Source organism: Kitasatospora sp. NPDC088351, assembly GCF_040685575.1.
In the GTDB taxonomy this organism is placed as follows: domain Bacteria; phylum Actinomycetota; class Actinomycetes; order Streptomycetales; family Streptomycetaceae; genus Kitasatospora.
Genome location: NZ_JBFBIL010000016.1, coordinates 57,672 through 115,342, shown reverse-complemented (window position 1 = coordinate 115,342; position 57,671 = coordinate 57,672). Strand labels below are relative to the sequence as shown.

The following is a 57,671-nucleotide window of genomic DNA, read 5'->3' as shown; positions in this document are numbered from 1 at the left end:
CGTCCCGTCCTGGTGGCGGCCTCGCGCAAGCGCTTCCTCGGGACGCTGCTCGCCGACCCGTCGACCGGCGAGCCCCGGCCCGCCCGGGAGCGCGACGCCGCTACGGCAGCCGTCTCGGCCCTCGCCGCCGCGAAGGGTGCCTGGGCGGTTCGGGTCCATGACGTGTCGGCGAGTGCGGACGCGGTCCGCGTCGAGGCGGCGTTGCGCCGGGCGCTCGCCGGCATGCCCGTCCGGGCCGGTGCGCCGACCCGGTGACGAGCCGCCCGGGCCCGGTGCACGCGGGCCCGGCGCCGCCGCGCACCCGGGCGGTCGGTACTCTTGTCGCCCGGTTTCCGGTCGGCCGGACGGCTCGCGCTGCCCGCCCGCGTGACGCCGCCGGCGGCTCCGGCCCAGCCAGGCCCGGCTCACTCTCACCCGAACTCACCCGAAGGCGGCCCGTTCCATGGCGTTCCCGCAGCAGAAGGCGGCCTTCACCGAACCGGTCGGCCGGACCGGCGGGGCGGTGGAGGTCGAGCGGTCCTGCCGGTTCGAGGACGGTGAGTGCCGGCACCTTCTGCTGTGGCGGGCCGGTCCAGGCTGGCGGATGCTCAGCAGCGCGGTGCTCGGGGGCGGCCTCGGCGAGCGGGAGTGGGTGGTCAACGCACAGGTCAGGCCCGGGTGCGGCCGGATGGACCCGGACCGCCACCTCGCCGGGCTGGCCACCGGGCTGGGGCTGAGCGGCCCCGGCGCCGGGCTGATGACCGCCGCGCGGGTGGACGACTTCACCTGGGCCTGCGACGGCGGGGTCACCGCGGTGGTGACGACGGGGATCGGGGTGCCGGCCTGGGCGGCCGCCCCCGACCCGGCCGCGGAGGCCGGGGCCGGATTCCCGGGCACGATCAACATCCTGGTGGTGGTGCCCGCCGCGGTGTCGGACGCCGGTCTGGTCAACCTGCTGGCGACGGCGACCGAGGCGAAGGTCCAGGCGCTGGTGGAGGCCGGGTACGACTGTTCCGGGACGCCGTCGGACGCGGTGTGCGTGGCGGTCCGCCGAGCCGGTCCGGGCCAGGTGCCCGAGCCGTTCGGCGGCCCGCGCTCCCGGTGGGGCGCCCGGGCCGCCCGCGCCGTCCACGAGGCCGTCACGCTGGGCGCCGAGCGGGACCGCACAGGCCGGGCACGGGGGGCCGTGCCCGGCCATGCGCGGTCGACTCCGGAGTGCGCCAGGACCTTTGTGCTGTCCGGCGCGCGGTGATCAGCTGCCGAAGCGCAGCGAGACGGTGTCGCCGACGCTGATCACGGTGCTGCGGGCGGCGCCGGTGGCGGCGGCGCCGTCGATGCTCACCTTCCAGCTGGAAGTCCCGCTGTTGGCGGTGCCGTTGACGGCGGTGACGGTGCCGCTGCCGGAGGACGGCGTGACGGCGGTGACGCAGCCGCTCGGGGTCGCCGCCCCGGCGGCGTCGAGGACGGCGCCGAGCGTCGTGGTGGTGCCGGTCGGGGTGACGGTGACCGCGCAGACCCTGGGCGAGCCGGTGCCGTCGTCGACGACCAGGGCGAGCCGGGCGGCGGTGCCGGCGGTGAAGGAACCGGTGGTGGCCCAGGTCGGCTCCCCGGCGGTGGTCGGGGTGGGCGGGGTGGCGGTGAAGCCCGCCCCGGCGACCGCACGCAGCCCGTCGACGGAGGCGTAGGGGGAGGGGGCGGTGTCGGTGGGCAGGTACTTGAAGCCGCCACCGGGCTTGAACTGCTGGGAGATCAGGAAGTCGACCGGGGTCTTGCCGGTGCCGCTGGTGAAGTCGGCGCCCTGGGGGTTGATGCCGCAGGCGTTGAGACCGGAGACGGCCCAGCCGTTGGAGTCGGTGTTGGCGCCGAACATCGAGTTGAAGGCGCCGGAGGCGACGAGCTTGCCCTTGAGGAAGTTCTTGGCGGCGACGATCGCGGGGTCGGTGCCGGGCACGCCGCTGCTGCACAGCGAGGCCATGGCGGCGCCGGTCATGTCGATGTCACCGGCCTGGGCGAGTGCGGCCGGATCGCCGGCGGCCTTGCCGAAGTTCCAGCCCCCGTCGTTGTGCTGGTTGGCGCGGACCGCCGTGACCGAGGCGTCGAGCAGGGCCTGCGGCACCCGCTGGGCGCCGCTCTGCGTCCTGGCGCCGCCGAGGGCGAGCAGGCCGAACACGGTGCCGTTGAAGTTGGCGGACGGGCCGTAGTAACCGGGCTCGGCGGTCTGCCAGTAGGCGGCGACGTCCGCGATGAGGTTGCGGCCGGGGCCGACGCGCGCGGGGTCGATCCCGGCGGCGTAGGCGTTGAGGACGCCCCGCTCGTAGTCGGTGACGACGGGCGCGGCGCTCGGCCAGGTGGTGGCGGCGAGCTGGTTGCGGTACACCAGGCGGGCGTTCCTGGTGGCGTCGCCGCCCGGGGCCACGTCCGCCGCGGCGGTGCCGGCGGCCGCCAGCGCGCTGAACGCCCACTCGTCGGAGAGGCCCCCGCCGGTGACGTAGCTGCCGTCGGCGGCCTGGAGGGACTTCAGATAGGTGACGCCGGTGCTCTTCGAGGTGGCTGTCTGGGCCGGGGTGGCGGTCGCGTGGGCGGGGACGGCGGAGAGCAGCAGGGCGCCGGCCGTTATCGGGACGGCCACCGCGGAGGAGACGCGCGAGGAGGAGAGGAGGGACGACACGGGGCGGGCTCCTTGGAGTGACGGGCGCCGACCCGGCTCCGGGCCCCGGGGCTCCCTCGGGAGTTCGGCGGCCGGAGCGGCCGCCGCCCGGATCGCGTGGGCAGGCTTTCGCCGGTGGTACGTGGCCGGGCGGGCATTCGGGCTCGGGACGGCGGAACCGCCCCATACCGTTGCGCGTCAGCCCTGGAATCGCACCAGGTTCCCCCGCTCGGCCACCGGGGACGCTACCGCACGGTGCTGCCACCGGCGAGGTGTCCAAGACGACATGACGACTCATTGACGGCCGACGCGGGAGCGTGGTCTGATGAACCGTTTTTCATCCTCGGCAGTAGGGGAAGCCGGTCCAACTCCGGCGCTGACCCGCAACCGTAGATCCGCCCCTCCGGGCGGATGAGCCGGACTGCCTGCGCCGAGGGCCTGTTCAGAAGCACTTGCGTCGTCGAGGACTACGACGCGGTCGGGACGGTCCCCATGCCGGGGAGCCGTCGGCTGCGCCGTGACACCCCGTCGACCGATCAGGGAGTCGCCGGTGAGGGTCAACAGCACGCGCACACGTCACAGAGCCCGGGGTCTGACGTCCCTGCTGGCCACCGGCGCCGTCGCTGCCGCCGCGGGCGGTACGGTCCTGCTCGGCCACCCCGGTACCGCGGCCGCCGACCCGATCGAGGAGTGCACCGCCACCACCGGCGCGATCGTCGCCGTCGACTTCGGCCACTGGGGCGGCGGGGTCGTCCGCGGCTGCGACGCCCACCCCACCACCGGGATGAACCTGCTGCACAACGCCGGCTTCACCACCACCGGCACCGAGCACGACGGCCCGGCGTTCATCTGCCGGCTCGGCAACGGCACCTTCAACAGCGGCACCCAGTACCCGACAGCCGCCGAGGAGCTCTGCGTCAACACCCCGCAGGCTACCGCGTACTGGTCGTACTGGATCGCCGAACCCGGTCGGCAGACCTGGTCCTACAGCCAGTTCGGCGCCGCCACCCAGAAGCCGAAGCCCGGCGAGGTCGAGGCCTGGGTGTACGGCGGCACCGACATCGGCGGCACCAGCGGGGCACCCTCCTTCACCCCGGACTCCGTCCGCGCCGAGAACGGCGCCGGTCCGTCCCCCTCGGCCTCCGCCTCCCCCTCGGCGTCCATCTCCCCCTCGGCGTCCATCTCCCCCTCGACGTCCCCGAGCCCGACCGGCCCGTCGTCCGCCGCGGGCGACCCCGTCGCGGCGGCCGCCTGGCTGGCCGGCCGGCTCGTCGACGGCGACCACATGGAGAACTGGGCCTTCGAGGGCCCCGACCTCCCCCGGACGTCCCTCACCGCGATCGCCCTGGCCGCCGCCGGGACGGAGGACCCGGTCCTGCGCAAGGTCCTCGCCTACCTCGCCGCCCACACCGACGCGTTCCTCCTCCCGGACGGGCCGTCCGCCGAGCCCGACGCCAGGGCCGCCGCGCTGCTGGCCCTGGTCGCCGAGAGCACCGGCGGCAACCCCCGTGCCTTCGGCGGCCGCGACCTGATCGCCGCGCTCACCGACCACGTCTGTGCCTCGGCCGGCGAGAACGGCAAGTGCACCGCCGCCGGGGACTTCCACGGTGCGGCCTCGCCCTGGGTCCAGGCCCTGGGCGTCATCGCCCTGCAGCGGGCCGAGGTCGCTCCGCCCGCCTCGGCGCTCACCCGGTTCACGGCGCTCCAGTGCGCCGACGGCGGCATCGCCGGAGCGATGATCGTGGCGGGCGACTACTGCGAGTCCGATCCGTCCGGCACCGCTCTCGCCGTTCTCGCCCTGCGCAAGGCCGGCGGCTTCGAGCAGACGGCGAAGAAGGCCGCCGACCAACTGGCCGCGAGCCAGCAGGCCGACGGCTCCTACCTCCCCTACACCGGCGCCGCGGGCGGCGACACCGGCAGCACCGCCCGCGTGGCCCAGGCTCTCAAGGCCACCGGCCGGAGCGCCGGACAGACCGCCGCCAGGACCTGGCTCGCCGCCCGGCAGGGCCAGGACGGCGGCTTCGGCACCGACGAGTCGACCACCGAGTCCGACCCGGACGCCACCGAACAGGCCATCCTCGCCCTGACCGGCACCGACCCGACCGGCGTCCGGCACGACCCGAACGCGGCCACGACCGCGCCGCCCGGCCCGCACCCCGGGAAGACCCCCGATCTCGGCAAGGGCAGCGCCTACCTGACCGACCCGGCACGCCTGATCGACGGTCACTACTACGAGGCCTTCCCGGCCTTCGCCGACTTCGGCCTCACCATCGACGGCGCCTACGCCCTCGCCGCCACCGGCGCGGACGACGCGGCCCTGCGCAGGATCGTCGACTTCCTGGACCAGCAGGGCAAGGACGCCGGCGACCGAACCGTCAACGACTGGACGGGCATCGGCACCGAGTACGCCGGCGGCGGCTCGATCGGCAAGGAGGCGCTGCTCGCCGAGATCACCGGCCGCGACCCGCGCGCCTTCGGCGGCCACGACCTGATCGCCGCCCTCGCCACGGCGGTCTGCGCCCAGACGAACCCGGACACCGGCTGCGCGGCGCCCGGCAACTACACCTACGCCACCTCGGTCTTCTCCCAGGCGCTCGGCATCATGGCCCAGCTGCGCGCCGGGGAGACCGGGCCGGCCGCCGCGCCGGTCGCCTACCTGAAGAGCCTCCAGCACGCCGACGGCTCCTGGCCGAGCCTGATCCCCGCCACCGGGGACTCCGACGTGGACAGCACCGCCATGGCGGCCATGGCCCTCGCCCTCGCTCCCGGGGACGACGGCGCCCAGGCCGTGGACAAGGCCCTCGGCTGGCTGGCCGGCAAGCAGGAGGCCGACGGCGGCTTCCCCGGCGCGGCCGGTGACTCCACCAACTCGGCCGCCCTCGCGATCCAGGGGATGACGCTGCGTCAGAGCGCCTACGCCGGCCCGATCGCCAAGGCGCTGGACTTCCTCGCCGGCCAGCAGAACAGCGACGGCGGCTTCAACGTCGCCACGAGCGGACAGCGCGGCTCGGACGTCCGGGCCTCCACCCAGGCGGTGGGCGGCGCCACCGGAATCTCCTTCGGCACCCTCCGGCGGGACCTCGGCAGCACGCCCACTCCGACCGGTTCGCCGACGGCGACGCCGAGTCCGACGCCGAGTTCGACGCCGACGGGCTCCCCGACGGAGACCGGATCCCCGGCCCCGACCGGCTCACCCACGACCGCCCCGACCGCCCCGGCCACCGCGGACACCGGGACGCCCGGTGTGTCCGGCGGGCCCGTCCCGGGCGACCCCGGATACCCGGCCCAGCCCGGCGTACCCGGAAACCGCGTGCCCGGCACGGCCGACGGCGGCAGCCTCGCCCGCACCGGGACGGACACACCGGCCCTGATGGCAGCCGCCGGGCTGCTGGTCGGCGCCGGAGCCGCAGCCGTCCTCGCCGCCCGCCGCCGCGCGGCCTCCGCACCCGGGCGCCACCGGTGATCCGGCGGACCGGCCGGCTGCTCGGGGCCGTTGCCACGACGCTCGCCCTCGCCTTCGGCGGGCTCGGGGTGGCGGCTGCCCCGGCGGTGGCGGCCCCGCTGCCGATCGAACAGTGCACCACCACCTCCGGCGTGGTGCTCGCCGTCGACTTCGGCAAGTGGGGCGGCCCGCTGCTGCGCTCCTGCGGCACCACCCCCACCACCGGCTACACCCTGCTCAACCAGGGGGGCTGGAAGACCACCGGGACGGGGCACGACGGCCCGGCGTTCATCTGCCGGATCGGTTACAGCGGCTACCAGGGCGGCAAGCAGTTCCCCACCCCGGATCAGGAGAAGTGCGTCCTCACACCGCCCGCCACGGCCTACTGGTCGTACTGGCACGCGGACCCGGGTGAGAACACCTGGTCGTACAGCCAGCTCGGCGCGATGAGCTATCGGCCGAAGCCCGGCAGCGTCGACCTGTGGATCTTCGGCGGGACCAACATCGAGGGCACCGAAGGACGTCCCGCCTTCTCGCCCGACACCGTCCGCGCGCACAACACCGCACCGGACGGCGGAGCGGCCGCCACCCCGGAGCCGCCCAGGCCGCCGGCCGGTGCCGGTTCGGCCGGCGGCAGTGGCTCCGGTAGTGGCGGCACCGCCGGCGGTGGCGGCACCGGCGGCGGCACCGGGGGGACGTCCGGCGGTTCGGTCACCGGCGGCACCGGAGGCACCGGTGGCGGCGGCACGAAACGTCCGCCCGCCGCCGGGACCCCGGGAGGCACGGGCCGTACCGAACCGGCGATCCCGCCGGCCGGGCTGCCCGAGCAGACCACCCCCGCACCCGATCCGGCCGCGTCCGTGCCCGCGCCCGACGAGACCCCTGCCCAGGTTCCGTCCGACACCCCGTCGGCCACCGACACCGCACCACCGCCGTCCACGGACCCGGCGACCCCGGCCCCGTCCGCCGACGCCGGCGGTCCGGCCGTGGTGAACGCCGCCCCGGTCGCCGACGCCCCGCACGACGCGGGCCCGATCGCGCCCGTGGTCGCCGGAGTCGTGCTCGTGGCCGCCCTCGGCACCGCCACCGTCATCGCCGCGCGCCGCCGCCGACGGGCCGAGTGATTCCGTGACCGTGCTCGACCGACCCGGCACCGGGTCCCCGCAGTCCGCCCCCGGGCGGGCCGCGGGGGCCGGGCGACTCCCGCGCAACCTGCACCCGCTGGCCTGGTGGGCCTGGGCCCTGGCCCTGGCCACCGCGGCCAGCCGCACCACCAATCCGCTGCTCCTGTTCCTGGTGCTCGCCGTCCTCGGCTACGTGGTCACCGCCCGCCGTACCGAGGCCCCGTGGGCCCGCGGCTTCAAGTACTACCTGTGGCTCGCCCTGACCGTGGTGGCGATCCGGGTGGTCTTCCGGTGCGTCTTCGCCACCGGCATCACCCCCCACGACCACCTGCTCTTCTCGCTCCCGCACATCCCCACCCCCGACTGGTACGCGGGCATCCGGATCGGCGGCCCGGTCTCCCTGGAGGCCACCCTCTCGGCCGCCACCGACGGCCTGCGGCTCGCCTGCCTGCTCTGCTGCATCGGCGCGGCGAACACCCTGGCCAATCCCAAACGGGCCCTGCGCGTGCTCCCCGGCGCCCTCTACGAGCTGGGCGTGGCCGTGACGGTCTCGATCAGCGTCGCCCCGCAGCTGGTGCAGAGCGTCCAACGGGTGGTTCGCGCGAGGCGGTTGCGCGCCGGGCGGAGCAAGGGCATCCGGGCTCTGCGCAGCATCGTCGTCCCGGTGCTGGAGGACGCGCTGGAACGCTCGCTGCACCTGGCCGCAGCGATGGACTCCCGGGGCTACGGCCGCTCCGGCACCGCCACCCGCGCGTCCCGCCGGGCCACCGGCGCGCTGATGCTGCTCGGCATGATCGGTCTCTGCGCGGGCGTGTACGGGCTGCTGGACGGAACCGCCCCCGCCGCGCTGGGGCTGCCGGCCCTGCTCGCGGGCTCGCTGCTGTGCGCGGCCGGCCTGGCGCTCGGCGGCCGACGGGTATGCCGCACCACCTACCGGCCGGACCCGTGGCGGTCCGCCGAGTGGGGCGTCGCCGGCTGCGGAGTGGCGGCCGCGACCCTGCTGTTCGTCACCGTGGGGTACGACGCCACCGACCTCAACCCGTCGCTCTACCCGCTGAGCTGGCCGAGCCTGCCGGTCGTCCCCGTGCTGGCCCTGCTGCTGGCCGGTGCCGCCGGGGTCATCGCCCCGCCCCCGGGCCGCACACCCGAACCCCCGGCCGTGCCCCGGCAGCGGGCCGCCGACCGTACCACCGGGGACCGCCGTACCGGCGGCCGCACGCACACCGAGGTGACCAAGTGATCCGTTTCGACCAGGTCGGCGTGGTGTACGAGGGCGCGGCCGCACCGACACTGCGCGACGTCGACCTGCACATCCCGGAGGGCGAACTCTGCCTGGTGGTCGGGCGCACCGGCGCCGGCAAGTCCACCCTGCTCGGCGCGGTCAACGGCCTCGTCCCGCACTTCACCGGCGGCACCCTGTCGGGCCGGGTCACCGTCGACGGCCGGGACACCGCCCACCACCCGCCGCGCGAACTCGCCGACGTGGTCGGCGTGGTCGGACAGGACCCGCTGGCCGGCTTCGTCACCGACACCGTCGAGGAGGAACTCGCCTACGCCATGGAGCAGTTGGCGATCCCCCCGGAGACGATGCGCAAACGCGTCGAGGAGACCCTCGACCTGCTCGGCCTCGCCGACCTGCGGTACCGCGCGCTGCACGAGCTCTCCGGCGGACAGCAGCAGCGCGTCGCCATCGGTTCCGTGCTCACCGCCCACCCCCGGGTCCTGGTCCTGGACGAGCCCACCTCCGCACTCGACCCGACCGCAGCCGAAGAGGTCCTGGCGGCCGTCACCCGGCTGGTGCACGACCTCGGCGTCACCGTCCTGCTCGCCGAACACCGCCTGGAACGGGTCGTCCAGTACGCCGACCGCGTCGCCTACCTCCCCGGTGACGGCACCGTCGCCCACGGACCGCCCGCCGAGATCTTCACCGGCACGGCGATCGCGCCACCGGTCGTCGACCTCGGCCGGCTGGCCGGCTGGCACCCGCTGCCGCTGTCCGTCCGCGACGCCCGCCGGGCCGCCGCACCGCTCAGGGAACGCCTCTCCGGCCACCCCGCCCCGCCGCCGCGCCGCGAACCCGCCGGAGGACGGACGGTGCTGACCGCCGAGCGGATCGTCGTGCGCTACGGCCAGGTGGCCGCCGTCCGGGAGGTGGACCTGGAGCTGCGGGCCGGCCAGGTCACCGCGCTGATGGGCCGCAACGGCTCCGGCAAGTCCTCCCTGCTCTGGGCCCTGCAGGGCTCCGGCCCGCGGCAGGGCGGCACCGTCAAGGTCGCCCGGGCCGAAGGCGGACCGGCCAGGGACCCGAAACGGCTCCCGGCCGTCGAGGCCCGCCAACTCGTCGGGCTGGTCCCGCAGACCCCGACGGACCTGCTCTACCTGGAGTCGGTGGCCCAGGAACTGGCCCAGGCGGACCAGGACGCCGCGGGCCGGCCGGCGCCGGCCGGCCGGCGGATCCTGGACCGGCTGGCCCCCGGCATCCCCGACGGCACCCACCCCCGCGACCTCTCCGAGGGGCAGAAGCTGGCCCTGGTCCTGGCGGTCCAGCTGGCCGCCGCGCCGGAGGTGGTCCTGCTGGACGAACCCACCCGAGGACTGGACTACCACGCGAAGGAGGCGCTGATCGGCATCGTCGACGGGATCGCCGCCGACGGGCACACCGTCGTCGTCTCCACCCACGACGTCGAGTTCGTCGCCGCGGCCGCGGACCGGGTGGTGGTGATGGCCGAGGGCGAGACCGTCGCCGACGGCCCGACCGCCGAAGTGATCGTCGCCTCACCCACCTTCGCCCCCCAGACCGCCAAGATCCTCGCCCCGCTGCCCTATCTGACCAGCCGTCAGGTCGCCCGGGCCCTGGGCGGGCTGGAGGCCGGCCGGTGACCGCCCCCACCCGGGCGGCCGTCCGGATCCCCGGCCGGGCCCGCATCGTCGTGGCCCTCGCCGCGTTCATCGGCCTGACCGCCTTCACCTGGCCGTTCGTCGTCGCCCCGGGAACGTTCGGCTCCTCCTACGCGCCGCCGCTCATCTTCGGCGCCCTGCTGATCCTGGTCCTCGCCGTCGTCATCGCCGAGATCTCCGCCGGCGGCATCGACGCCAAGGCGCTCGCCATGCTCGGCGTCCTGTCCGCCGTCAACGCGGGCCTGCGGCCGCTAGGCGCGGGCACGGCGGGAGTCGAGACGGTCTTCTTCATCCTCGTCCTCGCCGGCCGCGTCTTCGGCCCCGGCTTCGGCTTCACCCTCGGCTGCACCTCGCTCTTCGCCTCCGCCCTCATCACCGGCGGAGTCGGCCCCTGGATGCCCTACCAGATGTTCGGCTGCGCCTTCGTCGGCATGCTCGCCGGGCTGCTGCCGAAGCTCCGGCGGAGGTGGGAGGTGCTGATGCTGGCCGGCTACGGCGCCGTCTCCGGTTATCTCTTCGGCTTTCTGCTCAACCTCTCCTTCTGGCCGTTCTCCACCGACCCGAACAGCTCGATCGCCTACCTGCCCGGGCTTCCCTTCACCGAACAGTGGCACCGCTACCTGCTCTTCGACCTCGCCACCTCGCTCGGCTGGGACACCGGCCGCGCCGTCACCACCGGCCTGTGCGTCCTCATCGTCGGCCCGGCCGTCCTCACCGTCTTCCGCCGCGCGGCCCGTCGCGCCAACTTCGAGCCGACCGTGCGCTTCGCGGGCCTGCCCGACTCCCGCGACCGACCCGGACCCACCGGTACTCCGGCCGGTGTCTGACCTTCTTGTGCCCGGGCCGTCCGCAGGGTGCGCGGAGGGCCTTGAGGCGGAGCCCGAGCGGAGGGCGAGCAGCAGGTTGCGGGGGCGGGCGAGGGTGGCTGGGCCGGTGAGCATGTTGGCGACCCTGATGTAGTCGGTGTACATCGCGGGGTGGTCGGGGATGAGGTCCTGCCAGGCGCGAAGGTAGCGTTGCGCGGCGCGGGCCGCCAGTGGCGTGTGCTGGTCGGGTTGCCAGGCGCGGTCGCTGAGGGTGGCCATGGCCCAGGGCCAGCGGGTGGTGCGGTTGAGGTGCCGTTGGAAGTGGCGGGCGAAGTCGTGTGGTCCGCCGGGCGGCTGGTTGGCCAGCAGGTGTCGTAGAAGGTGGGCTTCGAGGGCGGCGACGGTCATGCCCTGGGCGTAGAGGGGGTTGAAGACGCAGGCGGCGTCTCCCAGCGCGATGAGTCCGTCGGGCCATGGGCGCAGGCGGTGGTAGTGCATGCGCCGGTTGGCGGTGTGGCGGTAGCGTGCGATTCCCGAGGTGGGTTCCATGCTGTTCAGGGCGTCGTCGAGGCCGCAGTTGAGCGATGCCGCGAAGGCTTCGAACCCGGCTGTGTCGTTTGGCGGGTGGTGTCCGGAGGCCCCTTGGAGGGTGATCAGGTATCGGTCGTGCTCGATATGCAGGGCGAAGCAGCCGCGGGGTGTGTCGGGGGCACGCAGCGGCACGAGGAGGGCCTGCCACGGCGGGTGCGAGCCCGGGGGCGCCCGAAAGAGGCGGCTGGCGTAGCCGATACCGGGATCGATCACCGTCTGCGAGGGGCGCGGCCGGAGGCCGTCGGCGGTGAGCCAGTCGGGCAGACGCGAGGTACGGCCGGAGGCGTCGACGACCAGGTCCGCATCCAGGAGCCGGGTGGCAGTTCCGGGCGGCTGCCGTGGTCGGAGGAGGACGCCGTTCACCCGGAGCGGTCTGTCGAAGTGCAGTCCGGTGATGGTGTGGCGGTCCAGAATCCGCAGGCCGGGCAGGGCGGCGGCGCGGGAGCGGATGGTGGTTTCGAGCAGGGGCCGGCTGACGGGCTGGACGAGGATGCCGGAGGTGACCGGCTCGGGTCGCCCGGCGGGGAGGTGGAGCCGGGCCTGCCGGCAGAAGTCGAAGACGGGGGCGCCCTCGGCGGTGAGTTCGTCGCGGATGCCGGGGAACAGCTCCTCGATGGCCTGGGCGCCGCGGGTGGTCAGCGCGTGGGCGTGTCTGCCCTGGGGAACCCCGGGCCGGGGGGTGGGCGCGTCGGTGAGCCGGTCCCGTTCGACAACGGTGACGTGTTCGAACGTCTCGGCCAGGACGCGGGCCGCGAGCAGCCCGGCGATGCCCGCCCCGATCACGACGGCGTGCCCGCGGCGTCGGGCGCGGCCTACGGCCGGGGAAGGTCGAACCATGAGGGAAGCACGATCGGGTGGCTGACCAAGGAGGCCAGGAGCATGACGAGCTGGAGCGCGAGCATGCAGACGGTGGCGAAGCCGACGCCGGCGAGCAGCCGGATCCACGGCTGGGCGCGTGGCGGGAGGGACAGGGAGCCTTCCAGCAGCCAGGCTTCCCGGCCGGGTCCCGCGTACAAGGTCATCAGCAGCACCGGCAGTGCGGCGAGGAGGACCAGGCACAGTGGTGAGGTGAGGGGGAGCTGGTACCAGTGGCCTTCGAAGAGCGTGAGATACGGCAGTGCGCGGGGGTAGCCGTAGCCACCGAAGCGCATGTAGGCGTGCTCCATGGGGATGTCGCAGATCAGGCTGATCACGACGGTCGCCGCTGCGGTGCGGGCCCGTGACCAGCGGGGCCTGTACCGACGCAGGAGCGCGGCGATGCCCAGGGCCATGAAGATCCAGAAAACGACCCAGGGGTAGGCGCCGTTTTCCAGGAAGGTCTCGGTCTGCGGGGTCGGGCCGTGCCATCCGGGCAGGTAGGGGCCCCAGGAGACGAGGTTGACGTCGTACCGGTTCGCGCTGACCGTGTGGTGGAAGCTGCCGGAATAGGGGTCGGTCCACCAGACCAGGAAGTAGCCCGTGACGAGTGCGGCGGACAGCGTGATGTGTCCGGCCTTGCGGGACTGCCGCCAGGCCACCACGATCAGCAGGACAGAGCCCGCCAGGGCCACGGCGTCCTCGATCCGGGTGGCGAGCTTCATCCCCGCCGACATCGTGTAGCCGCCTGAGGAACAGGCGTGCAGGTTGCCGTCGGCTGCCCAGCGGGCGAGCACCCAGATCTGGAAGAGAACGCACAGGAGGCCGAACGCTGCCCAGCACACGGGCGGGCGGCGCCAACGGCTGTGCCGTCCCCCGGCGGGGGCGGCAGGCTCTTTGGCCCGACGGGCCGGGAAGGTGCTCTCGTACGGCATGTGCTGTCACCCCTGTGTGAGGTGGTGAGGCGGCTCAGGACCGGGGGCGGTCGCGGATCGCTCTTCCGCGTCGCTGTCAGGCCCGCCGGTGCCGAGGCCCAGGTGTCCCATGAGCCAGTGAGCGAGGCCCGCGGGGGTGGGGTTGACCCAGATCACCCCGGGTTTGACGGTGATGCTGAGGGCTCGCTGGATGCGCTGTTGCAGCTGGACGGCGCCGAGGGAGTCCATACCGAGGACGACCATGCTGGTGTGGGGGCCGATGTGATGGGTGGTGCCGCCGAGGAGCTCGCGTACGCAGTCGATGATGAAGGACTCCAGCAGCTCCCGGCGCGCTCCTTCGCCCTCGGCGGTCAGGAGTTCCTCGCGCACCGGCGCCTGCCCGCCGTCGTCCTGGCCGGAGGTCAGGAGTGGGGTGAGCAGGGTGGAGTGGCGCAGGGCAGGGTAGGGGGCGGTCCACTGGTCGAGGTCGAGCGGGGAGTAGGCGATCTGCCGGAATCCTGCGGTCAGGATGCGTTCGAGGGCGTCGATGCCGTCGACGGGGGTGATGGTGATCAGTCCCCGGTCGGCGAGGTGTTGTCCGCGTCCGACTTCGCTCCAGGCACCCCAGTGGATGCCGGTGGCGGGCAGGTCCCGGGCGCGGCGCCAGGCCGTCAGCTGGTCGAGGAAGGCGTTGGCGGCCGCGTAGGCGCCCTGCCCGGGTGAGCCGATCAGCGAGGCGACCGACGAGTAGAGAACGAAGAAGTCCAGCTCGATGTCGGCGGTGGCCCGGTGCAGGGCCCAGGCTCCTTCGGCTTTGCCGCGCCATACCCGCTGAAGCAGGTCGGGACGGAGGTTGCCGAGGGCGGCGTCCTCGACGACGCCGGCGGCGTGCAGGACGCCGCGCAGCGTCATCCGGCCCTGGGTGGCGGCGACGACGCACCGCTCGGCCGTGCGGGGGTCGGCGATGTCACCGCGCACGACGCGGATGTCGGTGCCACCGGTACGCAGGGCGGCGAGGGCGGCCCGTGCCCGGGTGCCGGGGGCGGAGCGGCCGCTGATCACCACGCGGCCGGCGCCACGCCGGGCGAGCCAGGTGACGGTCAGCAGGCCGAGGCCGCCCAGGCCGCCGGTGACCAGGTAGGCGGCACCGGGGCGTACCGGGCCGGCGGGCGGGTCGGCCGGGAGCGTGGGGGTGTCGGCGCCCGCGTGGAGGCGGGCGACGTGTCGCCGGCCGCCGTGGTAAGCGAGTTCGGTGACCGGCTGGGCGGAGTCGAGCAGTTCGTCGATGAGCCGGTCCCAAGGGGTGCCGGTGTCGAAGGTGATACTGCTGGGGGCGAGTTCGGGGTGTTCGTAGGCGGCCGTGCGCAGCAGTCCGGGTAGCCCGGCCCCGGTCAGCGATGTCCGGTCCGGTGCCTGTGGGCCGGTGAGGATCCACAGCCGTGGCGGGTGGTCCAGGGCGGTGAGTTGCTGGATCACCGTGATGGCGCGGGCGACCTGCTCACGGGCCGCACCGGCTGGATCGGCTGTCGTGGCTCCGGTGCCGACGGCGAGGACGACGCCGGTGCACGGCGAGGGAAGCGCTGCCGCCAGCGGACCGGTGTCGTGGGGCAGCAGGCGGCACGCGATACCCCGTCGCGTCATCGCCCGGGCGAGTTCGGCGGGCCGGCCTTCCCCGTCGGCCGCGAGCACGGCCCAGCCCGCCTGGCCCGTCTGCCCCAGCGGGGTGGCCGACGGGACGGCGGGTTCGGGCTGCCAGGTCAGATGGGCCAGGCGGGTGGCGAAGCGTTCGGCTGAGGGTGTGATGTTGGACAGGCGCAGGCCGCGGACTTCGGCGACCACGGTGCCGTCGGCGGTGGCCAGTTTTCCGGAGGAGGTGCAGGTCAGATCGTCGGCGTGGTGCAGTTCGACCAGGGCGGTCCGGACGTGGGCGGTGGGCCCGTAGACGCGGACCTCGTCGAAGCCGGCGACGACGACGGGGCCGGGGCTGGTGGCCCGGTGGGCCAGCCACAGCGATACCACCGTCTGGACGAGTTCGTCGTGCAGGGCCGGGTGCAGGGACATCATCCAGGCCGAGACACGGGCACTGGCGTGGGTGCGCAGTGAGGAGGTGGCCCGGTCTTCGGTGGGGTGGATCCTGATGTGTTCGATGGCGGTGAAGGCCGGGCCGTGGTGGACGTTGTGGCGCTCGCGGAAAACGCGGTACAGGTCGGCCGGATCGCTGTCCTGCCACCCCTGCACGGCCGGACCGAGGGTGATGGGCGGCGGGGCGCCTTCGGCGCCGTCGAGAGGACGCACGGTGCCATGGGCGTGGACCACCGTGGCCCCGTCCTCGGTCCGGGAGAGGATTTCGACGTGCGCGCTGTCGCCGTCGTGGACCAGACGGGTGGTGACCAGGGGTTCGGGGTCCAGGATCAGCGGGCTTTTTATGGTCACGTCGTGGACGCTGACGCGGTCGGTGGCGAAGACGCGGGCTGCGGCGGCGAGCATCATCTCCACCATGCCGGTACCGGGCAGCACCGGTACGTCCGCGACCTTGTGGTCGTCCAGCCAGGGCAGCCGGGCCGGGCCGAGGGGGGTCTGCCACAGGAACCGTTCCGGGTGGTCGGGGTCGTGGACGGAGCCGCCGAGCAACGGGTGCTGTGCTGCGCCGACCAGGTACGGGGCGACGAGCCGGTAGGGGGTGGTGTCACCGCCGCGGCGGGTGCGGTGCCAGGCCGTGCCGGGCACCTCGGCGAGTTGGCCGTGGCCGTAGTGGGAGGAGAAGTCGATGCCGTCGTAGCCGGCCGCGTGCAGCCGGCCGAGGTGGGTGAGGAAGGCGTCCTGGTCGTCGCTGCCCTGACGCAGGCTTCCCAGGGCGACGGCATCGTGGATGCCGTGGTGGCGGGCGGTGTCCAGGATGGGCCGGACCGCCAGGGGATGGGCCGTGCACTCGATGAACAGCCGGTGGCCATCGGCCAGAGCGGCTGAGACGGCGGCGTGGAAGCGTACCGTTTCGCGCTGGTTGCGCACCCAGTACTCCCCTCCCAGCTCCCCGGGCACCCGTGGATCGTCAGTGACGGTGGAGTAGAAGGTGGCCGCGGGCCGTGCCTGCGGGAGATCGGCCAGGGCGGTGCGCAGCCGGTCCAGGATGGGGTCGACCTCGGGCGAGTGGGACGCCACGTCCACGTCGATCGGCTTCACCACGACGTCGGCGGCCTCCCACCGTGCGGCCAGGGCGGCGATCTGGGCGGCATCGCCGGAGACGACCGTGCTGTCCGGGGAGGTGAGCACCCCCAACGTGACCCCGTCGGCGCCGGCGTCGTCGATGGCGGCCTGCACCTCCGGTGCGCCGAGCATCACCGAGGCCATCGCCCCGCCGGAGATGGTGGCCAGCAGTGCGGAGCGCCGGCAGATGATTTCCACCCCCTCGGCCAGGCCCAGCCCGCCCGCCACCACCATCGCCGCGACCTCGCCGAGCGACTGCCCGATCACCGCGACCGGTTCGACTCCCCAGGACCGCCACAGCCCGGCGAGGGCGACCTGGACGGCGAAGAGGGTGGGCTGGATACGCGCCAGACCCACCAACTCCTCAGGGCGGGTGAGCACTTCACACAGGGAGAATCCTGCTTCCCGGGTGACCAGCGGTTCCATCTCCTCGATCGCGGCCCGGAACACCGGCTCACCGCGCAGCAGGCCCTGGCACATCCCGGCCCGCTGCGAACCCTGCCCGGTGAACACGAACACCGGCCCCGGATGCGAAGGCGGCAGCACCGGCACACCCGAGACCACCCCCTCGGCCTCCCGGCCTGAGGCGAAGGCGCGGGCCCGCACCGCCAGTTCACGGTGGTCGCGGGCGACGATGCCCAGGCGGTGGTCCGCCGGCGAACGGCGCAACGCCAGGGTGTGTGCGACGTCGAGCAGGCCGGTGCCGGCACCCTCGCCCTCCGCCCAGTCGGCCAGCCGGGCCGCCGCCAGCGCAAGGGACTGTGGTGAACCGCCCGACACCGCCAGCAAGAAGGACTCTTCAGCGCTCTGCGGCGACGCCGGGCGCGGGCGACGGGGCCGCAGGCGTGCGGGGGCGGCCTCCAACACCAGGTGCGCGTTGGTACCGGTCACCCCGTAGGAGCACACGGCGGCCAGCCGTGTGCGCGTGTCGACCGGCCACGGTGTCAGGGCGGTCGGCACGAACAGCCGGGATTCCCGGTCGCGCGGGATCGAGGGGTTCCACTGGTCGAAGTTGAGGTTGGGCGGGATCACGCCACGCCGCAGACACTCGACCGCCTTGATGGTTCCGGCGATCCCGGAGACCGGCTCCGAGTGCCCGATGTTGGTCTTCACCGAACCCAGCGCGCACCGGCCCTTTCCCCGGCCGTAGACGGCGTCGATCGAGCTGTACTCGATCGGGTCGCCGACCGCGGTCCCCGGGCCGTGCGCCTCCACCAGCCCCACCTCACCAGGATCGACCGCGGCCTTGCCGACGGCGTCTCTGAAGAGCTGCTGTTGCATCAGCGTGGACGGCGCGGTCAGCCGGCTGGACTGCCCGTCGTTGTTGACCGCGCTGCCGCGGATCACCGCCAGCACCCGGTCCCCCTCCCGCCGCGCGTCCACCAGCCGCTTGAGGAGCAGCACTCCCGCCCCCTCACCGCGCACGTATCCGTCGGCCCGCGCGTCGAAGGCATGGCAGGCACCGCGCCGCGACAGCAGCAGCGGGGCCTCGTAGTACTGCGTCTCCGGCGAGATCATCAGCAGCACCGCACCCGCGAGCGCCGTATCGCACTCGCCCAGCGTCAGTGCCCCGCACGCCGTATCCACCGCCACCAGCCCGGACGAACAGTGCGTGCTGACCACCATGACCGGGCCGCGCAGGTCCATCGCGAACGCCACCCGCCCGGCGGCCCCTGCTGTGAAATTGCCGAACAAGTACGGGCTGTTCGGGGCGTCCTCGACCGGCCGCGCCTCACGGAACAGATTGTCCGGCGCATAGGTGCCCACATACACGCCTGTTCGCGACCCCCGCAACCGTGCAAGCGGAATTCCGGCGTGCTCCACCGCCTCCCAGGCCACCTCCGCCAGCAGCCGGAACTGCGGATCCACCCAGTCCTGCTCCGCCGGCGCCACCGACAGCGCCACCGGATCCCACGCCCAGACATCCCCCTCCACAAAGCAGCCCAGCCCGGCCCGCACCGCGTCATCCGGATCGTGGACAGCCGCCAGCCGCGCGGCGTCCCAGCGGTCGACAGGTACCGGGCCCACCGTCCGCCGTCCGGCGGCCGCGAGCCTCCACAGGCCGGCAGCTGACTCCACACCGCCCGGGAACCGGCACCCGATACCCACGATGGCAATCGGTTCAGCATTCGATGCCGACATGGCCGTACCTCCGCCTGAAACCACCGCTCCGGCTCAAGGCCCGGGCCTGAGATATGACCGGAAGGCGATGCTCAGTACTCAGTGAGCGCCCGACCAACAGATTCGGCAAGGGCGAAGGAGGGGGCGCTCGGTGCATACGGCGCACATGTATCGGCTGCTCACGCCCCGGCTTGTACGCCGGATCGGGTTCCGGTCTGTGATGCAAGGCCCCAGGCTTCTTGACAGTGGCGGAAAGTCAGGAAACCCACTAACTGACGGTAATGCGTTGCGCCTTGCAGGAGAACGAACATGACGTCGCGCCGGACACCCGGGCCGCGCCGCCGAACCGGGCTCGCCGCCTCGGCCGTTCTGGCCGCCACCCCGCTGACCACCGGTACGGCAGGTGCGGCGCGCGCCGGCGCTCCGGCCTGGGGCGGGCAGTGCACGGGGTACGGCACCGCGGCCTGGCGGGCCGTCCGGGGTGCCGCCGCCGGGTCCTGGGGCGGTGCGCAGCTGAGCGCCGTCACCTCCCCGGGCGGGCCGGGCGACGGCTCCGCGCTCCGGGTGACGTACGGCGCCGGTTCGTCCGCCAGCTCGTGCACGGACTGCCCGAATCCCGGCGGCGGGCAGTTCCACACCGGCCTCAAGGCCCTGGGCCTGGCCGGTCTGGCCAAGTCGGCGACCCTCGACCTGAAGTACTCCCTCAAGTTCCCCGCCGGGCAGGACTGGGGCAAGGCCGGCAAGCTGCCCGGCCTGTACGGCGGCACCATCGGCGACGAGTCCGGCGGCAACCACGGGAACGGCTGGTCCACCCGGTACATGTGGCGGGGCAACTCCTCCGCGCCGGACAACGGTGAGGTCTACTTCTGATCTTGGCCAGTGTTCCGCCCTTCGGGCTGGGGTGAAGGCCGTCCTTGGACCGGGGGCGCGAAGCGGCGGAGGGTTCTGCGCCTCCGTGGTGACGGTCGGGCGGGGCGCTGCTGGTTCTCGATGTACTGCTTGACGAGGGTCAGGGGTGTCCCGCCGCACGATCCGGCGAAGTGTGAGCCGGACCGGAAGTGTCCGTCCCGTTCGGCGGGGTGTTCTTCTCGACCTTCTACGGCGGCCACGACACCACCTGGGGCCCGACGAGCACCCAGCACGCGTACTTCGCCGACTTCTCGCTCTTGACGACCGTCCAGCACTGACCGCCCCGGGCCTTCCAGGGCCTTCCCGGGCCGCCACCGGGTGAGGGCGCGAACGGGTTTTCACCAGCCGTGCGGCACTCGTTCCAGCACGCCGCCCGCGAAGACGTCGTACAGCGGCAGCGTCTCCAGGTGCACATAGCCGATGTGGCAGTCGCAGACCGGCAACGGGCAGCCGCGGGCACGCAGTTGGGTGCGGTACGAGCCGTCGTAGAGATTTCCCAGTTCGTCGCGGACGAAGTGGCAGCGGCGGACGGTACCGTCGCCGTCCACCGAGAGCACGGACTCGCCGGTGCGGCAGGGCAGGCCCGCGCTGGGGTGGGCGTGCCGGCTGTAGCCGAAGTGCGGGTCCAGGGCCGTCCAGTCGGCGGCCTCGGCGTCGGTGTAGGTCCGGCCCTCGGCGGCGTTGATCCACAGGTAGACGGCCGGGGCGAGCGCGGCGCGGAGCCGGCGGGCCTCGGCCAGGTGCTCCGGCTGCCCGACCACGCCGACGCTGTACCGCACTCCCAGGGCGTCGAGTTCGCGGCACTTGGCGAGGAAGCGGTCGTGCCCGACCTGCCCGGGGTGGTACGTCACCCAGAGCGCCAGGGTGGCGAGGTCGGCCTCGGCCAGCCAGTCGGTGCGGCAGCTGAGGTTGGTCTGGATCGCCACTCGCCGGACGTGCGGCAGGCGGCTCAGCTCGGCCAGCGCCCGCCGGTACCAGGACCGCACCAGCCCCTCGCCCCACGGCGTGAACAGCAGCGCCAGGGTGTCTCCGGTCCCCGCGCGCTCCGCGGCCCACCCGGTGAACCGTTCCAGCGCGGCGCGGTCGGCGCGCAGTTGCCCGGGCGTGTCACGCCGCTTGGCGAACGGGCAGTACGGGCAGTCGTAGTCGCAGGAGGACAGCGGGCCCCGGTAGAGCAGGGTCAGATCGAGGCCGGCGCCGGTACCGGCCTCGGTGCCGGGCTCCGGCGCGGTGGTGGGCATGCCGAGGAAGGTCATTTCACCTCGTAGTCGGCCATCAGCGCCCGGACCTCGGGCGAGAACAGCATCGGACCGGCCGCGTCCGAGTGCGCCAGCCCCTCCGGCGAGAGCATCAGCCGCAGCGGGTCGTCCGCCAGCCAGCCGCGGGCCCCGAACGCGGCCAGCTCGGCCGGGAAGTCCTCGGCCGGCGTGCCGCCGAAGCGGGCCCGGTACTCGGCCAGCGGCATGCCCTCGGCCTGGAGCAGCGACTGGACGAGATGCCGCCGACGCGCCTCCTCGGCGGTCATGGACCGGCCGACCTCGGCCCGTCCGAAGTCCTCGGTGGCCACGTAGTCGTCGATGATGCCGCGCACCTCGGTGGCGTTCACCGCGTAGTCGAAGGAGTAGTGCAGCCGCGAGGTGTAGGAGCGGGCTCCGCAGCCGAGGCCGACCATGCCGTCCGTCTGGCAGGCGTACTCGCCGCTCCCGGCCTGCGGGGAGGCCGCGCGGCGGAACATCCGCATCGACACCTGCTGGTAGCCGTGGGCGAGCAGGTGGTCGCGGCCGGTGCGGTAGAGGGCGAGCCGACGGGTGTCCCAGGCGGTCCGGCTCTCCTGCTCGCTGCGCCGGGCCAGGCCGGTCAGCGGCCGGACGTACAGCGGGTAGAGGTACAGCTCCTCGGGCTGCCAGGCGAGTGCGGCGTCCAGTGAGCGGAGCCAGCCGGCCTCGTCCTGGCCGTCGATGCCGTAGATGAGGTCGATGTTGAGAACCGGGAAGCCGGCCGCGCGGATCTGCCCGAGGGCGGCCTCGACGTCGGCGCGCTTCTGCGGGCGGACGGCCGAGCGGGCCTCCGCGTCGACGAAGGACTGCACGCCCAGGCTCAGCCGCGTGGTGCCCCGGGCGGCCAGGACCTCCAGGCGGTCGGTGGTGGCGGTGGCGGGGGAGGCCTCCACGGAGAGCGGTATCGCCCGTAGGTCGGCGCCCATCCGCCGCTCGGCGATGTCGCAGAGCCGCTCCAGCTCGGCGGCCGTCAGATAGGTCGGCGTGCCGCCGCCGAACGCGGCCAGGGCGAACCGGGCGTCGTCGGCCAGGGCCTCGCGGACGGCGCCGGCCTGGCGGTCCAGCGCGTCCAGGTAGGCGGTGGTCAGGCCCTCGGGGCTGCCGATCCGGGTGAACAGGTTGCAGAAGCCGCAGCGCACCTCGCAGAACGGGATGTGCAGGTAGAGCGAGAGCGCGTGCTGCGGCTCGCCGGCCCACAGCTCGCGCAGCGCCGGGCGGTCCGGCAGCGGCCGGTACGCGGTCTTGTGCGGGTAGGCGTAGACGTAGGACTGGTAGGGCGACTGCTCGGCCGCCCGGTCAGCCGTCAGGCCGGGTGGCCGCGCGGTCGTCGGGTCGAGTGGGTGGCCGGTCGGCGCCGGTGCCGTGGTCATGAGGTCTCCTCGGCGGTGGCCGTCGGGCGGGCGGGGATGGTGAAGTGCGCGTACGGGACCGTCCAGACCACCTCGTGGCCGATCCGGTGGCCGGTGTAGCCGTCCTCGCCGTACGCGGTGCCGTGGTCGGAGCAGACGATCGCGAAGCACGGGCGGCGGGCGCTCATCGCCGCGAACAGTCGGCCGATGTGGGCGTCCACGTACTCCAGGGCGGCGGCGTGGCTCTCCCGGGAGTCTCCGTGCTCGCGGTCGGCGCCGGGCAGGTGGAACCAGTTGGGCTGGTGCAGCGCCGAGACGTTCAGGAAGAGGAAGAGCGGCTGTCCGTCCGGCTGTTCGGCGGCGACCTGTTCGGCCCGGGCGACCTGCGCCTCGAACGAGGTGGGGGAGGGGACACCCATCGAGGGCTCCCAGTGGCTCTCCTGGAAGAGGCCGGGCAGGACGGAGCCCAGCGGTCCCTGCTTGTTGAAGAAACCGACGCCGCCGATGCAGACCGTCCGGTACCCGGCCGTGGCGAGCGCCCCCGGCAGATCGGGCGCGTCGAAGACCCAGGTGCGCGGCGCGGTGCTCTCCGACCCGGCGAAGCGGGCGGCGAACAGACGCGGGTGCGGTCCGTCCGGAGAGGCCGGGGTGGGCAGGAAACCGGCCAGGATCGCCTGGTGGGAGGCGTAGGTGAAGCTGCCGGGCGAGTGCCGGCGCTCCCAGCGGCCGCCGGGCAGGAACGCGGCGAGGTTCGGGATCCGCCCGGCGGCGGCCAGTTCCTCCGCGACGTCGAAGCGCAGCGTGTCCAGGGTGACGAGGAGCAGGTCGTGGCTGCCCACGACGGCGTTCATGTCGGGGGCGGGGCGGTTCGCCGGGTCGGGCGTCCGGTCGGTGGTTCGGTGGGGTGTGTGCTGGTTCATCGGGTCGGTTCCATGATCTGGTGGTTCGTCGGTGCCGGGCGGGTGTCCGGCCGCAGGCCGGGTGGTCCGGTCCGGGCGTCGGGTCGTGCCAGGAGGGCGGCGAGCTGGGCGCCGTAGGTGTCGAGGCCCTCGGCCGGGCCGCCGGGCAGTCCGGTGAGGTTGGGCAGCAGGTCGCCGAAGGCGTTGACCTCGCAGACCAGCGCCCGCCGCCAGCCCGAGGCGGGCAGCACGTCCACGCCGACCATCGGGGAGTCCGGGAAGCAGGCGGCCGCTCGCTCCGCCGTCTCCAGCAGGGCCGGCCAGGCGGCCCCGGCGGCCTCCCGGGCCAGGTCGAGGCTGCCCCGGGCGCCGCCGAGGTGCAGATTGGTCATCGGCTGGGAACTGGTCCGCACCACCGCGTGGGTGGCCCGTCCGGCGACCACCACCACCCGCAGGTCTGCCGAGCGGCCGGACTGCGAGGCCTTCGGGATCCACTGCTCGACGTGCAGCCGGTCCGGCGCCAGCCGGTCGACCAGCCCGGCGACCTGCCGCTCGTCCCGGTAGCGCCGGACCCGCAGCGAGTTGTGCAACTGCCCGCCCGCCAGCTCGACCGAGGTGGTGGCCAGGACCTGCCCGCGCGGGCCGAATTCCAGCGCCACCACCCCCGAGGCGGAGGAACCGTGCGCGGGCTTGACGAAGACCCGGCGCAGTCCGGCGGCGCGCAGCCGCTCGCGCAGCTCCTCCCAGCCGGTGACGTCCGCGCCGAGCGTGTCGAGCGCGCGGGGCACCGGCACCCCGGCGGCGGCCAGCACCGTGTGCGCCCGCCGCTTGTCGAACATCACGGCGATCTCCTCCGGATCGCCGAGCAGCCGTACCCCCGGCAGCCGGGCCAGCCCGCGCAGGGCGGTCATCACCCCGGCGTACCAGGCGGCCCCGCCCTCCACCCTGGTCGGCGCGTAGCCCGGGCCGAGCGCCGGCCCGCGCAGCAGCTCGTCGACCGCGGGCTCCTCGCCGGGCGACTCGATCCGCAGCAGAGCGCCGTCGGGCAGCCGGTACTCGCCGCGCAGCAGGTCGAGCCAGGGCAGTACGGAGGGCTCCGGCAGGCCGGCGGCCCGGGCCGCGGCGGCGAACAGCGTCACCCGCCGGTGGCCCGGATTGCCGAGGACGGTCAGCCGCGTGGTCATCCGAACGCCACCCGCCTATTCGGCGACCGCGACATAGCGGTCCTCGGGATCGTCCTCGTACTCGGCCTCGGCGTCGGAGAGGTCGAGCGTCACACCGGGCAGGCTCTGGCGGAGCCGCTCCTGGAACGCGTCGGAGAGGTAGTGGTGGTGCAGGTCGAGCGCGCGCAGGTGGGTGAGCGGCTGGCCTTCCAGCAGCGCGGTGGCGCCCTCGTCGGTGAGCACGCCCATCGACAGGTCGAGCGATTCCAGCCGGGCGACGACCGGCGCGTGGGCCACGGCGGCGGCGATCTCGTCCTCGAACTCGCTGTTGGCCAGGGCGAGGTGGCGCAGCGCCGGGAGGCGCGACCCGTCCAGGAACGGCGCGAGGTCGTCGATGGTGCTGTCGCCGCCGTACTCGTCCACGCCGAGCCAGAGCTCCAGCCGCTCCAGCGCCGGGAGTTCGGAGCCGGCCACCGCCCGCACCACGGTGGCCGGCAGGCCGCCGGCCTCGAAGCGCAGGGCGGTCAGCCGGTCGTGCCGGACGGGCTTCAGCTCCAGGCCCCCGCCGCCGCGCACGACCAGCTCGGTCAGCCGGGGGAACGCCGTCAGCACCGGCGTGACGTCGCACATCTCCAGCCAGGAGATCTCGCACTCGTCGGACGCCACATCGGCGATGAACAGCGCCTCCAGCGCCGGGAAGCGCCCGGCGTCCCGGACGATCGCGGCGAGCGTGTCGTCCACCGGTCCGTAGTCCTCGGCCCACCAGGGGCCGACTATCAGGGCCCGCACCCCGGCCGGGTCGATCGCGGCGAGGAACGCCTGCCAGCGCTCGTCGAAGTCGGTGCCCGAGCCGTAGTCCACCGAGAGCCGCCAGGCGACGGCGCCCGGGGCGGGCTGCTTCCGGGAGGCGTCGGGGCCGATGGGGAACTCGAAGACGGGCAGCCCGTGGAACTGCTCGGGGTGGTTGACGGACACGGATGCTCCTGCGGCGCTCTGCCGGTCGGTGGTGGGAGTGCTGGTGCTGGGTGTTGCGTGCTGGTCCGGTGGCTCGCGTGCTGCCGGCGCCGCTACTCGGCGACGGCGACGTAGCGCCACTGGTCGTCCGGCTTCCCGGCCTCGGAGAGGTCGAGCGCCACGCCGGGCAGGGCCTGGCGGAGCCGCTCCTGCATCGCGTCGGAGAGGTAGTGGTGGTGCAGGTCGAGCGCGCGCAGGTGGGTGAGCGGCTGGCCCTCCAGCAGCGCGGTGGCGCCCTCGTCGGTGAGCACGCCCATGGAGAGGGTCAGTGCTTCGAGCCGGGCGACGACCGGGGCGTGGGCCACGGTGGCGGCGATGGCGTCCTGGAACTCGCTGTTCTGCAGGCCGAGGTGGCGCAGCGCCGGGAAGCGCGACCCGTCCAGGAAGGGCGTGAGGTCGTCGAGGGCGGCGTCACCGCCGTACTGGTCCACCCCGAGCCAGAGCGCCAGGCTTTCGAGGGCGGGGAAGTCGCACGCGGCGACCGAGCGCACCACGGAGACCGGCAGGCCGCCCGACTCGAAGCGCAGTGCGCGCAGCCGCTCGTGCCGGACCTGCTGGAGCGCCAGGCCGCTCCCGCCCTCCCAGTCCTCGCCGGAGCCGCGCACCACCAGCTCGGTCAGCTGCGGGAACGACGTCAGCAGCGGGGTCACGTCCACCAGCTGGAGCCAGGAGATCTCGCACTCCTCGAAGGTGATGTCGCCGACGAAGAGCGCGCGCAGCGCCGGGAGACGCCCGGCCGCGCCGACGATCGCCCGCAGCGGCTCGGCGAAGCTGTCCGGCTCCTCCTGCGACCAGAGGCCGATCACCACGGCGCTCACCCGGTCCGCCTCGACCGTGTCGAGGAACTGCTGCCAGCACTCGGTGAACGTCCGCGGGGACTCGTACTCCAGGCCGATCTTCCAGGCGACCGCTGCCGCGTCCGGCAGTTGGGCGCCCTTCTCCACGGCCTGGACGAAGTCGAAGACCGGGAGGCCGTGGAACTCTTCGATGTGCCTGCTGACCGTCATGCGCTGCTCCTCGGGGGTTGGGGCCGAACAAATGTCTACCAGCCAGGTCCGACAATCCGGTGGCTGGGGCGTCGCCCGGGCGCGTTGTCGGACCCCTCCTCTACGTTTCGGGGCGTGAGAGGTCCGGCGCCCGCCGGACCGGTCAGGAGGGCTGATGTACCGCCAGGGTGATGTGCTGATCGCGCCGGTCGAGGAGGCCGCGGTGCCGCCGCGGGTGGGCGCGCTGGCCGCGCAGCCGAGGGACGGACGGGGCCGGATGGTCCTCGCGCTCGGCGAGGTCACCGGCCACGCCCACGCCGTGGTCGGCCCGGGCGAACTGCGCAGGGAGGCCGGTCCGTTCGGTGCGGCCTGGCTGCACCTGCCCGAGGGCGGCCGGGTGGTGCACGAGGAGCACGCGGCGATACCGCTGCCCAGGGGCTGGTACCGGGTGGTGCGCCAGCGCGAGTACATGCCGGGCGCGGTCCGCGTCGTCGCCGACTGAGGCCCCGGCGGCGGTTCACAGCGGGGCCGCCGCCGCGCGGATGGTGCGGCGGCGTCGAACGGATCGAGCAGTTGAACAGATCGAGTACCAGTGGCCGGGCAGGGCTCCCGGCCGGGAGCGGAGTGCGTGATGGTGACGGAGCAGACGGTCGGGCCCGGTGCGGTGACGGCCCGCTGGCGGGCGAGCGCGGCGGCCACTGGGCCGGCCGACCGGGCCGGGGTCGAGCGCGCGCTGCGCGCCGCCTACCGGGCGGCCGGACTGGCGGAGCCGGCGGTCGTCCGCTGGTTCGGCTCGCCGCGGGCGGCGGCGGAGGCCGCGCTGGATCTGCGGGCCGGCGGCGCGGTGAGCGTCCGTGAGGCCGTTCGCACCCGGCCGTGGGAGGCGGCCCGCCGCCGGGCCGTCGAGCGGGTCGGCCCGGCCGGCTGGGCGCCGCTCTGGGCGCTCACCGGCGGGGAACTCGGCCCGGTGACCAACTCCCTGGCCGGGCGGGTCCGCGACGCCGTCCTCGACCGGCTCGCCCCGGAGGCCGATGCGGAGGAGGATCCGCAGGACGTCGTCGAGGCCGCCCGCGCCCGCCGCACGGCCGTCCGGCTCGCCCTGCTGGACGCCGTCCGGGGCCAGCACGACGCGCCGTGGTTCGCCGCCTTCGAGGCGGCGGGGGAGCCGACCGGCGCGGCCGACAGCGCTGAGGAGGCCGACGGGGGTGCCGAGAAGGCCGACGGGATCGACGCGCTCGCCCGGGTCGCGCGCGAGGCCGGCTGGTGGTGGCCGTACGAGGGCGTGGCCCTGGTCAGCGAGCGGCCCGTCGCCCTGCACCGCGACGAGGCGGGCCGGCTCGACCGCGCCGACGGCCCGGCCCTGGAGTACGCCGATGGCTTCGCGCTGCACGCCTGGCGCGGCATGCCCGTCCCGCCCGGCTTCCTGGCCGGCCTCGGCACCGTCACCGTCGAGCGGATCCGCACCGAGGAGAACGCCGAGCTGCGCCGCGTCCTGCTGGAGCACTACGGCTACGAGCGCTACCTGGCGGACTCCGGCGCCGAGCCGTTGCACCGGGACGAGACCGGGGTGCTCTGGCGGATCCAGCTGCCGGCCGACGAGCCGGTGGTGATGGTCGAGGTGGTGAACTCCACCGCCGAGCCCGACGGCACCTTCCGCACCTACTGGCTGCGCGTCCCGCCCGGCACCCGCACCGCCCGGGCCGGGGTGGCCTGGACCTTCGGCCTGACGGAGGCGGAGTACCACCCGCAGCGCGAGACCTGAGGGCCCGGAGGACCCCGGCGGCCCGCGCCGCGGGGTACGCCCCGCCGCCGGCCCGCCGGGAGTGCGGCGGCCGACCGAGTAGGGGCTCGATACCGGTGAGGTCGGGTATCCAACTGCCGCCGGCTCAGCTCGGCGATCCAGTTGAAGGCCACGGACGACCAGCGTCCTGATGTGCTCCGGGCACTGCGGGAGAAGCTCGCGGGCGAGGGCTTCAAGATCACCTCGAACGAGTCCGCTTCGGCCACCCGGTCCACCTCGCCCACCTGGGACTTCGAGGCCGTCCACGAGCCCGACCGCTACACCGTTTCGGTGGGCGGGGCGAAGTCCGGCCAGGGTGTGGGCGTCATCGTCACCCTGCCCTGTCAGGCCCCGCCCACCGGCGCGGCTTCGCCCGCTCCGACGGCCACCGCCTGAGGCCGGCGCGGCAGTTCGGGTACGGCGTGATCAAATGCTGTCATGGCCGGCACGGGGCCTGGAACATCGGAAACGACGACCGGAGCTCAGTCCGGTCGTCCTTCCACTCCGCAAACAGGCGGCCTGGTGCCCGGCCGCGCTCGTGGCCGGGCACCAGGCCTCTGTTGTGCGTGTTGTCAGCCGCCGGTGATCGAGAAACCGATCACCACGCCCGCGGCGACACTGATCTTGCCGGGGGCGAGGTCGCCCCCGGCCCCGCCGGCTTGGCGGTGCCCGCGGTAGGAGTTCCGCAACTGATCGGAGTCCACGTCCTTGATGTGGATGACGGGGCCGGGCCGGACATCGGCGGCCTCCGCATACAGGGCCGCCTTCTCGCGGGCGGCGGCCACGGCGGCCGTGCGCGCCCGGGCGCGGAGTTCCTTCCTGGTACTCACCTCGACCTCGACACCGTCGACCGGGTTCGCCCCGGCCGCGTTGGAGGTGAAGAGCGCCGCGTTCCTGGGCACGTCGCTGGGCGGCCGGCGCTCGACTACGCCGTTACGGGCTGACCGCCCCCGGAGCGCAGGGGCCCGAACGCGCCGCACCGCCCGCACCGGGGTCGGTGCGGGCGGTGCGGCAGTTGTGGGCGGTGCGAGGTCAGGGGGTCTGGTACCCGTTGCCGTCGAACGAGCCCACCACGTTGTCACCACCGGTGTTGAAGATGTCGGCGCCGGCGAGCTGGTTGCCGGTACCGATGACCGTGATGGTCGTGGTGGTCACAGCCGGGCTGTCGGCGAAGGCCTGGGCCGGAACGGCGACGGCGCCGACGGCGGCCAGCAGGACGGCGAGGGTGCGGACGGTACGGTACATGGAGCAATCCCTTCGTAGGCCAACGTGCAACCGCACCCTAGGGAAGCGGGAACCCGCCGTAGGGGGAATGTCACCCGAACGGGGCGGGACGCGTGTCGTCGTGGGCCCACCGGCTTTACGGGGCCCGGGCGATCAGTACCGGCTGGAAGAAAACCGGTGCGGGCGGGTGCCTCCCGCCAGGAGCCGGTGGTCAGTCGTCGAGACCCATTCGTCGGGCCCTGCGGAGAATCTGGTGCAGGGCGAGATCGGCCTCGGCGCGAACACTGGCATCCGGGTCCTCGAGCAGGACTCGAAGCGTCTGGACGGCTGCCGCCTCCCCGCCCTGCTGATAGCTGAGGCGGCCGAGGGACCAGGCCACCAGGCTGCGAACGAAGCCGGCGGAATCCGCGCTCTCTGCCGAGAGGGCGAGGACCGCGTCTTTCTGCTTGTCGCAGGCTGCCCTGGCCAGAGCGGCCGCCGCCCAGACCCGTACGAAGCTGAAAGAGTCGTGCAGCGCTGCTTCGAGCGCGGGTACGACCTCGACCGAACCGATCTCTCCCAGCGCGTAGACGCCCAGCCGCCGTTCGGTCGGATCGTCGCTGCGAACAAAGGACATCCAGTATTCGGCCGGTCTGTCGAGGTATCCGCCGGCCGCTGAACGATCTTCTTGAATCACACCGTTCCCCTCCCCAGGGCTTCGTCAAGGGTGCACGCGGCACTTATGAGACTCAGATGGGTGAGGGCCTGCGGGTAATTTCCGATACTTTCTCCATATGCGGACGTTTCCTCCGCGAAAAGCCCCAGGTGGTTGGCGTGAGTCAGCATCTTCTCGAAAAGGAAGCGGGCCGGTTCCACCTGCCCGGCCAGCGCCATGGCCTCGACGAGCCAGAACGTGCAGATATTGAAGGTCCCTTCGCCGCCGCGGAGTCCGTCACCCGCGGCCTTGTCCGCCTCGTACCTGTACACGAGACTGTCCGACGAAAGGTCTTCCATGATGCTCTGAAGTGTGCCGAGCATCCGCGGGTCTTTCGGTGATATGAAACCGATCATGGGCATGGCGAGAATGCTGGCGTCCACGGCATCTGAGCCGAGATACTGAACGAAGGTCTTGCGTTGTGAGTCGTAGCCTTCCTGCATGATGGTTTGAAATATCTCATCACGCTGACTCCTCACGCGGTCACTGTCGAGTGGAAAACCACGACGGGAAGATATGCGCAGGGCCCGGTCGAGGGCTGCCCAGCACTGCAGTTTCGAATAGACGAAGTGCTGCTTCTCGCCCCGGATCTCCCATATTCCTTCATCGGGACGGTGCCAGTTGTCGGCGACCCAGTAAACCATTCGCTGGAGATGGCACCACAGGTCATAAGATATATGGCAGACGCGCGCATCAAAAAGCTCGATCGCAGTGAGGAGCTCGCCGTATATGTCCAGCTGGAGCTGGTTCGAGGCGTCATTGCCGATGCGTACCGGCCGCGATTCCCGGTAGCCCTGCAGGTGGTCCAGTGTCATTTCATCGAGTTGAGCATTGCCATCAATTCGATACATGAGCTTCAGCGGGTAACCCTCGCCGGTCTCTTTGGCGCGGTCCTCGAGCCACTCCATGAAGCGGATGGTTTCCTCCGTGAATCCCAGCTTCATAAAGGCGAGGAGGGTCAGCGCGGCGTCCCTGATCCAAGTGAACCTGTAGTCCCAGTTCCTTTCCCCTCCTATCTCCTCGGGAATACTGGTGGTCGGAGCCGCAACAATAGCGCCGGTGGGATCGTGTGTCAGCAGCTTCAGCGTGAGAACCGAACGCCGCACCATCTCCCGCCATCGGCCGGTATAAGTGCACTGGCCGAGCCAGCTCTTCCAGTAGTCGATAGTGCGGTGCAGGAGGTCCTGGCCGGTCAGGCGCGCCTCGAGGAGATCAGCCTCGCCGCCGAGGCTTTCCACCTGGCGGAGCAGGAACGTCACCTCCTCACCCTCATGCAGCGTGAACTCGGCAGAGACCCCGGAGCCCACCGTGGCCAGCGGAAATCGGCTGGTGAGAGCAACGGAGATCTCGCCACCGCGAAATACGGCCCCGCGCCCCTCCTGGCTGATTTCGTGGTCCTGCCGCGCGAAATCAAGGGCGGGAAAGCAGTCCAGGCGGAAAGGTATGTTACCGCGAACCGCCTTGGCGACTCGCACAATCTGGTGCGACGTCACGCGGGAGGCGGACTGTTTGACGGGCATGAAGTCGACCAGTTCGCCTACGCCTTCCGCACTCAGGAAGCGCGTGATCAGAACGGCGGTGTCGGGCATGTACATCTGCTGGCAGCGCCCCGACAGTACCGGCGAGATCTTGAAGTACCCGCCCCTTTCATCATCGATCAGGCGGGCAAAGACGCTTGGCGAGTCGAACCTCGGAAGGCAGCACCAGTCTATCGAGCCGTCCATGCCGACCAGGGCCGCCGTGTGCATGTCCCCGATTACTCCGTAGTTCTCAATCGGTTTGTAGCTCATGCCATGTCCTTTGGGGCCCAGAGCGGCTGAACATACTTCGATTGTGCTACGCGGGAGCCCTGCCTGCCAGCTGTGCCACAACCGGGGCCGGGGGCAGGTTCCGCAGGCCGGTGTCGCGGGCCGCGCGGATGCGGCGACACGCAACTGGGCACTGGGGCCGGGACGTTCCTGGCGGACGACCGGCGGTGCCCCCGGCGGGCTCGACGGCCGGTGCCGAGGCCGGCGCCGGAACCTTCGGCACCACCTGGTGGATACCGTCGGTGATGGCCGTCCCCACCGAGTAGAACCATCATCGACCGCGCGCCGCGCGCCAGTTCAAGGAACTCGCGGGTACGGCCGCCGGAGTCCGTGCGGATCGGCGTCCGGCGTCCCGGAGGGGGCGTCTCGGGGCGTGCCGGGGCTCGCTTCCGGGCCTGGTTCAGCCTGCCGCGGGCGGGCCGGCCGCTCGGTGATGTGGTTGCAGATGGCGAGGCGGATAATCGTTTCGAGTCGGTGCCGACCGGTGGTCATGACGTGGCGGCGGGGTCTGAAGCGGGGTGAGATGCCGCTGAACGCGGACGGTTACCGCTGTGCCCGCGCCCTCCCAGGTACTCACAGTCACCGTTGATCATGATGAAGACCTCCTCCAAGTACCACCTGTCACCGGGCCGCGGCTGTCGCCGTAGGCCTGGCCGAGTTTCAGGCGCCATCGGCGGCCCGCCTCCTGGGAGGCGATCACGCTGCGCTCCGGCATCAGCTCCTCCATCTCACGGAAGGTGAGCGGTAACCACAAGTACGGCCACACACAGTGCGGGCAGGTCCTCAGTCACCGTCGCCACCCTCACCCGCACGACCTGCACCTGAAAAGGGCTCCCAAGGTCTCATCAGGTCTGGCGCCACGAGGATTGGCCGCGAATAATGGGAATGGCAGCCACCACTTTGGGTGGTGACAGAGAGGAATCAACGCGGGTAAGGATCACCAAGCCGATTCACCTGGTTCCTGGACGACGCGCAGATATCGGGTGCGCGTTACCTGGCGGACTGTCCGCGGGGACTTGAGTCCCCGACCCTTGCCGGGTGCTGAGACATTTGCAAGGAGGATTCGATATGAGATTGGACCGCCCGTGCGTCCTAGTGGTGGACGATGATCCCGTTAACAGGATGTTCCTCATCAGGCTCGTCGAAAGAGAGGGGTATCTGACACTCGCGGCAAAAAACGGGCGGGTCGCTTGTGATCTTTTGGCGGAGAACGACGTCGACGTCATTCTCCTCGACATCGAGATGCCCGAGATGGATGGTTTCGGCGTGCTGGAACGCGTCCAGCAGGATACGAGGACTCGTCACATTCCCGTCATCATGATCTCGGCGATCGAAGATATAGACAGTGTTGTCAAAGCGATTGGCCTCGGAGCAACCGACTATATTCCGAAGCCAGCCAACAAGATCCTGCTGCGGGCGAGGATGGATGCGAGCCTCAACCGGAAGAGGATTCACGACCTGGAACAGGAGAGGGTCCGCAGCATCTTTGGGCGATTCGTCCCCACAGCTATAGTCGACAAAGTGCTCCTGCAGGCCGGCGAGGATCTCAGGCTGAAGGGAGAAAAATGCGTCGCAACGATAATGTTCGCAGACTTGCGCGGGTTCACGTCCTGGGCCGAGGACAGTTCGCCGGATCTCGTGATCAATGCCCTGAACTACTATCTCGGTTCCATGAGTGACGTTATTCTCGATCACGGCGGTACCCTGGTGTCCTACATGGGCGACGGGATTATGGCCGCTTTTGGGGCTCCGATCGAGGAGGAATGTCATGCCGACCTCGCCCTGGCCGCGGCCCGCATGATGGCGCAGGAAGCCCTGCTGGACTTCAATACGTGGCTGAAGCGCGAAGGCCTGGGTACGGGATTCAGAATCGGAATCGGCTTGAACAGTGGCCCGGTGATGTCCGGAACAGTAGGGTCGGAACGCCGCCTCGAGTATGCGGCGGTGGGTGATACCACCAATACCGCATCCCGTCTTGAGCAAATGACCAAAGAGGTACCGCACGCGATTTTGATCTCAAACGAAACCTACGCCATGCTGAGCAGGCATTCCGACGACCTCGTCTTCGTCGGAGAGATATCCCTTCGCGGGAAGCGGTCCTCCGTCGGTGTCTGGGGAGATGGATCGAAAGGGGCCGCCGCCGGCTGAAGGCGTGCCGCGCCCTAAAGGCCCTAAAGGCGCACTGTACCGGCTCACGCGCGGCGCCAAAGGTGTACGGGGGCAAGAGCGCTCCATGGCGACCGGTCTGCCATCCTCCCCTCCAGTCGCACCGGTGTCCGGGCGGGCGTATGCTGGTTCCGCTCATTCAATATGCGGCTGCTGGAGACGCCACAGTAATAAGCGATGAAGATGTCTTCGCATAAAGTGGCATTCGAGAATCAATCGCGGCACTCGTGAAAGCCGGCACCCTCGGATCCGTGGACTTGGTTGCCGTCGAGACGTCAGGGCAAGGGGATGAGATGCGATGAAGGGCGTCGTTTTTGATCTCTTCAATGAGGTGGTCTCGCAGAAGTACGGCCTGACCGCATGGGAAGACCTGATCAACGCTGCAGGTGTTGAGGGAGTGTATACGTCGCTCGGCAACTACCCGGATGCCGAGTTCCTGAAAATAGTTGCCGAAGCGGCGTCCATGTTCGGTATGTCAGAAGACGAAATTGTTCGCTGGCTGGGGCGCGAGGCGCTGCCGATCTTCGCCGAAAGATATCCCGTGTTCTTCGAAAGACACAGCTCGGCTCGAACCTTCCTGCTGACACTGAACGACATCATACATCCCGAAGTGAGGCGGCTCTATCCCGGTGCCGATGTGCCGAGTTTCAGATTCGATACGTCGTCCGATGATGTACTCATCATGAGCTACAGGTCGGAACGACAGCTGTGCTGGTTCGGCGAAGGACTTATCGAGGGTGCGGCCGTTCACTTCGGGGAGTCCGTTCAGATCAAGCAGCCCAGATGCACCGGGCGAGGGGACGAAGAATGCGTATTTGAAGTAAGGCTAGCGTCATAGGAGATTACGGTGGAGCGTGAGCGGAATATAGATCGGGAAGCAGCTCTGCTGGAAAGCCTACTGAACAAGGAACGCAAGGCGCGGCGGCAGGCCGAGCTGATATCAGAGGAAATGATTCGCAAGCTGCATGACGCAAAGAACCAGGAGCTCGAGAAGCAGCGGGGTCTGGAACTGCTGGAGTCGGTGGCTGCGGCATGCAACAACGCGCTCCAGGTGAGCGATCCACTGCTTGCCGCGGTAAAAGGAATATGCACCTTCACGGGGTGCCCGGCCGGTCATGCGCTGTCGTTCTCGCCGGACAGCGGCATGCTTGCCTCGTACTCGCGTTATTGGTGGGCGGACGATCCGGAACACCTGCGAGCGCTGCAGGCGAATGATGGGCTCATGGTCCCCCGGGGGCGTGGGCCGGCCGGACGCGCCCTGCTGTCCACCGAGGCGCTGACAGGCACCGTCGGCAGCGAGGACGAAGAAATAGATTACATCAAGTCCTGTCGTGAACTCGGAATCACCGAGTTCCTGACGCTTCCTGTTTTCTGTGAATCCGAAGTCATTTTTGTGCTTGAGTTCTTTGCCGCGCCGGGAAAAATCAGCCAGGACGAGATGCTCACGAAGCTGCTGATTCAGGTCGGCGCTCAGCTGTCACGCGTGGTTGAAAGGGCGAAGGCAGAGCGGGAGTTGCAGGACGCGCGCTCGGTCGCGGAGACCGCGGCCCGCAGCAAGAGCTCGTTCCTGGCCACCATGAGTCATGAGATCAGGACCCCGATGAACGCAGTCATCGGGATGACTGAATTGCTGCTGTCTACTGAACTGACGTCCGAACAGCGAAACTTTGTTGATATCATCAATTCCAGCGGGGAGGCCCTGCTTGGTATCATCAATGACGTTCTGGACTTCTCCAAGATAGAAGCCGGCGGGCTGGAGCTGGAGAGCCGGCCGTTCTCCCTGCGCGATATGATGGATTCCGCGGTCGGGGTGATTGCCACCCGTGCCGCAGAAAAATCGCTCGAACTTGCCTGCCTGGTTGAGCCTGACGTTCCGGACAGGCTGGTCGGCGACGGAATGCGCCTCCGGCAAGTACTGACCAACCTCCTCTCCAATGCGATTAAATTTACCGAGACCGGTGAAGTCGTAGTCTCGGTGAGAACCACTGAGGATGTCGACGGGGACGACCGGGCCACGCGGTTGCATTTTTCCGTTTCGGATACGGGTATAGGCATCCCTGAAGATCGCATGGATCGACTCTTCCGGGATTTCAGCCAGGTGGATTCGTCCACCACTCGCCGGTACGGGGGGACGGGCCTGGGGCTGGCGATCAGCAAGCGCCTCGTCGAGATGATGGATGGTTTCATGAAGGTGGAGAGCAAGAGCGGCGTCGGCTCTGTCTTCAGCTTCGAAATCAATCTGGAGGTCGCCGAAGGCAGTCTGCCGCCTGTCGCGGAAGAACCACTGCGACTGAAGCGCCTGCTCATTGTCGATGACAATGCGGTCAACCGCGAAGTGGTCAGGCGGCACGCTGATTCATGGAACATGGTGCCCTATGAAACGGCCTTCCCCGAAGATTCCCTCAGAATACTTGAGTCGGGCGATCCGTTTGATGTGGCAGTCATCGACATGATGATGCCGAAGATGGATGGCGTGGAGCTGGCCAGGAGGATCCACCGGATCCTGGGTCGTGAACGTCTGCCGCTCATACTGGCAACCTCACTGGTGACGTCCAGAGAACTGATCGACCGTGAAGAATTCTCCGCGGTCCTGACCAAGCCTATAAGGGCTTCGCAGCTGCATGATGCGCTTGTGACGGTCATCGTGGGCAAGCGGGAACCCGCCGGGGTGAGCCCTTCCCCGAGCAAGGGTACGTCTCCTGACGGCGCGTCTTCTGATCTGAAAATCCTGCTGGCCGAGGACAATGCGGTGAATCAGCAGATCGCTACGCTGATGTTGCGGAAACTCGGCCACACCGCCGAGATAGTCGACGACGGCAGTCAGGCCGTCGATGCCGTCCTCAATGATTGCTACGACGTCGTGCTGATGGACGTGCAGATGCCCGTCATGGACGGCCTCGAGGCGTCGCGGAAGATCAATCAAATGCTTGAGGCCGGCCGCCGTCCTTACATAATCGCGATGACGGCGAACGCGATGCAGGGCGACCGCGAAATCTGCCTTGCCGCGGGCATGGACGACTACATAGCGAAACCGATAAAGAGTGACCAGTTGGCTGAAGCGCTGAGCCGTGTGTCCGCACCCGGCGGCGAGCAGGACACCACCCCGCAGCCGGAGCACTCCGACACTTCGGTCAGCCGAGAGGTTCTGGAGCGTCTCTGTGACGACCTGGGCGGGGCTTCCTCGGTTGCTGAACTGGCCGAGCTGTTTGTGGAAGATGCGCCGAAACTGATATCCGCCATGTCGGGCAGTCAGCAGAACGACGAGGTGCGGCGGGCCGCTCACACGCTGAAGTCCAGCGCCAGGGCCCTGGGGGCTGACGTGCTGGCCGATATGGCAGCGGAGATCGAAGCACAAGCCCGCGCGGAAACCCTTGGGGAATTCAGTGTGAGTGCAATGAGTGACGAATTCCTTCGCGCGAAGAGTCAGCTCTTCGAGATTCTCACCGAACTGGAAAGCCACAGTCTCGGTTGACTCGCCTCGCTCAGAGGCCGCGGGCGAGGAAGAGGTCGCTGATGTGAAGCATGCCGATGCCGCCACCACGGGCATCGAGCAGCCGAGCGGTCTCGGCCAGGGCCCGGACGCGGGCACCGACCCGGCCCCGGTCCGACCGGGAACGAAGAGGATTCCGGCCACCGGAGGCGGGGCCAGGCCTGGAACACGCTCTTGCCCGGGCCGGGCGGGGCCTGTTCCATGGCGGCATGCCGCGAAGCGAGCTCGTTCTGATGACGGATCACAGCTCGACCGAGGGAAGCCGGGAGACTCTGGCCACCGCCGCGCGGATGCTCACCGGCCGGGCGCCCGTCCTGCTCGACGCGCGGCACTTCATGCGCGGCGGCACCGGCCGGATCGGCCCGGCCGCCGACGGCGGGCTCCGCCTGGAGGTGCCGGCCGAGGGCCTCGCCGTGACGGCGGACACCGTGCTGGTCTACGAGATACCGCCGCACAAGCGGCGCGCCTTCGAGGCCTGCCAGCAGCGGCTCCGCGCGTACGGCGCCCGTTCGCTCGGCACCGACACGGACGGCTGGCGGGCGGCCACCGAGAAGGACCGGACCGTCGAGCGCTTCAGCCGGGACGGCATCGCGCACATGCCCACCATCGCGCTCTCCCGGCCGACCCCCGAGGCCGCCGTCGATGCCTTCGACCGCCTCGGCGGCGACGTCTGGGCCCGGCCGACCGTCGGAATGGGCGGCAACGATGTCTTCCACGTCACCACCCGCGACCAGCTCACCGCCGCCGCGGACCACTACGTGGCCTCGGGCGCCGACTGGCTGATCGCCCGCGACGCCGGGAACTTCAACGCCGACGGCCGGCGCCACCAGTACCGGGTGGTGGTGCTCGGCGGGCGCGTCGTCCGCGCGGTCGAGCACGTCCAGCCGGATCCGGACGCGCCCTGCAACGAGATCCAGGGCGCCGTCTCGAAGCTGCTGGAGGACGGCGAACTGCCTGCGGGTCTGGCCGAGTTGGCCGTCTCCGCGACCAAGTCCCTGGGCCTGCCGCTCGGCGGTGTCGACCTCGGCGCGGAGAACGGCGGCGTCGTCTTCGAGGTCAACGTCCACCCGGTGTTCGGCAGCGTCGGGGGCCTGGAGACGGTCGCCCTGCCGTACACCGCCGCCCACCTCGCACTGGGCTGAGCCGAAGCGGCGGCCCGGGCCCGTCGGGACCCCGGTGGAGGCCTCGGCGGAGGCCCTGGTCAAGGGCGCGGTCGCGCGGGTACTAGACTTGGCACAGTTGTGAAGGCACCTCGTTCGGTGAGGCGTCGCCACGGACACAGGCCACTGACCCCACGACGTCGAGAGACGCCCAGGTTCAGGACAGGTCTCCCCGGCCTAAGGGGTGATCCCAAGTGGCTGCACCCCCGGGTGCTACGCCGTGGCGTGCCAAAGCTCTGACGAGATCAGGGGTGCCCCGCCCGTCCCGCGGCCAGGTGTGCCCGCGGCGCGCGGTGTGGATCTCCCTGATGGCCCCGGTAACGGCGACCCGAGTACGGGCGCCCCGACGGCGAGGAGGTGAGACCTGTGGAGAGCAGTAGTCCGGGCCGAAGTCGGCCCCGCCCCAGGACGTCCCCCTCTTCTCCTGGCACCCGGCACTTCTCCTCCCGTACCGCTCCCGCACCCCGCCGCCGTACCGCCCGCCGCTGACAGCGGCGGCTCCGGCCGCGTGGTCCGGGCGCCGTGCGCGGTGGAGGACGGCCGGGCGCCTCCCGCCCCCGCCCCGCCCGACCCCGCGGCCCCCGGCCTCGGCAGCGGCGGACACCGACCCGTGGAGGTACCCCGCCATGTCCGACTGGCGTGTGCGCGCCGTGCGCGCGAGCAAGCGTCCGTTCTCCCGTTCCGTCACCACGCCGCGCGGCGGCGACGCGCAGCCGGCGCCCGAGCACTCGATGGACCCGAGGCCCGACCAGCCCGCGGAGCCCGTCACGCTGGAGCGCTCCGTCGTGGACGCGGCCGTCTACCGGGGCGGGCACCGGGTCGAGGAACCCGCCAGCCTGGCCGACATCTACCGCCAGCTGCCCGGCAAGCCCGGCACGATGGCCTGGATCGGCCTGTTCCGGCCCGCCGAGGCGCAGCTGCTGGAGGCCGCCGAGCGGTTCAACCTGCACGAGCTGGCGGTCGAGGACGCGATCGTCGCCCACCAGCGGCCGAAGCTGGAGCGCTACGGCGACACGCTCTTCGTCGTGCTGCGCGCCGCCCGCTACCTGGACGACGTGGAGGAGGTCGACTTCGGCGAGATCCACCTCTTCGTCGGCCCCGACTTCGTCCTCACCGTGCGCCACTCGCAGGCCCCGGACCTCTCCGCGGTGCGCAGCCGCCTGGAGGCCGACCCGGAGCTGCTCGCGCTCGGCCCCGAGGCGGTGCTGTACGCGGTGCTGGACGCGGTCGTCGACGGGTACGCGCCGGTGATCGCCGGGTTGCAGCACGACATCGACGAGATCGAGACCGAGGTGTTCGGCGGTGACCCGCAGGTGTCCCGCCGCATCTACGAACTCTCCCGCGAGGTGATCGAGTTCCAGCGGGCCACCCGTCCGCTGCTGGAGATCATGAAGAGCCTGGAGGCGGGCTTCGGCAAGTACGGCACCGACGACGAGCTCCAGCGCTACCTGCGGGACGTGGCCGACCACGCCACGTACGCCGCCGAGCGGGTGGACGGCTTCCGGCAGATGCTGCAGAACATCCTGACCGTCAACGCGACCCTGGTCTCGCAGCGGCAGAACGAGGAGATGAAGCAACTCGCCGAGGCCGGGCACGTGCAGAACGACGAGATCAAGAAGATCTCCTCCTGGGCGGCCATCCTCTTCGCGCCGACCCTGATCGGCACCGTCTACGGCATGAACTTCGAGCTCATGCCGGAGCTCAAGTGGGCGTTCGGGTACCCGTTCGCGATCGGGCTGATGGCGCTCGTCTGCACCGGCCTCTACCTGGTGTTCAAGCGCCGCAACTGGCTCTGAGTGCCGCGGCTCGCCCGTGACCCGCCTTGAGCGGCACGACGTTCGGACAGGGCGTCAGGGTTCCGTCAGGGCGGGCCGGCGGGGCTTGCCCCCCGCCCGCGCCGGCGGCTTGGATGAAGGGCATGAACCGCCCGGCACACCACCACGACCGCCCGCCGCATCCGCGGCCGCCGGTCGTCGCTGCCGAGGCCGTCATCGCCGTGCGCTGAACCGCGCCTCCCCGCCGGACGGCACGGCCCGCGCCGCCCCCTGCCCCGTCGCCGCGGGGCAGGGGGCGGACGCCTTCTCGTACCTTCGTCCCGCACCCCGGCCGGGCGGCTGAAGGAGGCGGTCACCCTCGGCACCGGCCTGGCGATCGGCGTCCGGCCGCGGCTGCGGGAGTACCGGTAGCGGGCTGGTCCGCCGCACTTGTCAGTGGGCCGCCGTAGGGTCGTTCGGGTGCCGAAGAACGGCGACGGACGGCCGCGCGGTTCCACGTGCGGCCGGTCCGGACGGATCGTCAGGGCGTATCGCGATGAAGCAGACGGCGAAGCGGGCGCTGGTCGGTGCGGCCGGGGCGTTGGGCGCGGTGCTGCTCCTCGCCGGGCCATCCGGTGGGGTCTGACGGCCACCCAGGAGGACTGACCGGGCGGCCCCTGCGGCCGGACCACGTGGCGGCACTCCGCTGACGTGGAGCGGTCCGGGACCGGCGGGTGCCCGGCCGCGCGCCGGGGCGGTGTGCACCGACCGGGGGCTCAGTCGTCCGTGTCGGCGGCGGGGCCTTCGTCGGCGCGCTGGTCCTCGGTGCGTCCGGTACGCCAGTAGCCCATGAAGCAGACGGCGCGGCGGTCGATTCCGCGTTCGCCGACGAGGTGGCGGCGCAGCTCCCGGACGGCGGCGGCCTCGCCGGCAACATGTGCGGGGTGACCGCTGTGGTGCGGACGATCAGGAGCGGGAGGGTGCGGACGCGGGGGTGGTGGCGGTGGACAAGGCCGGCTCCTTTCAACGGGCGGGCAGGCGAACGGGTGAAGCGGGCGCAGCGGGGGAGTCGACGCCCGGCCGACCCGTTTCACTTAGGTGAGGCTAACCTGAAATCCCTGGAAGGCGCTGTGGCCGGGCGGCGTTCTCCGGGCTTCTTTGCCGAGCCGCTCCCCGCGTGGGTGGGGCCGGTACCTCTTTGCCCGCAACCCTGGTCTGCTGGGGCTGTCGGCATTGCTGCTCTACAGGAGCACCCTCAGGTCACCGGCTGAGTCCTTCTTCCGGGGTGTAGGTGATGTCGAGGGGGCTGGCGATGCACCGGCCGGTTGCGGGATCGAGGAAAAGCGTGCGCAGGTAGCGCAGCGCGGGGCGGTCGCGACGGGGCCGGTCGGCAGGGTGCGGGAATGGGTTGGGTGCTGTCGCCCATGTCGCTGGAATTACCATGGTGTTGAGGAGGAAGTCTTTCTGCTGCTTCCGGCGTGCGGCGGTGTTGGCAGGGTGGTACTGGGTGTCTGCGGGCAGGTTGCCGTCGCGGTCGTAGGTGAGTGCACCGTCCGTTTGCCGGTAGAGGGCGAGGCAGTCGATCGAGGGTTTGCCGAGCCGGGAGAGTGCGGTGATGCCGGGTGCGCCCTTCTCCTTGCCACCGCCGTGCGCCTTCCCGGACGCGAGCCCGTACACGGAGGCGGGGGTCCGGCCGAGACGGCCGTACGGACGGAATGGGCGGGCAGTGGACTCGCCCTGCTCGTTGGTGAGCGCGGCGTGCCAGACCGCTTTGGTGCGGGCGAGGAGTTGCCCGAGCGGGCCTGGTTGTGGGACGGCGGGGCCATAGACCTCGTGAATGAGAGTGCTGTGGTCGAGGGCGTTCATCGCGTACCGGCCGACTTCGTCCGCCCGTTGTGTGAGGGCGTGCCAGGTGGCGGCGAGGGTGTAGGGCGCATAGACGCCTCCGTCGCGGTTTCCCTTCGGCCTGCCGTTCCCGGTGTCTGGAGGCTCGACCATGGGCAGGCCGACGGTGTCGGGTTGCCAGAGTACGGTGAGTACGGGCTCGCGGCACCAGGCGGGTCTGGTGTTGACAGAATGGCGGTGCAGGCGCCCGCGGCGCTGGATGAGCAGGTCGATCGGCGCGAGGTCGGTGTAGACCTTGTCGAAGTCGATGTCGAGGGACTGCTCGACGATCTGGGTGGCGATGACAAGGAGCCGGTGAGGGCGCGCGGGATTGGGTCGGTCGCGGTCCGGACCGGGCCCAAGGGCACCGAGCAGCCGCGCCTCGACCGGGAGGCGGTCGCGGCCCATGAGTCGGCCATGCAGCAGGACGATCTCGTTCCTGTGCCAGCCGTGTCTGTGCCTGAGGTCGAGCACGGTACGGTGCAGCTCGACGGCGGAGCCGACCCGGTTGCGGACGACGGCGGTGACGCCCCCGCCGGACGCCTCGTGGAGCAGGTGGGTGGCGAGTCCTACGGGCCCGGGCAGCGGCCTCAGGCGTACTTCGGTGAGGGCCCGAGGCCGCTGGTCGGTCGGGGTGCCGGAGCTCCCGGTGCGGTGGATGGTGCCGTGCTGGTCGACGACGGTGATGGGACCGGTCTGCCCGGCGTCTTTGGCTGTGACCTGACGGCCCGTGCACCATGCTTGGACGAGTGCTTCCCGTACGGACACGGGCAGCGTCGCGGAGAGGACGACGATGGATGCCCCGCCGTCGGCGAGCCATTCGACGGCGGCGCCCAGCATGCCCTGCTGGAAGAGTTCGTAGGCGTGGGCCTCGTCGATGATGACCGTCTTCCCCGCGAGTCCGAAGAAGCGCAGCATCCAGTGCTGGGCGGGCTGCGGGACCAGGACGACCTGGTCAACGGTGCCGATCCCGAACGTGGAGACGAGGCCGAGGCAGCTTCGTAGGTACCAGGGATCGAGGACGACCCGGCCGGGTTCTCCGCTGTCGGCCGAAGCGGCGGCGATGGAGTCGGGCAGGGAGCGAAGTGCGTTCTGCCGGCGGGTGCGGGAGGCGTCGACCAAGCGGTGGACCAGATCGGTGGCCTCGGCGGTGGCGTGGACGACGGCGAGGTTGGTGGTCGCCGTGCGGCCGGTTGAGTTTTCGGCGAAGTCGGCCAGCTCGTCCGCCACTTGATTGGTGGCGGCCCGGGTTGGCATAGCCATGAAGAACCCTTGGTGGCCGCAGGTCCTGGCCAGGTGGTGGGCGATGGCGAAGGCCAGTCGGGTCTTGCCCGAACCGGTGTCGGACTCGACGACGGCCATGGCGGGGCCCTCGGCCGGGAGGGCGGCGAGCGCGGCGGCCTGAAAGGGGCGGGGCCGGGAGTTGGGGAACAGCTCGGGCCAGGCCTTGGGCTCGGGCAGCCATCGGTCCAGCGCCAACTCGGTGATTGCTGCTTCCGCCTGGTGCCGCGATGCCGACCACCATGCGGCCGGTGGATCGCCGAGCCGGCGATAGGTGAAGTGGTCGTCGCTGGAGGCGATCCAGTCGGCGAGGATGACAAGTCCGGTGAACATCGGTAGGACGGACGGGCGTTCGGGCCTCACGAGATCGGGCAGGGTGGCGAGCGTGACGCCGATCAGATCGGCGACCTCGGCGATGAGCTTGCGGTAGACCGGCTCCCAGGCGTCGAGTGGGGCAGCACCTGCGGCCCGGCTGACCGTGTCCATGTCGGGGATGTGGCCGTGGTGGCCGCCGAGCAGCAGGGCGACGGAGTGCAGGCCGGAGATCTCGTCCCCGCTTCCTCCGCAGTCGGCGCAGGCGCAGCCGAGGAGCCGGGGGAGGTGGACGGCGGTGATGTGTTCGTGTCTGGCGCTGACCTGTCCGTTGGGGTGGTCGTCGCAGGGGAGGCGGACGGTGGAGGCGAGCGACCGCCAAGCGGCCAACTCGGCTCCCCTGAGCCCTGGATCATCACGGAGGCCCGTTCCGAAAGTGCGGAGGAAGCAGCCCGAGCCCTTGCCGAGGTCGTGCAGGCCGGCGAGAAGCATGACGGTCTTCCTGGCGGTGGCCTCGTCGCCGGCTCCGAAGGCCTCGGTGAGCCGCAGACGCATCCCGGGCGTGAGGTAGCGGTCCCACAGCTGGCCGGTGCATGCGGCGGTGTCGAGGATGTGTGCGGTGAGCGGATTCCACGCCGGCCGGCCATTCCCGCGCGATCGCCGACTCTTGTCAGTTTTCCCCCAAATAGCATGATGGGTAGAGATGTTGAGATTCTGATGTGCTGTCAAGAGTGCCCTCCCAAGACCTGCTACTGTCGTGCCCCGCAACCGTATCCAACGGTGTCTGCGAATTTGACCGTGCTGGTCCGCAGGAGCGGCAACACCCCTCGGAGAGAAGGAGTGGTCTTGCATTGGGATCCACGGCATCGAGCATGCATCCCGGCACTGACAATCGACGGCGAGCCGGAGCTCACGAAGGTATCGGGCGTCCGGGCGTTGAGGGACGCTGACCGGATTGCCGCTATCTACGGGGGCACTCCTGGAGAGACCGCGGCACTCCTCGAATGGCTGCTCGGGATGCTGTACGCCGCCGAGCACTACCCGGAGACCCCCGGAGAGTGGCTGACGTGGGTGGAGAAACGTGAACCGCTCGCACCGGCCGCCGACTGGCTCGCTGACCATGACGGCACATGGGACCTCTTCGACGCCGAGCGGCCCCTGGGCCAGAACGCCGCGCTGCTACGTCACCTGAACACCTTCGGCGTCGGGCCGGCCCAACTCGTCATCGAGCACGCCGGCGACTACAACCAGCACTTCGACCACCGCCACCTGCATCACGTCGAACCGTTGCCGGCCGATGCCGCGTGGCGTGCGATGCTGACGCAGCACACCTTTGGCCAGGGCCGCCGTGCCCGTATTCCCGCCAAGGAGATGGGCTTTCCCGCACCGTTCACCAACCTGTCGACCTGTCGCCTCGGCTCACGCGTCCGCGTCTTCGCTCTCGGCCCCACGCTTGGTGACACCCTGCGGCTCAACCTCTCCCCGTGGGACGATGAACCAGGCACTCTCAACCTGACGTGGGGCGACCGCCCCCGCCGGCCATTCACCCACACCGGTGCCAGCGAGACCCGGCCGCTCGACGGGCCGGCCGACCTGCACACGGTCCTCGGCCGCTCGATCGCACTCCGTCCGGTCGAGATGCCGGACGGCGAGCCGGGGGTCGACCGTGTCCTCGTCGGCCCCGGTGAGACGCTGACCGACCTCCAGGCCCCCTACCGCCAGGACGAGGTCATGGTCATGCGCAACCGCAAGCCGGTGACCCTCAAGCCGCAGGCGTCCCGGGAACTGTGGTGCGAATCGCACGCGCTGTACGCGGCCGTCGCCGAGCGCGTCAAGGGCAGCGACCTGTACGGGCGGCTCGCCATGCTGCGCAGTCGGCGACCGGAGCTGTGGGCGGTCGGTCTGCTGGCCGACAAGGGCAACCCGATCGCCTGGGTGGACGACCGATTCCCGTTCGTACCCGGCCGTGAGGCCGGCCTCCGGCACGCCAGCGAGCAGGGCTCCGAAGTCGCCGAGTACGCGGCCACCGCACTCCAGTGCGCGGCCGCCGCCGCCCGCGATCACGCCTATCCGAACCCCAAACCGACCGACAAGCCGGGCCAGTTGGCGCGCTTCAATGGCGAACCTGAGATGTGGGCGGGCACCGGTGTGGAGTTTCACGCCATGCTCGATGCCGTCGCCGACGGTCACCCGGTCGCGGCAGTGATCTCCCGGTTCGGGAGCACCGTCCGCGCCATCGCCACGGACGCTCTCAGGGCCCGCTTGGAGAGCCTCCCCCCGACCGGCCGAGGACTGCAGGCCCGTGCCCGGGCCGAGCAACGGCTGAAGGAGGAACTGGACAGCCCCAAGGCGCCGGACCCGCTGAAGGAGACCACCCCATGACCGACCCTGCCCAGAATCCACCGGTGCCCTCCCCAGGGCAGCAGCTCACCGCCTGGCTCTGCGGCCTCGTACGCGCCCGGCAGTACGGGCAGCTCGCCGACCTGCGCCGCCCGGCCGCGCTGACCCAAGCCCGCCTCACCGCCGCGAACTTCGCTCCCTCCGAGGACACCCGCCGGGTCTTCGAACAGGTCGCCTTTCTCTTCGCCCGCTACCACGCCGGGCGCCTGGTCCCGTCCCCCGGCGCAGGCGACACCGGCGCCGCTCTGCGCCGAATCGGCACGGGAGCGGGCCGCGGGCCGGCCAACCCGGGGGCGGTACGGCTGCTGGACCGCGTCGTCGCCTCCCGCAGGGTTCCCTGGCGTCATCTTCAGCACGTGATCGAGCGCGCCAGGTCCTGCGACACCGTCCCTCCGTCCTGGACGACGCTCACCGAGGACCTCGCCGGATGGTCCGGCAAGGGCCGACCGGTCCAGTACCAGTGGGCCCGCTCCTTCTACACCCCGACCTTCGCCCCCGAACCGCGCGGGAACGTCCCCGCCCTCGCTCCGATCGGAGACGCCCAGTGACCGCCGAACCCGCCACCTTCACCGGCCCGCAGTACCTCTCCCTGCACCTCCTGGAGACTATGGTCGCGGTCCTGCCGGTCCGCGACGAGAACGGCATGCCCAAGGCGATCAGTCTCGGGGGTGACCTCCGGACCATGATCACCTCGCAGTCCCGCAGGCGTGCGGAACGCACCTACTCCCGCACCCGCGCCAACACCGGGGACGGACCGCTGGCCGGCCACACGATGGGCCTTCGCACGCGTGAGTGGGCGAAGATCACCGCCGTCGAGCTGGAAGCCCAGGGCTGGGACAAGGAAACGGCGCTGGCGACCGCCAAAGCCGTACTGAGCGGCGTAGGGCTTAAGTTCGGTGACAAGCCGAACACCGCCGACCTCACCAAGGTCCTGCTGTTCGCCCCCGAGAACGCCGGGAAGGCCCTCGCCACGAGTCTCGTCGAGCGCCGCGAGGCCGTCGCCGAGTGGAGCGGCGGGTACGTGGCGGCGCAGAGCGCGGCCGCGGAGAAGAAGGCGAAGGCCGCCGCCAAGCGCCGGGCCCAGGCCAGGATCCGAAAGGAGGGCGGGGTGCCCGCGGACGAGCCGCAGGAGACCGGCGACGAGGACGCCGACGAGAAGCTGCCCGTTCTGCCGAAGGATCTGCGTGCGGCCGTCCTCACCGCCCTGGCCCCCGGCGACGCCATCGACATCGCGCTCTACGGCCGCTTCCTCGCCGAGATCGCCGACTCGCCGAACGTCGACGGCGCCATCCAGACCGCCCACGCCTTCACCGTCCAGCCGGCCGAACACATCGACGACTTCTACTCGGCCGCCGACGACGCCAAGCTCGACCGCAGGAACCGATCCCGCGCCAACGCCCTGGACTACCTGGACGCCGCCGAGGACTCCGGTGCCGGCATGACCGGATACCAGTCCCTGATCTCCGGCACCTTCTACCGCCACGCCGTCCTGGACCGTGACAAGCTTCGCGCCAACCTGACTGCCGCCGGCATGGAGGCCGAGAAGATCGAGGCCGCCGCGGCGGCAGCGGAACTGGAGGTGGTCGACGCCTTCGTCAACTCCCAGCCGCGGGCCAAGACCAACACCACGGCCTCCACCGGGTCACTCCCCAAGCTCGTGATGGCCTTCGACGGCAAGCGCCCGTTCAACTACGGCCTCGCCTTCGAGAACGCCATCTTCGAAGAGAGCGACGGCCCCGCCTCCCTCGAAGCCACCCGCCGTCTCCTCGCCCAGCACGCCCTTGTCACCCGCAAGCGCGACGACATCACCCCGGCCCGCCTCCTCACCTACGACCTCGCGGTCGAGCGACTGCTCGCCGAGGAGGCGAAGAACGGCACCTTGCCCGGCACCGAGGTCAACACCATCGAGGAGCTGACCCGTCCGTGACGGACTCCGTCCTCCTCGCACGGCTCGCGGCACCCCTCCAGTCATGGGGGAGCGGCTCGCGCTTCGACCGCCGCGACACCCAGCTGCACCCCACCAAATCGGGATGCATCGGCATGATCGCCGCCGCACTAGGCCTCGGTTACACCGCCGACATCGGCCACCTGGCAGCCCTGCGCTTCGGCGTCCGCGCCGACCGCCCCGGCACACCCGTCCACGACTACCAGATCGTCGGCGGCGGCCCGATGCCGCTACGCCCCCGTGACCTCATCACGGATCACCGGCGCGCTGCGGCGGCGGCCGCGTGGCTAGACGGTGAGAGCGGTCCGACGTTCGGCCGAGCGGTCGGCACCGCACTCGCCTCCTGGTACGGCGCGCCGAAGGAGATCGCCCCGGACGACCAGACCGGGGTTCTCACCGCCGGGAACCTGCGCCGTGATCCGATGCAGACCTACCGCTGGTACCTGGCGGATGCCGCCTTCGTCGCAGCCTTCCAGAGCCCGGACCGTGACCTGCTGAAGGAGATCGCCGACGCGCTCGAACAGCCGAAGCGGCTGCTTTGGCTCGGACGGAAGTCCTGCCCGCCATCGGGCACCATCGCCGGCGGGGTGCACCCCGGAACCCTGGAGGAGGTCCTCCGGACGGCGAGTCTGCTCCCCAACGCCACTGCGGACAGGCCGTGGCTGTGGTGTGAAGCCCCGCCGGGCAGCAGGAATGCCAGCCGGATCACCGACCAGCCGGTCACCTTCGACCCTACGCGGCGCATGCATGCCGTCCGCTGGGAGATCCGCACCCGGCTCACCCCCGACCCTGACCCTGCCATCCGCTGGGAGGACCTGATCCCATGACAACCCGACTGATCGCCTGTCACAGCGTCATCGCGCTGGACGCCCGGCACCCCGTTGCCGCGAAGAGCCTTCTCGACGCCCAGGACATGCACCGCCTGGTGATGAGCGGCTTCCGTGGTTGGGTCGACGGACAAGCGGACGCCCGAGCCCAGATGGGCATCCTGTCAACCTGGAATGTCGACCTCAAGACCAATACGTTGCTCCTGGTCATCCAGTCGAAGGTCACCCCGGACTGGTCCCTCATCCCCAAGGATGCGCTCACCACCAAGATCGAGACCATCAGCGTCGACCAGCCCCTGCGCAAGGGTGACCAGTTCACCTTTCGCACGGTCGTCAACGCGCTGACCGCTCGCAGGGATCTCCGGAGCCCGGCAGGCCGCTCGCGCAAACTCGCTGCGGCCAGGCCGGATCACGTCCGTGAATGGTTGATGAAGCGCTCACGGCCGACCGGTGAGGCCACGACCGGTGAGGGCGGCGCCCGATTCATCGGCGCCGAGATTGACCAGCAATCACTCGCCGTTCGCATGCTGCCACCCGTCACGAGCAGCCACCACGCGGGACTCAAGATCAACCGCTCCGAAGTGAGGGGCACACTCGTCGTAGCCGATCCCGGCGCTCTCCACAGCACCCTGGCCGACGGTATCGGTTCAGCTCGTGCCTACGGCTGTGGACTCGTGCTCGTCCGCCAGAGTGGATCGTGATCGCCATTGCGGAACAAACGACGATGACGCTGCCACTGGTGATAGTACGGCGGGGCAGCGGTAGCATCACCTCTGCCTCGCCACTTGCGAGGATGGCCCAGGAGTATGTGACTTCGACGCCGCAGACCTGGCCGTAGCCGGGATGGCTCCTACGATCCGAATCGCGAGATCGGAGGGGCGACCTGTTCCCCGCTGAGGCAATCTCTGGGGCTACTGCCCGCCCGCGCGGGGATGGTTCCTCCGAGGACATCCTTGTGGAGTCTCCTTGCCGGGCGTGGGCTCCTCGCCTGGTGAGGCGTCCTCGGCGGACGGAACGGGAGGCGCGGGCGCGGCGAGTGGCAGGCCCGCTGTCAGCAGGACGACCTGCTCGGCCCGGGGGCGCCCTCGTCGCGGGCCGCCAGCTCGGCCACCTTGCCGTTGAACAGGTGCCACAGTTCGGCCAGTGACTCGGGCGTCAGCCGGGGCACCAGGTCGTCGATACCGGACGAAGCCAGCCACTCCGCGCCCAGTCGGCCGGTTGCGACATCCTCCTCGTGCTGGGCGAGTGCCGCCGCGAGGTGCTCGACCTGCCGCCGCCGGGCGAGGCCGATGAAGGCGCGGCTCTCCGGTGCGGCGCTCATCGCCCGGTTGTCCCAGGTGGTCACGGTGTGCACCGCCCGCCAGCGGCGTTCGCGCCCGTCCCGGTGCTCGGCCTCGGTGACGAAGGCATACTTCGCCAGCACTCGCAGGTGGTAGCTGGTGGAGCCGGACGACTCCCCGGTCGTGACGGCGAGTTCGCTCGCGGTGGCCGGTCCGTCCAGCCGCAGCAGCCCGAGCAGTCGGATGCGCAGGGGGTGGGTGAGGGCCTTCAGGGCGGCCGAGTCCCGCTCGGGATCGAGGACGCGCCGGTGCTCTTCGCTGACCATGGGGGCACGCTACCGCTGCCCGGGCCTATCGCAAGAGAAGTTTTGCAGAGTTGGCCGGGTTGGCGGGCGCGCCCGGGTCGCATCACAACTCGGCTTCGCTGTGGGCTGCTTGGGTGGCGCCCGGGGGGCTGGGCGGGGATCCTCGGTGCACCGAGGGGGATTCGGGCGACGATTCGAGGGGGTGGCCGTGGGTGAACGTGAGCACGAGAGGGCGGGCCGGGGGTGGTCCGGGGTGGCTCGGCGGTCGCTGGGGCTGCTGGGGGCGGCGGCCGCGATCGGCGGGCTGCTGGGTGGTGCGGTCAGCCTGATGCTGTTCGCCTTCACCGACTGGTTCGACCCGATCGCCCGCTTCGTCCACGACCACGGCATCCTCATCTGGGGCGGCCACGGCCGGGCGGCCGAGCCCCGCTGACCGTGGGGCCGGGCCGTATCCCGTGCGGCGGAGCCGGGCTGCGCCCGCCGACTCCGAGTCGCCGTCGAGCGCTCGGGCGGGGTGCCCGCCGCGCCGATCCGTACGGTTCGGCCGTGACCGCGTGAACAGGCCGTTCTGGCCGGATGGTGACGGATGGCCAACGGACTTCACTGAATGACGCGTTCATGATCTATTTGGATCACGGTGCCCGGCGCACGGTGGAAACCCACCTCACCAACGCGTACCGCAAGCTCGGGGTGACCCGCCGGACCCAGCTCATGGCCCTGCTGGACGACATCGCGGCTCCGCCGGCGGTCGCGAGCCCTGGCTTGCCGGTGCACGCGGGAAGTCGTCAGTTTTCTTCTGTGGAGGTCCAGTTCTTCGAAGCAGGACGTCCATCGGAAGGCCACCGATGCCAGGCTGACCGCCGCCGTCATGGTGGGCGGCGCGCTGTCGCTGGCGCCCGCCGCCCAGGCCGCCGGCCCCGGTGCCGACGCGCCCGCCACCACCGCCGCGGCGACGGACTCCGCGCAGTCGCCCGCCGCCGCCTCGGCCTCCCGCAGCACTCGCGTGGTGGTGAACAACAACTCCACGCAGGGCATGCAGCGGGTGTGGAGCAACCTCGACCACGGGTGCTGGACCAACGACCAGCTGCCGCCCGACAACATTCCGTCGACGAAGTCCAACTCCTGGGCCAGTGAGTCGTGCGGATTCATGACGGGGACGGAGGGGCAGGTCAACTTCGCCGTCGCCGGCGGGCAGGTGGAAATCCACTGGAACAACCCCTGCACCGGTTCCAACAGTTACTTCTGCTCGGTGCCGGCGACCTACTCCTGCTCGCGGAGCGGAGGGTCGGGGGACAATGCCGAGGTCACGTTCTCTGGTCCAGGCGAAGCGCAGCACCCATGTGACCCTCAACAACAACTCCGGCCAGCTGCTCTCGCGCAACGGGGCGAGCCTGGACTGGGGAATCCGGAGTGACAACCAGCTGCCCACCTTCAACATCATGCCGGGTCAGAGCGGCTCCTGGCAGAGCGAGTCCGAAGGCTTCATGACCGGTACCGAGGGCGAGGTGAGCTACCTCGTGGCGGGCGCCGGCAACGTGGTGGTCCACTGGAACAACCCCTACTACGGCAGCAACTCGTACAGCTGCACCGCTCCCGCCAACTACACCTGCAGCCGGACGGGCGGCTCGGGTGACAACGCCACCGTGGCCTTCACCCTCTCCAAGTCCTGACACCCCTTCCGTCACGGCCCGGCGTCTCCTCCGCCGGGCCGTTTCGGCCGGGCGGGACCTAACCGTCCGCGCGTGCCCCGGTGGCGGACAGCCGCTCGAACTCGGCCTCCGGGTCCGCCTGTTGCCGGTAGTCGAAGTGCAGCCGCACCACGCCGTCCCGGTCGGTGAACCGGGCGAGCGGGCCCTGGCCGGCGGCGGGCAGCAGCCGGGGAGCGGCCCACTGCTGGGCGACCACCGCGAGGCGGGTCCGGTCGGCGGCCACCACGATCCAGGTCGCCCGGCCGCCCTGGACGGTCGCGAGGTAGCCGTCCGCGAGCACCGAGACGACGGCGTCCCGCACACCGATGCCGTCCGGGAACTCGCGCCGCTCGGCGTGCGGAGCCGACACGTCGTCGCCCATCGCCACGCTGTCCCTGGTCAGTTCGGTTCTCATGGCGGGCAGCGTAGCCGTACGGAGTGGCCGGGACCCCGCCATGAGTCGGAGTCGACCCCCTACGATCGGCGCATGACCGCTGACTGGTCTGCGTGTTAGCTTCCGGCCATGGGATCACGTGGGGTTCGTGGGGCGGCGGCGCAACAGGCGATCGAGGGGCTGCGGGAGCTGGCCGGGGCCGGGCTGACGGCCCCCGAGGTGTTCCGCAGGGCGGACGAACTGCTGCGCGGAGTCATGGAGTTCGACGCGGTCTGCTGGCACACCGCCGACCCGGCGACCGGGCTGGTGAACTCCGTGCTGAGCGACGACCTCAGCCTCGACAGCTTCCAGGACGCCGTCCGCCTGGAGATCTGGTCCGATGACGTCGCCACCTTCCCCAAGATCCGCCGCAGCGGCGTGCGGGCCGAGACACTGAACCGGGTGACGAAGGGGCGACCGGAGCACAGCGTGCGCTACCGCGAGCAGATCGCCCCGGCCGGGTTCGGCGACGAGCTGCGCGCCGTCTTCGACGCGCACGGCGGGATGTGGGGGTGCGCCGCGTTCATGCGGGCCGGGGACCGCGGGCCGTACCTCGGCCACCAGCGCGAGCTCGCCGACATCGCCGCCCGGCACCTGGGGAACGCGCTGCGGGCCAGCCACCTCCCGCCGCCCGGCGACGGGCCGGAGGACGAGTCCTGTCCGGACGGCGGGGCGCCGGTCGTCCTGCTGCTCGGCCCGTCGAACCGGCTGCTCGCGATGTCCGGCCCGGCCGAGGAGTTGCTGGCCGGCCTGGCCGACCCCACACCGTCGGCGCTCGCGGTGCCGACCGCCTTCGCGATCGCCGCCGAGCAGGCCCGCCGGGCGGCGTACGGCCTGCCCGCCCCGCAGCGGAAGATCCGGGTGCAGGCGAGGGACGGCCGCTGGTTCGTGCTGCACGCCTCGGCGCTGCGGGGCGGGACGGCGGGCGAGGTGACGGTGGTGGCCTCCGAGGCCACCCCGGCGGACGTGATGCCGCTCTACCTGTCCGCGTACGGGCTGACGGCACGGGAGCAGGAGGTGGCGCTGCTGCTGGTGCGCGGCTGCGACACCCGGGACGTCTCGCGGCTGCTGACGATGACGCCCTACACGGTGCAGGACCACCTCAAGTCGGTCTTCGCCAAGGCCGGGGTGGCCAGCCGCCGTGAGCTGATCGCCCGGGTCATGCTCGGCGTCGGCCACTGAGGGGCGGCGCACACTGAGGGGCGGCACCGGGCCGGGAGGCGGCCGGCCGCGGGGGCTCCCCGGCGCCGCCCGCCGCCCCGCGGTTCCGCCGGCCGCCGTGCCGGCAAGCTGATTTGACAACCACGCTTGCCGCCTCGGCAAATAGAAGACATGGCCGACGACTTCTCTACCGTCCTCACCACGGTGGGCCCGCGTCTGCGGGCGCTGCGGCGCGAGCGTGGCACCACCCTGGCCAGGCTGAGCGCCGCGACCGGCATTTCCCTCAGCACCCTCTCCCGCCTGGAGTCCGGCCGGCGCAAGCCCACCCTGGAACTGCTGCTGCCGCTGGCCCGGGAGTACCGGGTGCCGCTGGACGAACTGGTGGGCGCCCCGGCCACCGGGGATCCGCGCATCCACGCCCGGCCGTTCACCCGGGGCGGCCAGACCTTCGTCCCGCTCACCCACCACCTCGGCGGGCTGCACGCCTACAAGCAGATCATGCCCCCGGGTTACCGGGCCGGGCCCGAGCTGGAGCCCAAGGTGCACGAGGGTCACGAGTGGGTGTACGTCCTGGCGGGCCGGCTGCGCCTGCTCCTGGGCTCGCGCGATCTCGTCCTGACCGCGGGGGAGGCGGCCGAGTTCGACACCCGGATCCCGCACGCCTTCGGCAACGCCGGGCCGACGCCGGTCGAGTTCCTGAGCCTGTTCGGGCCGCAGGGCGAACGCATCCACGTCCGGGCCCGGCCGGGAACCTCTGGTCGTTAGGTTCGTTGGCTCACAACGGGGGTTCCGCACCGGGCTCCCGACAGGCCGTCCGGAGGGGCCCAGGGATGAGCGTCGAACAGACCACGGAGACCGATCAGGCCGATGAGGCCGGCGGGAAGGGCGCGGCGGGGTCGAAGAAACGGTCCTTCTGGTGGGAGCTGCCGGTCCTGGTGGTCATCGCCCTGCTGCTCTCACTCGGCATCAAGACCTTCTTCGTCCAGGCCTTCTCGATCCCCTCGGGCTCGATGCAGCACACCCTGGAGAAGGGGGACAGGGTGCTGGTCGACAAGTTCACGCCGTGGTTCGGCGCCACCCCGGACCGCGGTGAGGTGGTGGTCTTCCGCGACCCGGGCGGCTGGCTGGAGGGGCCGCCCGAGCAGTCCGGCAACAGCGTCATGCGTGGTGTCCAGACGGTGCTCGGCGTGGTCGGCCTGATGCCGTCGGCGGACGAGAAGGACCTGATCAAGCGGGTGATCGCGGTGGGCGGCGACACCGTCGAGTGCAACAGCGGCAGCCCGGTCAAGGTCAACGGCGTCCCGCTGGACGAGCCGTACATCTACCCGGGCGCCACGCCCTGCGACAACGAGCCGGCCGGCACGGTCAAGGTCCCCAAGGGCCACCTCTGGGTGATGGGCGACCACCGCGACGACTCCCGCGACTCCCGGTACCACACCCGCGAGGCCGGCGGCGGCTTCGTCCCGGTGGACAACGTCATCGGCCGCGCCTTCGTCGTCGCCTGGCCGCTCTCCCACTGGGACACCCTCCCCGTCCCCGACACCTTCGACCAGGCACCGCTGGGCGCACCCGCCCCGCACGACAACCCCCTCGACAGCCCGCCGGCCCCGGAGGCCGCCGCCCTCGCCGCCGCCGTTCCGCTGGCCGTCTGGCAGCGCCGCCGGGCCCGGGCCCGCAGGCGCTGACCGGGCCGGCGGTCCCGGTCCCGGCCGTACCGGCGGGCAACGGGCCGCCCGGGTCCCGGGGTCAGGACGTGGGGATCAGGACGTGAGGAAGTCCAGCAGGTCGGCCTCGAAGGCGGCCCGGTACGCCCCGTGCAGGCCGTGCGACGCGCCGGGGTAGACCTTGAGCACGCTGTCCGGGATCAGCCGGGCGGTCTTCGGGGCGGCGGCCGCGATCGGGACGATCTGGTCGTCGTCCCCGTGCGCGACCAGGGTGGGGATGTCGATGCGCTTGAGGTCCTCGGTGAAGTCGGTCTCGGAGAACTGCCGGACGCAGTCGTACGCCGCCTTCGCGCCGACCTGCATGCTCCAGAGCCAGAACGCCCGGCGGATGCCGTCGGCCCCGGACAGGTCGGCGCCGGGGCGGTTGAAGCCGTAGAAGCTCTCGCTGAGGTCCCAGTAGAACTGCGAGCGGTTGCCGTCCACCCCGGCCCGGATGCCGTCGAGGGCCTCCAGCGGTGTGCCCTCCGGGTTGCCGGGGCCCCGCAGCATCAGCGGCGGGACGGCGCTCAGCAGCAGCGCCTTGGCCACCCGGGAGGTGCCGTGCCGGCCCAGGTAGCGGGCCACCTCGCCGCCGCCCGTGGAGTGGCCGACCAGGGCGGCGTCGCGCAGGTCGAGCCGGTCGATCAGCTGGGCGAGGTCGTCGGCGTAGGTGTCCATGTCGTTGCCGTGCCAGGGCTGGTCGGAGCGCCCGTGGCCGCGCCGGTCGTGGGCGATCGCGCGGTAGCCGCGTTCGGCGACCAGCCGCAGCTGCTCGTCCCAGGCGTCCGCGTTCAGCGGCCAGCCGTGGCTGAAGACGACCGGCCGGCCGCTGCCCCAGTCCTTGTAGAAGATCCGGGTGCCGTCGTCGGTGGTGATGGTGGGCATGGCGCTCCTTCGTGCGATCGGGCCACAGAGGTTGGAGGTGAACAGAGGAGGCAGGGGCGGGGGAGGCACTCAGACGCTAGGCGGGAGGTGGGCGCGGCGCGGCGGGAAGGCGGTGACCGGTCGGCGTGTTGCCCGGAATTCATCCTCCGGACGGGTGGGGGACGGTCGCGGGCCGGATCCGGGCCGGGCCCGGGGGCCGCCTTCCGGGGGTTCTCGCCACGCTGTTCTCTACACGGCTGTAGAGTCTGTCGGGTGAGCTGTACGCCAGGCCTCGCGGCTGCCCTGTCGGGGGAGCCGGTGGCGACATCCGGGTCGGGAGGCGGAACCGTGGAGGAGAGTCGGCGCGGGCCTGTGGACGGCGAGGGACCGGGGGGCGTGGACCTGGGCGTGGACCTGGACGCCGAGCCGGGCGTGGAGCGGGTGTACCAGCCGGTCGAGGTGCACTTCGGTGACGGCACCTGGGCGCTCGGGCGGATCAGCGGGTGGTGGCAGGACGCGGCCGGGCGGCGCTGGTGCCGGCTGCGGGTGGCCCGGAGCGGGCGGCCGGCCCGCTGGGAGCCGTTCGACCCGGCCCGGGTGGTGCTGCTGCCGGCCGGTGGGGTCTGAGACCCACTCCGGTGGACCGGGCGGTTCTTGAACCGTTGCTCAGCGAAGCTTTACCCCAACGGGATTCACAAAATATGACGGTATATGTCATTCTGTGCAGCGCCCCGTGACCCATCGCAGCCGTGTCGGCGTCAGAGGGCCGGGGACCGCCGACATGCCAACTCAGCCACCGGGGACGACGTGAGTTCCGAGATCTACTTCAGCAACAACTACCGTGACCTGTGCGAGCAACACGGTACCGGGGCCGGCTTCCAGTTCGAGTTCTCCTGCTCGCGCTGCTCCGACACCTGGCGTTCGCCGTTCGAGGCGTTCACCACCGGCCAGGTGGCGGGCTGGGTGAGCAAGGGCGTCAGCGCCGCCTGGAACCTCATCGGCGGCAACGCCAACACCATCAGCAACGCCGCCGACGGGCTGGCCGGCGCCAACTGGGGCAGCTCCCGCGATGCCGCCTTCCAGCGGGCCATCGCCAACGCCCAGACCCACTTCAACCGGTGCGCACGGTGCACCAACTACGTCTGCGGCCGCTGCTTCGACCCCGCCCAGGGCCTCTGCCACACCTGCGCCCCGGACACCGCCGCCGAGGCGATGGCGGCCCAGCGGCGCGGCCTCAACGACATGGTCTCCGAGCGGGCCTACACGCAGGGGCAGCAGACCGGCCAGGCCTTCGACGTGCAGACGCCGCGCCAGCTGGTCTGTCCGCAGTGCAG

The 57,671-nt window shown here is 71.4% G+C and carries 47 protein-coding genes, 2 pseudogenes and 3 riboswitches (2 of these 52 cut by a window edge); of the genes and pseudogenes, 30 read left to right on the top strand and 19 right to left on the bottom strand.

What is annotated here, in order from left to right; all coding sequences use genetic code 11:
• A protein-coding gene (folP, locus tag AB0P06_RS14930) for a dihydropteroate synthase (protein WP_363607666.1) crosses the window boundary here: on the top strand, window positions 1-255 show its end. Its footprint begins 639 nt before the window's first position; the window shows 255 of its 894 coding nt (coding positions 640-894); its start codon lies beyond the left edge, outside the window; the stop codon is at window positions 253-255.
• Between the two features lie 187 nt (window positions 256-442).
• A complete protein-coding gene (locus AB0P06_RS14925) occupies window positions 443-1,231 on the top strand; it encodes an adenosylcobinamide amidohydrolase (RefSeq protein ID WP_363607665.1) in 789 nt (262 codons plus the stop codon).
• Here the strand turns inward: AB0P06_RS14925 and AB0P06_RS14920 are convergent, their stop codons facing one another.
• Window positions 1,232-2,647: a hypothetical protein gene (locus AB0P06_RS14920; RefSeq protein ID WP_363607664.1), complete on the bottom strand. Its 1,416-nt coding sequence runs from the start codon at window positions 2,645-2,647 to the stop codon at window positions 1,232-1,234.
• Between the two features lie 110 nt (window positions 2,648-2,757).
• Window positions 2,758-2,882, bottom strand: a riboswitch (cobalamin riboswitch).
• Window positions 2,883-2,934: 52 nt separating this feature from the next.
• Window positions 2,935-3,074: riboswitch (cobalamin riboswitch) on the top strand.
• Between the two features lie 102 nt (window positions 3,075-3,176).
• On the opposite strand from AB0P06_RS14920, the gene AB0P06_RS14915 reads away from it, so the two are divergent.
• From AB0P06_RS14915 to AB0P06_RS14895, 5 genes are all read left to right on the top strand, one after another.
• Window positions 3,177-6,089, top strand: coding sequence for a prenyltransferase/squalene oxidase repeat-containing protein (locus AB0P06_RS14915; protein WP_363607663.1), 2,913 nt, complete (start codon window positions 3,177-3,179; stop codon window positions 6,087-6,089).
• 17 nt (window positions 6,090-6,106) lie between these two features.
• On the top strand, window positions 6,107-7,192 hold the full coding sequence (locus tag AB0P06_RS14910; RefSeq protein WP_363607689.1) for a hypothetical protein: 1,086 nt from the start codon (window positions 6,107-6,109) through the stop codon (window positions 7,190-7,192).
• Between the two features lie 88 nt (window positions 7,193-7,280).
• Window positions 7,281-8,432, top strand: coding sequence for an energy-coupling factor transporter transmembrane component T (locus AB0P06_RS14905; RefSeq protein WP_363607688.1), 1,152 nt, complete (start codon window positions 7,281-7,283; stop codon window positions 8,430-8,432).
• Window positions 8,429-10,072: an ATP-binding cassette domain-containing protein gene (locus tag AB0P06_RS14900; protein WP_363607662.1), complete on the top strand. Its 1,644-nt coding sequence runs from the start codon at window positions 8,429-8,431 to the stop codon at window positions 10,070-10,072. Before AB0P06_RS14905 ends, AB0P06_RS14900 begins: the two co-directional genes overlap by 4 nt.
• Window positions 10,069-10,917: an ECF transporter S component gene (locus AB0P06_RS14895; protein WP_363607661.1), complete on the top strand. Its 849-nt coding sequence runs from the start codon at window positions 10,069-10,071 to the stop codon at window positions 10,915-10,917. Before AB0P06_RS14900 ends, AB0P06_RS14895 begins: the two co-directional genes overlap by 4 nt.
• Before the next feature lie 348 nt (window positions 10,918-11,265).
• On the opposite strand, the pseudogene AB0P06_RS14890 reads toward AB0P06_RS14895, so the two are convergent.
• From AB0P06_RS14890 to AB0P06_RS14880, 3 genes and pseudogenes are all read right to left on the bottom strand, one after another.
• Window positions 11,266-12,324 (bottom strand): annotated as a pseudogene (locus AB0P06_RS14890) (FAD-dependent monooxygenase); the annotation flags it as partial.
• Window positions 12,300-13,187 (bottom strand): spirocyclase AveC family protein, encoded by an 888-nt coding sequence (locus AB0P06_RS14885; protein WP_363607660.1) that lies wholly within the window; start codon window positions 13,185-13,187, stop codon window positions 12,300-12,302. The gene AB0P06_RS14885 and the pseudogene AB0P06_RS14890, both read right to left, overlap by 25 nt.
• A gap of 96 nt (window positions 13,188-13,283) precedes the next feature.
• Complete coding sequence (locus tag AB0P06_RS14880; RefSeq protein ID WP_363607659.1) at window positions 13,284-18,602, bottom strand: type I polyketide synthase; 5,319 nt, start codon at window positions 18,600-18,602, stop codon at window positions 13,284-13,286.
• Window positions 18,603-18,890: 288 nt separating this feature from the next.
• Between AB0P06_RS14880 and AB0P06_RS14875 the strand changes: the two genes are divergently transcribed.
• Both AB0P06_RS14875 and AB0P06_RS14870 read left to right on the top strand, forming a co-directional pair.
• Window positions 18,891-19,451, top strand: coding sequence for a polysaccharide lyase (locus AB0P06_RS14875; protein ID WP_363607657.1), 561 nt, complete (start codon window positions 18,891-18,893; stop codon window positions 19,449-19,451).
• Window positions 19,452-19,639: 188 nt separating this feature from the next.
• Window positions 19,640-19,768 carry a polysaccharide lyase gene (locus tag AB0P06_RS14870; protein WP_363607656.1) on the top strand — a complete coding sequence of 43 codons (129 nt, stop codon included), beginning with the start codon at window positions 19,640-19,642 and terminating at the stop codon, window positions 19,766-19,768.
• A gap of 60 nt (window positions 19,769-19,828) precedes the next feature.
• Here the strand turns inward: AB0P06_RS14870 and AB0P06_RS14865 are convergent, their stop codons facing one another.
• The 6 genes from AB0P06_RS14865 to AB0P06_RS14840 all read right to left on the bottom strand — a co-directional run bounded on the left by AB0P06_RS14865 (window position 19,829) and on the right by AB0P06_RS14840 (window position 26,199).
• Window positions 19,829-20,731, bottom strand: a complete 903-nt coding sequence (locus AB0P06_RS14865) for an STM4011 family radical SAM protein (protein ID WP_363607655.1) — start codon at window positions 20,729-20,731, stop codon at window positions 19,829-19,831.
• 11 nt (window positions 20,732-20,742) lie between these two features.
• Entirely contained in the window at window positions 20,743-22,137 is a 1,395-nt protein-coding gene (locus tag AB0P06_RS14860; protein ID WP_363607654.1) for an STM4012 family radical SAM protein, read from the bottom strand.
• Window positions 22,134-22,967 (bottom strand): STM4013/SEN3800 family hydrolase, encoded by an 834-nt coding sequence (locus tag AB0P06_RS14855; protein WP_363607687.1) that lies wholly within the window; start codon window positions 22,965-22,967, stop codon window positions 22,134-22,136. Before AB0P06_RS14855 ends, AB0P06_RS14860 begins: the two co-directional genes overlap by 4 nt.
• Window positions 22,968-23,032: 65 nt before the next feature.
• Window positions 23,033-24,199: an STM4014 family protein gene (locus tag AB0P06_RS14850; protein WP_363607653.1), complete on the bottom strand. Its 1,167-nt coding sequence runs from the start codon at window positions 24,197-24,199 to the stop codon at window positions 23,033-23,035.
• Between the two features lie 15 nt (window positions 24,200-24,214).
• Window positions 24,215-25,153: an STM4015 family protein gene (locus tag AB0P06_RS14845; RefSeq protein WP_363607652.1), complete on the bottom strand. Its 939-nt coding sequence runs from the start codon at window positions 25,151-25,153 to the stop codon at window positions 24,215-24,217.
• Window positions 25,154-25,245: 92 nt separating this feature from the next.
• The gene (locus AB0P06_RS14840) at window positions 25,246-26,199 is read right to left on the bottom strand and encodes an STM4015 family protein (RefSeq protein ID WP_363607651.1); all 954 of its coding nucleotides are present in this window, start codon (window positions 26,197-26,199) and stop codon (window positions 25,246-25,248) included.
• A 154-nt stretch (window positions 26,200-26,353) separates the two neighbouring features.
• On the opposite strand from AB0P06_RS14840, the gene AB0P06_RS14835 reads away from it, so the two are divergent.
• The 3 genes from AB0P06_RS14835 (at window position 26,354) to AB0P06_RS14825 (ending at window position 28,354) form a co-directional block, all read left to right on the top strand.
• Window positions 26,354-26,680: a hypothetical protein gene (locus AB0P06_RS14835; RefSeq protein ID WP_363607650.1), complete on the top strand. Its 327-nt coding sequence runs from the start codon at window positions 26,354-26,356 to the stop codon at window positions 26,678-26,680.
• 129 nt (window positions 26,681-26,809) lie between these two features.
• Window positions 26,810-27,940 (top strand): DUF6745 domain-containing protein, encoded by a 1,131-nt coding sequence (locus AB0P06_RS14830; protein WP_363607649.1) that lies wholly within the window; start codon window positions 26,810-26,812, stop codon window positions 27,938-27,940.
• A 171-nt stretch (window positions 27,941-28,111) separates the two neighbouring features.
• A complete protein-coding gene (locus tag AB0P06_RS14825) occupies window positions 28,112-28,354 on the top strand; it encodes a hypothetical protein (RefSeq protein WP_363607648.1) in 243 nt (80 codons plus the stop codon).
• Window positions 28,355-28,530: 176 nt separating this feature from the next.
• On the opposite strand, the gene AB0P06_RS14820 is transcribed toward AB0P06_RS14825, so the two are convergent.
• From AB0P06_RS14820 to AB0P06_RS14805, 4 genes are all read right to left on the bottom strand, one after another.
• Window positions 28,531-28,860, bottom strand: a complete 330-nt coding sequence (locus AB0P06_RS14820; RefSeq protein WP_363607647.1) for an SIMPL domain-containing protein — start codon at window positions 28,858-28,860, stop codon at window positions 28,531-28,533.
• Window positions 28,861-28,990: 130 nt separating this feature from the next.
• Entirely contained in the window at window positions 28,991-29,203 is a 213-nt protein-coding gene (locus AB0P06_RS14815; protein ID WP_363607646.1) for a hypothetical protein, read from the bottom strand.
• 190 nt (window positions 29,204-29,393) lie between these two features.
• The gene (locus AB0P06_RS14810; RefSeq protein WP_363607645.1) at window positions 29,394-29,858 is read right to left on the bottom strand and encodes a HEAT repeat domain-containing protein; all 465 of its coding nucleotides are present in this window, start codon (window positions 29,856-29,858) and stop codon (window positions 29,394-29,396) included.
• A complete protein-coding gene (locus tag AB0P06_RS14805) occupies window positions 29,855-31,666 on the bottom strand; it encodes a glycoside hydrolase family 15 protein (protein ID WP_363607644.1) in 1,812 nt (603 codons plus the stop codon). The genes AB0P06_RS14810 and AB0P06_RS14805 overlap by 4 nt, the downstream gene beginning before the upstream one ends.
• Window positions 31,667-32,752: 1,086 nt before the next feature.
• Between AB0P06_RS14805 and AB0P06_RS14800 the strand changes: the two genes are divergently transcribed.
• The 5 genes from AB0P06_RS14800 to AB0P06_RS14780 all read left to right on the top strand — a co-directional run bounded on the left by AB0P06_RS14800 (window position 32,753) and on the right by AB0P06_RS14780 (window position 40,296).
• Complete coding sequence (locus tag AB0P06_RS14800) at window positions 32,753-33,832, top strand: adenylate/guanylate cyclase domain-containing protein (RefSeq protein ID WP_363607643.1); 1,080 nt, start codon at window positions 32,753-32,755, stop codon at window positions 33,830-33,832.
• A gap of 316 nt (window positions 33,833-34,148) precedes the next feature.
• Complete coding sequence (locus tag AB0P06_RS14795) at window positions 34,149-34,688, top strand: heme NO-binding domain-containing protein (protein ID WP_363607642.1); 540 nt, start codon at window positions 34,149-34,151, stop codon at window positions 34,686-34,688.
• A 9-nt stretch (window positions 34,689-34,697) separates the two neighbouring features.
• The gene (locus AB0P06_RS14790; RefSeq protein ID WP_363607641.1) at window positions 34,698-37,322 is read left to right on the top strand and encodes a response regulator; all 2,625 of its coding nucleotides are present in this window, start codon (window positions 34,698-34,700) and stop codon (window positions 37,320-37,322) included.
• A 251-nt stretch (window positions 37,323-37,573) separates the two neighbouring features.
• Window positions 37,574-38,482: an alpha-L-glutamate ligase gene (locus tag AB0P06_RS14785; RefSeq protein WP_363607640.1), complete on the top strand. Its 909-nt coding sequence runs from the start codon at window positions 37,574-37,576 to the stop codon at window positions 38,480-38,482.
• Between the two features lie 102 nt (window positions 38,483-38,584).
• Window positions 38,585-38,755, top strand: a riboswitch (M-box (ykoK) riboswitch).
• A gap of 371 nt (window positions 38,756-39,126) precedes the next feature.
• On the top strand, window positions 39,127-40,296 hold the full coding sequence (locus AB0P06_RS14780; RefSeq protein ID WP_363607639.1) for a magnesium and cobalt transport protein CorA: 1,170 nt from the start codon (window positions 39,127-39,129) through the stop codon (window positions 40,294-40,296).
• 734 nt (window positions 40,297-41,030) lie between these two features.
• Here AB0P06_RS14780 and AB0P06_RS14775 read toward each other — a convergent pair.
• Window positions 41,031-41,207 (bottom strand): annotated as a pseudogene (locus tag AB0P06_RS14775) (SIP domain-containing protein); the annotation flags it as partial.
• Between the two features lie 307 nt (window positions 41,208-41,514).
• Complete coding sequence (gene cas3 / locus AB0P06_RS14770) at window positions 41,515-44,583, bottom strand: CRISPR-associated helicase Cas3' (RefSeq protein WP_363607638.1); 3,069 nt, start codon at window positions 44,581-44,583, stop codon at window positions 41,515-41,517.
• On the opposite strand from cas3, the gene AB0P06_RS14765 reads away from it, so the two are divergent.
• Genes AB0P06_RS14765 through cas6e form a run of 5 tightly spaced genes read left to right on the top strand, consistent with a single transcriptional unit; the run spans window position 44,530 to window position 49,604 of the window.
• Window positions 44,530-46,113 carry a type I-E CRISPR-associated protein Cse1/CasA gene (locus AB0P06_RS14765; protein WP_363607686.1) on the top strand — a complete coding sequence of 528 codons (1,584 nt, stop codon included), beginning with the start codon at window positions 44,530-44,532 and terminating at the stop codon, window positions 46,111-46,113. The genes cas3 and AB0P06_RS14765 overlap by 54 nt on opposite strands.
• A complete protein-coding gene (gene casB / locus AB0P06_RS14760; protein WP_363607637.1) occupies window positions 46,110-46,679 on the top strand; it encodes a type I-E CRISPR-associated protein Cse2/CasB in 570 nt (189 codons plus the stop codon). The genes AB0P06_RS14765 and casB overlap by 4 nt, the downstream gene beginning before the upstream one ends.
• Window positions 46,676-48,058, top strand: a complete 1,383-nt coding sequence (locus tag AB0P06_RS14755) for a type I-E CRISPR-associated protein Cas7/Cse4/CasC (RefSeq protein ID WP_363607636.1) — start codon at window positions 46,676-46,678, stop codon at window positions 48,056-48,058. The genes casB and AB0P06_RS14755 overlap by 4 nt, the downstream gene beginning before the upstream one ends.
• Window positions 48,055-48,903, top strand: a complete 849-nt coding sequence (gene cas5e, locus AB0P06_RS14750) for a type I-E CRISPR-associated protein Cas5/CasD (protein WP_363607635.1) — start codon at window positions 48,055-48,057, stop codon at window positions 48,901-48,903. Before AB0P06_RS14755 ends, cas5e begins: the two co-directional genes overlap by 4 nt.
• Window positions 48,900-49,604, top strand: a complete 705-nt coding sequence (cas6e, locus tag AB0P06_RS14745; protein WP_363607634.1) for a type I-E CRISPR-associated protein Cas6/Cse3/CasE — start codon at window positions 48,900-48,902, stop codon at window positions 49,602-49,604. The genes cas5e and cas6e overlap by 4 nt, the downstream gene beginning before the upstream one ends.
• Before the next feature lie 350 nt (window positions 49,605-49,954).
• Here cas6e and AB0P06_RS14740 read toward each other — a convergent pair whose 3' ends face one another.
• Window positions 49,955-50,509, bottom strand: coding sequence for a helix-turn-helix domain-containing protein (locus tag AB0P06_RS14740; RefSeq protein WP_363607633.1), 555 nt, complete (start codon window positions 50,507-50,509; stop codon window positions 49,955-49,957).
• Between the two features lie 232 nt (window positions 50,510-50,741).
• Here AB0P06_RS14740 and AB0P06_RS14735 point away from each other — a divergent pair, with 232 nt between their 5' ends.
• The 3 genes from AB0P06_RS14735 to AB0P06_RS14725 all read left to right on the top strand — a co-directional run bounded on the left by AB0P06_RS14735 (window position 50,742) and on the right by AB0P06_RS14725 (window position 52,158).
• A complete protein-coding gene (locus tag AB0P06_RS14735; protein ID WP_363607632.1) occupies window positions 50,742-50,921 on the top strand; it encodes a hypothetical protein in 180 nt (59 codons plus the stop codon).
• 143 nt (window positions 50,922-51,064) lie between these two features.
• Window positions 51,065-51,622, top strand: a complete 558-nt coding sequence (locus AB0P06_RS14730) for a LuxR C-terminal-related transcriptional regulator (protein WP_363607631.1) — start codon at window positions 51,065-51,067, stop codon at window positions 51,620-51,622.
• A 161-nt stretch (window positions 51,623-51,783) separates the two neighbouring features.
• Window positions 51,784-52,158 (top strand): aegerolysin family protein, encoded by a 375-nt coding sequence (locus AB0P06_RS14725; RefSeq protein WP_363607630.1) that lies wholly within the window; start codon window positions 51,784-51,786, stop codon window positions 52,156-52,158.
• Window positions 52,159-52,216: 58 nt separating this feature from the next.
• Here the strand turns inward: AB0P06_RS14725 and AB0P06_RS14720 are convergent, their stop codons facing one another.
• Entirely contained in the window at window positions 52,217-52,591 is a 375-nt protein-coding gene (locus AB0P06_RS14720) for a hypothetical protein (RefSeq protein WP_363607629.1), read from the bottom strand.
• Between the two features lie 108 nt (window positions 52,592-52,699).
• Between AB0P06_RS14720 and AB0P06_RS14715 the strand changes: the two genes are divergently transcribed.
• From AB0P06_RS14715 to lepB, 3 genes are all read left to right on the top strand, one after another.
• Complete coding sequence (locus tag AB0P06_RS14715) at window positions 52,700-53,791, top strand: helix-turn-helix transcriptional regulator (RefSeq protein WP_363607628.1); 1,092 nt, start codon at window positions 52,700-52,702, stop codon at window positions 53,789-53,791.
• A gap of 150 nt (window positions 53,792-53,941) precedes the next feature.
• Window positions 53,942-54,535, top strand: coding sequence for a helix-turn-helix transcriptional regulator (locus tag AB0P06_RS14710; RefSeq protein WP_363607627.1), 594 nt, complete (start codon window positions 53,942-53,944; stop codon window positions 54,533-54,535).
• A 65-nt stretch (window positions 54,536-54,600) separates the two neighbouring features.
• Window positions 54,601-55,455: a signal peptidase I gene (lepB, locus tag AB0P06_RS14705; protein WP_363607626.1), complete on the top strand. Its 855-nt coding sequence runs from the start codon at window positions 54,601-54,603 to the stop codon at window positions 55,453-55,455.
• A 75-nt stretch (window positions 55,456-55,530) separates the two neighbouring features.
• Here lepB and AB0P06_RS14700 read toward each other — a convergent pair whose 3' ends face one another.
• A complete protein-coding gene (locus AB0P06_RS14700) occupies window positions 55,531-56,358 on the bottom strand; it encodes an alpha/beta hydrolase (RefSeq protein WP_363607625.1) in 828 nt (275 codons plus the stop codon).
• A 375-nt stretch (window positions 56,359-56,733) separates the two neighbouring features.
• Here AB0P06_RS14700 and AB0P06_RS14695 point away from each other — a divergent pair, with 375 nt between their 5' ends.
• Both AB0P06_RS14695 and AB0P06_RS14690 read left to right on the top strand, forming a co-directional pair.
• Entirely contained in the window at window positions 56,734-56,964 is a 231-nt protein-coding gene (locus tag AB0P06_RS14695; RefSeq protein ID WP_363607624.1) for a hypothetical protein, read from the top strand.
• 180 nt (window positions 56,965-57,144) lie between these two features.
• Window positions 57,145-57,671: the 5' portion of a zinc ribbon domain-containing protein gene (locus AB0P06_RS14690; protein ID WP_363607623.1), read on the top strand. 133 nt of this gene lie beyond the right edge of the window; only the first 527 of its 660 coding nucleotides appear in the window; its start codon is at window positions 57,145-57,147; its stop codon lies beyond the right edge, outside the window.

Coding starts and splice junctions, on each gene's coding strand:
- AB0P06_RS14925 (WP_363607665.1), top strand. CDS start 443: ATGGCGTTCCCGCAGCAGAAGGCGGCCTTCACCGAACCGGTCGGCCGG.
- AB0P06_RS14880 (WP_363607659.1), bottom strand. CDS start 18,602: ATGTCGGCATCGAATGCTGAACCGATTGCCATCGTGGGTATCGGGTGC.
- AB0P06_RS14875 (WP_363607657.1), top strand. CDS start 18,891: ATGACGTCGCGCCGGACACCCGGGCCGCGCCGCCGAACCGGGCTCGCC.
- AB0P06_RS14865 (WP_363607655.1), bottom strand. CDS start 20,731: ATGCCCACCACCGCGCCGGAGCCCGGCACCGAGGCCGGTACCGGCGCC.
- AB0P06_RS14860 (WP_363607654.1), bottom strand. CDS start 22,137: ATGACCACGGCACCGGCGCCGACCGGCCACCCACTCGACCCGACGACC.
- AB0P06_RS14855 (WP_363607687.1), bottom strand. CDS start 22,967: ATGAACGCCGTCGTGGGCAGCCACGACCTGCTCCTCGTCACCCTGGAC.
- AB0P06_RS14850 (WP_363607653.1), bottom strand. CDS start 24,199: ATGACCACGCGGCTGACCGTCCTCGGCAATCCGGGCCACCGGCGGGTG.
- AB0P06_RS14840 (WP_363607651.1), bottom strand. CDS start 26,199: ATGACGGTCAGCAGGCACATCGAAGAGTTCCACGGCCTCCCGGTCTTC.
- AB0P06_RS14835 (WP_363607650.1), top strand. CDS start 26,354: ATGTACCGCCAGGGTGATGTGCTGATCGCGCCGGTCGAGGAGGCCGCG.
- AB0P06_RS14830 (WP_363607649.1), top strand. CDS start 26,810: ATGGTGACGGAGCAGACGGTCGGGCCCGGTGCGGTGACGGCCCGCTGG.
- AB0P06_RS14815 (WP_363607646.1), bottom strand. CDS start 29,203: ATGTACCGTACCGTCCGCACCCTCGCCGTCCTGCTGGCCGCCGTCGGC.
- AB0P06_RS14805 (WP_363607644.1), bottom strand. CDS start 31,666: ATGAGCTACAAACCGATTGAGAACTACGGAGTAATCGGGGACATGCAC.
- AB0P06_RS14800 (WP_363607643.1), top strand. CDS start 32,753: ATGAGATTGGACCGCCCGTGCGTCCTAGTGGTGGACGATGATCCCGTT.
- AB0P06_RS14795 (WP_363607642.1), top strand. CDS start 34,149: ATGAAGGGCGTCGTTTTTGATCTCTTCAATGAGGTGGTCTCGCAGAAG.
- AB0P06_RS14785 (WP_363607640.1), top strand. CDS start 37,574: ATGACGGATCACAGCTCGACCGAGGGAAGCCGGGAGACTCTGGCCACC.
- AB0P06_RS14780 (WP_363607639.1), top strand. CDS start 39,127: ATGTCCGACTGGCGTGTGCGCGCCGTGCGCGCGAGCAAGCGTCCGTTC.
- cas3 (WP_363607638.1), bottom strand. CDS start 44,583: ATGCAAGACCACTCCTTCTCTCCGAGGGGTGTTGCCGCTCCTGCGGAC.
- casB (WP_363607637.1), top strand. CDS start 46,110: ATGACCGACCCTGCCCAGAATCCACCGGTGCCCTCCCCAGGGCAGCAG.
- cas6e (WP_363607634.1), top strand. CDS start 48,900: ATGACAACCCGACTGATCGCCTGTCACAGCGTCATCGCGCTGGACGCC.
- AB0P06_RS14740 (WP_363607633.1), bottom strand. CDS start 50,509: ATGGTCAGCGAAGAGCACCGGCGCGTCCTCGATCCCGAGCGGGACTCG.
- AB0P06_RS14730 (WP_363607631.1), top strand. CDS start 51,065: ATGGTGACGGATGGCCAACGGACTTCACTGAATGACGCGTTCATGATC.
- AB0P06_RS14725 (WP_363607630.1), top strand. CDS start 51,784: ATGCCGAGGTCACGTTCTCTGGTCCAGGCGAAGCGCAGCACCCATGTG.
- AB0P06_RS14720 (WP_363607629.1), bottom strand. CDS start 52,591: ATGAGAACCGAACTGACCAGGGACAGCGTGGCGATGGGCGACGACGTG.
- AB0P06_RS14715 (WP_363607628.1), top strand. CDS start 52,700: ATGGGATCACGTGGGGTTCGTGGGGCGGCGGCGCAACAGGCGATCGAG.
- AB0P06_RS14710 (WP_363607627.1), top strand. CDS start 53,942: ATGGCCGACGACTTCTCTACCGTCCTCACCACGGTGGGCCCGCGTCTG.
- lepB (WP_363607626.1), top strand. CDS start 54,601: ATGAGCGTCGAACAGACCACGGAGACCGATCAGGCCGATGAGGCCGGC.
- AB0P06_RS14700 (WP_363607625.1), bottom strand. CDS start 56,358: ATGCCCACCATCACCACCGACGACGGCACCCGGATCTTCTACAAGGAC.